Origin of the sequence: Photobacterium proteolyticum (assembly GCF_001939735.1) — a bacterium.
Classification (GTDB): Bacteria; Pseudomonadota; Gammaproteobacteria; order Enterobacterales; family Vibrionaceae; genus Photobacterium; species Photobacterium proteolyticum.
Genome location: NZ_MJIL01000046.1, coordinates 57,314 through 114,984 on the forward strand (window position 1 = coordinate 57,314; position 57,671 = coordinate 114,984).

Consider the following 57,671-nt stretch of genomic DNA (forward strand, 5'->3'; position numbering starts at 1 on the left):
ACGGAGTTGGAACGGTCGTTATTTCGGTTCCCTTTAGCGCAGAGCCTTGGGATTGGTATAACGCTTACTGGCGTATGATGGTTGAAATCAGTACCATCAATACCAATGAGGGAGGTAACAGCTATAGCTGGACCAGCTGGCTTGGTGAGTTCTATCTTGATCAGGCGCAGGCAACGGCCCGCGCGTTAGAGCTAGGTATAGGAGTTAAAGAGTATGCCGTATGTTCTGAAGGTGATACTGAATGGGATGACGTTAATGATGTACCGGCTGCAAGTCCTAGTTATCAGGAGTTTGTTGCCAGTGCGACTAGCTGCCAATATGAAGCTGTGACGGTTTCTGATATTGGAGGTAAAGCATTTTATCGGACGAATAGCCGTGGTGAGCTTCGCCATTGGGTGCTTAATGCTGACGGAACTGGCCAGTACTTCAAAAACGGTTACCCGAATGGTCAATTTACCTGGGAAATCAACTCAGAAGGGATTGTTGTCATTGATTACGGTAACGGTGATTTAGATTATTTCGCTTATGTCAACAAGGATGATACCCGTATTAGTTTCAAGCTCTATAGTGAGTGGAATGAAGACGGACAAGACCTGAAAGAGGTTTGGTCATCGGGCTTTACATATAATCGCCCAGAAAACTATACCGTTCGTAGTTGTAAAGTTGATTTAGCAACAACCAGCGCAACAATGGCTGATTTTTCCACTGCGATACAATCATGTGGCGGTCATCACTTCATAACAGAAGAAGATGCCGCTGGAATTGCCAATATCAAGTTTGTTCGTGTACGTGGCGACGGTGATACTCGGGCGTATCAGTTTAATGCCGATAACACCGTTGATTACTATCGCGCAGGTGAAAGCCGTTTAAGTACAACGCGTCGTTGGGAACGAACCGATGAGGGATATCTCAAAATTACTTGGGATACCGCAAACCCTGAAGAGTATATGCTACTGGCTAACCTGCTGTATTCGGACAATCAAAGTAGCTTTATTGCCTACGATGTTTACCATGATGACGGACAATGGTTCAAAGAGGTATGGAGCTTTGTTTTCCGTGAATATGAAGGCAACAAGATCACTGAATGCATTGAAGGAAACAGCCCGTGGAACAATGAGCTTGACCAACCTTCAGCCTTTAACGTTATTGACGATTATTATGCCGCGACTGAAAGTTGCCGGGTAATGACTGACGATAAGGCACTGAAGTTCACTGAAGACATGCTGGTGGGTAATAATGACAAGTCTACATTGTGGGCACTGCTCTATACCGAAGGCATTAATGAACAGGGAGAGCCTATCTATAAAGAGGATGAGCGGCTACGTTTTGATCCAAACAATAAAGGCGCTTTTGTAGATGCCGAAGACGGCGAGTTTGGCTTTGACTGGCAGCTTGACGATGGTCAGCTACTGCTGTCTATAACCCATCAGGATTATGCAGGTTCCACGGAAAAAATGTCCATCGTTGAAACAGATGGTGAATACTTCTCAGTAAAAACTTTCTGGATAGATACATCCGGTGAGTGGGCAAACCCAGCCCCTGCTGAAGGTGAGGGTGAATTAACGAGCCTTATTCTTAAACAAATCAGTAAAGACTAATCGCAGTCAGAAACGAAATATATATCCCCTTATGATCTCATTGATCATAGGGGGATATTTGTTATATACATGATTTTCATGCAATCATTGTTACCGCGTAAAACGGTGATAATGGATATGTTCTCAGGTATTTTGCACCAAGTATTGGTATTAATGAAGATTTAGCCACAGGTTCAGCACAGTGTTCGTTAGGTCCGTATTGGTCGGCGCGTTTGTCTCATCGAGTGCTGGAGGTGAGCCAGCTTTCGCCACAAGGTGGATATTTTCAAGTGAGGCAGGCGAGTGTGGACAGTATTGCATTAACCGCCAATGTACGATTACAAAAAACAGTAAAGTTAATTTAGAAAGATGGAAAGTAATGAAAATTCGAAAAGCAGATAAATCGGATGCTGAAGCGATAAGCCAGCTAATCATGCCGTTAACAGAAAAATATATTCTACCGACATGGAGAGAAGATGCGCATGATTTATTGCTCGGCTCCATGGCCCAGGGGCAAATAGAGCAGTACCTGTCTGATGGATATGTTTATCATGTTGCTGAGAGTCTTGGTGTGGGTATCGTCGGCGTTGTTGGTATGAGAGATAATTCTCACCTTTATCATTTATTCGTAAGAGATGGCTTCAATGGTCAGGGCCTTTCCTGGCAACTCTGGGAAAAAGCTAAGTCTGAGTGCTTATTAAAAGGTAATAAAGGTGAATTTACGGTTAATTCGGCCTTGAATGCGGAAGGTGTATATCTCAAGTTTGGTTTTGAAAGAATTGATGGTGTTCGGGAGCGTAATGGAATGGTTGATATACCTATGAAGCTAAACTGTATTGGTTAATAGTCTCGTTGAACTAGAGAAGTATGATGTTTTACTTTGCTGATGAATAATTATTAAGTATGTAGTTACTTGAGTCGGTGTGCAATTAATGTATTTGTCATTTGCAAGATTGCCAAAGCTGTGAAAGACTAAAAATTGTTGTTATAGATAAACTTACTGTCTAGGTGTTTATCAACACAACTTCGTATAACCCCATTAATAGGGCATGGGGAGCATGATATGAAAGAATTTATTTGTGGTTTACCCAAAGTCGAACTTCATCTTCATATTGAAGGTTCGCTTGAGCCTGAGCTTATGTTTGAGCTTGCTAAACGTAATCAGGTAGCGATTCCGTATAATACGCCTCAAGAAGTGCGTGATGCCTATGAGTTTCATAACTTACAGTCTTTTCTCGATATCTATTACCAGGGCGCGAACGTACTTATTCATGAACAGGACTTTTTCGATTTAACCTGGGCTTATCTTCTCCGTTGCCGAGAAGATAACGTTTTGCATACTGAGATATTCTTCGATCCCCAAACACACACTAGCCGGGGGATAGAATTTGATACCGTGATTAGTGGGATCCATGGTGCGCTTGTTCAGGCCCAGCATGAACTGGGGATAACCAGTCAGCTGATTATGTGTTTTTTGCGCCACCTTGACGAGGCGTCGGCTTTTGAAACGCTGGAACAGGCATTACCACATAAGGATAAGATCATTGCCGTTGGGCTCGATTCATCCGAGCAGGGGCATCCACCGCAAAAGTTTGAAAATGTCTTTCAGAAAGCATTGACGGAAGGATTCCTGACAGTGGCGCATGCTGGTGAAGAAGGACCAGCGCAAAATATTGATGATGCTTTAGCATTGCTGGGAACTGCGCGCATAGATCATGGTGTACGTTGTGTCGAAGATGAAGCGCTGGTGGAGCGGTTGATTGAAGATAAGGTTCCGCTAACCGTTTGTCCGTTATCAAATACCAAGCTTAAAGTCTTTGAGGATATGGGGCAGCACAATGTTGTTGACCTACTTCGTCGGGGCGTGTGTGTGACGTTGAATTCGGATGATCCGGCGTATTTTGGCGGTTATATGAATGCCAATTTTCTTGCGGTTGTCAAAGCACACCCGATGAGCAAAGAAGAAGTCGCCCAGTTTACATTGAACGCCATTGAAGCCAGTTTTATTTCGGAGAGTGAGAAACTTCGCCTCCAGAAAGAGACATTGATCTATTTGGCACAGTAAATGAGTGAAAGAAGCTCAGGGCAAAGGTCCCTGAGCCTCTTGCTTATACATGTGCAGTTTTTCCTATTTGCCGTTCATAGCCTTGAGTTTGTCACCTACCGGGCCGGAGAAATTATACCCGTCGTGTTTGTCCCAGTTGATAGACCATGTCATTACCCCGCCGAAGTTTGGATACAGCTTGGCTGGAACAACCGTACCGCAGCTTGTGCCTACTGTTAGGCAGTCAAGGGCATTAACAATGTTTTGTATCGGGGCCTGACCGGAGTTAGCTGAGCTTGGACCGGACGGCAAGCCAATAGCCACCTGATCATCGCGTAATGGCTGGAACATAGTGCCGTCAGCAAGCTCGAACCCTTCGACGAGCATTTTTGCCGACGCTACCATCATATCAACTGACCCTTCAGGCGCTGCACCCGGCATGTACGGATTGGCTAATCCACCATTGTTATATAGTTGAACATGCAACAGGTTAAGCATATCTCTAAGCTGATCGATAACCGGAATATAGGCTCCCCAAATGCCGGAGTAGGCAATCATACCGCCCTGAACATAAGGGTGTTCAGGTGCCATGGTGAGATACATATTTCCGCCTGTATTGGCCTCAATCTGTTTTAGCGCTCGTGGTAAACGTGCCTGAATTTGAGTGTCGTGCAGCAGGTTGGAACCACTTTCAAGGTCGATATCCAAGCCATCGAAGCCCCAATCTTTAATGATCTGGGTGAGACTGTTGACGAAGTTGACTTCATCCGCGTCCGTGTTGAGCGTAATAGTACCTTCGGCTCCGCCAAGAGACAGAACAATGACTTTGCCCTGAGCCCTCAAGTCACGGACATCTTGTTTGAAGTGCTCTGGATTTAGTGCCGGGCAGGTGCTGTGGATGTCACCGGCATAAAGGTTGAAATGTACGGTACCATCGCTGTTTCTGTCATTGTCTGCAAAGGCGATATCAATCACATCCCACGCCGGAGAAATGTCTCGAAGGCGCATAGGGCAGCCGGCACCGTTGACGAAGTTGTGCCAATAGCCAATGAGTTTATGTTTAGTGGACGATTTTTCGATAACCTTGACGCTGGCTGTGGCGGAGATGGCCGTTGTGCCTTGTGTGTTGGTTGCTATGGCCATGACGTTATAGCTACCTGCAGAGCCGGCAGTCCAGTTGGCTGTATACGGTGCCGTTGTATCGGTAGCGACGATGGTGCCGTTGACCTGGAAGTCCACCTTTTGCACGGAACCATTGAGAGATTCTGCAGTAGCCGCGAAATTAAAGGCCTGACCTAAGCTGACAGTCGTACCACTGGCCGGTGAGGTCAGGCTGGTAACAAGGGCTTGGTCGCTGATGCTTACCAGAACAGAAGATTCCCCGTTATTCCCTTCGTTATCGGTAGCGACTGCTTTAATCGCGACATCACCGAGCCCCACGGCTTGCCAGCTGGCGGAGTAGGGGGCTGTAGTGTCAGTGCCGATTTTTTGGTTGCCCGCAAAAAACGCTACCTGGCTAACCGTGCCGTCTGAGTCGGTTGCATGAACATTGATAGCTACAGTACTGCCTGCTAGAACGGTACTGTTATCGGCAGGAGAGATTATGCTGACTTCAGGTACGATGGCACAGATACCCAGATCAGTCCAAGCATCAGGCCAGTATTGGCCTTTACCTGGTTCATAGGCCCATGCGGAATCAGAGGAACACCAACCTGCCACATTACAGCGGTATTTGTGGTTATTATGCTGGACGATATTACCGACTTGGTACGCCTTGCCTGCAGTATAGGCAGGTATACCGGCACAGCCTCCGCCTGCATTTCCACCGCTGATAGCAACGGTGACAGTTTCGCTGAAGGTGAAGGCGTTATCTATATCGGTCGCTTTGGCTTTAAAACTTCGGCTACCTGCTTGTGCTGTCCATAGGTATTCATAAGGGGCACTCGTATCCGTCCCAATAATTTGGTCATCAATATAGAAATCAACTTTAGCGACTGGTCCTTTGTCATCAGTTGCGTTTGCTGTGAGGGTAATACTGTTGCCGGCAACGATTTGCGACGATGCGGTAGGGTTGATTAGGTCAATCGAAGGCGGTAGGTTGCCGGTGGTACTGACAACAGAAATCGTGACGGTGTCACTGTTCGTTTATCAGTCACGATTGCTTCGATCTGATGGTTACCGACTTCCGACATCCAGTCTAGCGTGTACGGGGGAGCGGAAATGACGCCAAGTGATTGCGTTCCCAGCAAGAATTCAACGCTATCTACGCTGCCGTCAGAATCACTGGCTTTTGCTGTCAGCACAACGATGTTATTTTCAGTAAATTGTGCATTGGCCAGCGGGGAAGTGAGGGTGATAACAGGTAGTTGGTTGCCTGGGTTTGTACCACACTGCCCAAGATTGGTCCATTCTTGCCATGGCCCTGAATGGTTTGCCGGATCATTGCCGATATTCCACCAGTTAGCCTCATAAGCTATATTCTTGCTCTGAACTTGTGTACCGGTGTTATAAGCCGTTCCCTGTTCCCAATTAGCAAGTTGAGAACAATTGACTGCATAGGCTTGACCGGCAGCACTAATACTTAACAGTATTGCCGTTGCCATCAACGATTTTTGCATAATAAAGTTCCTATCAAAGTATCCTTAGCATGTTAGATAAGTCGCTGTTTCCCCATCTTGCTCAGCGATGCTGCCTCCCGACATTGCAAGCATCGAGGTGGCATGCAGTAATCATTAGCGGCTAAGACTCTTTTTGATAATGAAACTCTTGATGTTGTTCTATACTTCAAGCGCTTATCACACCAGTGATAAACAAGGGGGAAATTCGGAATGGGATATTGCGAGTGAGTTTGTATTTTCTATGGGCTCAAAAATTAGCGAGAGTTTTGTTATAGGTATATTGACTCTGAAAGGTGAGGTTAACACTTCACCTTTCAGTTGTATTGAATTGTCTACTGGGAAGTGAGTGACTAACTATATTTACCCCAGTCGCGTTTGACGAACCAGTTTGTCGGCCAGGAAACAAATTCACTTGGTGAGAATTCATCACCTAAAATTTCCATGTCGACAATGCGCTCAGGGAGTAAAGAAAGAATATGGTGGCGGTGGTCACTTTCAAAATCCCATAGGTGATAACGATCAGACTGGTTTTGTGCCAACCGTCTTGGACCAAAGTCCATTGGCGCACAGGTTCTTGTCAGTTTCTGACCATTTTCTTTCGAGATAAACGTTAGACGCACCATTTTTTTGTTTTGAATAGCATCAACGAAGTGATTTTGATCCATAGTAAACTCCTAACAACATGTGTCGCTTGTGGCATATGGTAGAAGAACCATGCATAAAAAACTGAGAGAATACTCTAAAAAGTGTTAACGCTATGTTTGTCGAGGCTGATTCTGAAGGGGGCAGGGCATTTTACCGAATCGTCACCATCGCTGGTGGCGATTCGACATCTGTTAATGACGCATTATTTTAGAGTTGGTCTTTTCTGGATGTTTCATCAGGTGAGTATGGCGATTAGTAGCCGTTTGAGCCATATTATCGAGTATTCTGCCCATATCTGAGGTGTGCAAACATTCAACAACTCTCGGTTCGCGTTTCAGGTTGGTGCCGAGCTCATAATGACACTCTCTTTCAGGATAGAAATCGATATCGCTGTCTCTGAATTTTTTGGAGTCCGTTATGTCGTTGAACATAGATGCTACTGTGTGGCAGAAGACATTATAAACATCATTTGTACTTCTGGCTGTATTAATTTTATTCCTAAAATCAGGAGTGTATGTTCTTTCCAATTTGGAATATGAAATGTGAGAGGGCATGTTTCCTGCCTCCTTCGCGCCTTGAGTATAGTTACCTATTAACTATAGGTCGGCAGGGAACTGAGTCAATCTGAGTTCCAACGCGCCTTAATTACTTCGGCGATTGTTGCTCCCCAGAACTGGTATATCTCGGGTCCGGGGTGAAAACCGTCGATAGCCATCTGCTCAGGCTTGAGGCGGTAGTTGAGGTCGATTAACTCGCAATCGCTCTGCGTGGCAGCCCAACGGGTAAGTTGGCGGTTAAATGCCTTGGCTTTGCTTCCCAGGTACCAACGCAAGGGATGGGGCAAAGCCGGAAATTGTTCCATCGGCGGGATTTTAGTCAATATGATCTGTCGACAAGAAAAATGAGTACGGATTTGCGAAACAAGAGCTTTTTGTTGTTGTAGCCACCTGATTGAACTTAAAGGCTTGGTAACGTCGTTGACGCCGAGCGAGACAATTACAATATCATAGGCTTGTTTGGGATGTTCAGAAAGGGTGGAGCGGGTGTCTCTTGTCGTGGAACCGGACTTGGCATGAAGCTGCCATTCTAGCTTGAAATGACTGCTTAGCTGATTGACTACATTGCCTGATAGTGCCTGAGATTGATCCTCGGCACCGACTCCGGCGGCTGCTGAGTCGCCAACCAGTAACAAACGAAGAACTTTTCCTTGACCTGCAATGCCGCTTCGCGGACCGGAAGCCTCTTCCAGTTTAGGGGTTACCTTACGAACATAACGGCCCTGAACAATGAATACCGGTGCCATCAGTAGCAGAATCAGATTGTGAATCATATTTTTCTCCTACGTAGCTATTTCTGCCTTATTTTTCCTTGAACTAGACTCGCTGGTCTCACTCTGAATCTTGCTCCTTGAGGGAGCTTGGGTATATAGGATTAATTATTAGCTGTATTGGTCTGTTTTTTCTATTTCAATAATGAAAAGAGGCCAAAAACCAGGTTGCCCATCATATGGAAGCAACCATGATTGTTGGCCATCAATTTATTGGCTGTTGATTTACAAGCTTATATTACTTATTGGCAGCTGACTGGACTTCACCATGGATGACCCAAGGCTCGTCAGCAACTGTCAGATTATCTTTATCCTGCCAGGTGGTACTGATAGTCGGAATATTTGCTGCCGTTGGTAGTGTCAGCAGCGATGCACCGGCTAGATCCAACCCTGAATTTGTACAGTCAGCGGCACCACCAGCGGCTGGCAAGAAGCGTTTATCGATACCGGTTGCTTTCAGTACATAACGGTTCCCATTGGTGTCGGTATAAACTTCGGTACCATCAGCAATACTAAACTGCGCGTCCCACTGACCGTTGCTCTGATTCCAGGGGATACCATGCAGATTACCCGGGCCGTGATATTCTAGCATCACCTGGGTATTGTTATTGCTGGACTCCCCGTTACGGTCGTTAGCAGTTTGGTGGGTATAAATAAAGTTAACAGCTTTATCAAACTCGTAGAAACTCTGATCGGTCTGGTTTTGCAGCATGGTTAGCTGACTCCAGCTGTCTAGCCCCATTTCCCAGCGATAGGTAACTACACTCTGGCCGTTAAGATCATCCCAGCTGGTTACCGAACTTGCATCTGAGCTAAGGACAAATTCGCCGCTTGACGCGCCCCAGAAGTCTTGGTCATTGCTAAGATCTGCACGGGTAAAGTTGAGTTTAACTGGCTGGCCTGCCAGTTTCAGAGTCATATCTGTTGGATCAAGGGTATAGGCAATACCTGCGGAAGAGGGATCTTCGTAAGCCTGAGTGAAGGTCCAGTTAACAGCATCATTCATGCTGATGTTGCTTTGTGGACAGCTGCCGTAACAGGTTAAACCAATAGCACCACTGTTAAAGATGGCATCATTAGCACGGACAGTTTCGCTGGTTGTGTAAGCGACTCGGTGAGTGCCGCTGCTGTTACCCAGATAGTTGACATTTTGGCGAAGTAGCGGTGACCAAAAGTAAGTATTCTGTGTAATACCAGTGTCAACGCCGTCCGGGCTGCCCGAGCCATTGTCTGCCTGGAACTGACCAGCACTTTCAACCCAGTAAACTGTTACTGAGTTGCTGCCGGTCCAATATTCGAAGGCTTCACCATCTTGTAGATCGCGTTGGCCTTTTGTCTGGCGTACCAGTTTGCCAGGCGCTGTTACCACGTTGTAGCTAACACCATTTTCATCAGTGATTGTGGTAGGAGCGACATAACCCGGCTGGTGCTCTTCCTCAGTCCATAGCCCCCATTCTCCGATAAAGCCGTGCTGAGGCTGGCCGTTTATATTTGAGATATAGTCGAAGTTGAATCCAGCTTTAATATCCAGCAGGGCACCAGTGGCAAGATTAAACAACGAATAGCTATGAACGTTTTCGCGAGGGTTGTTTCGGCTCAGGCAAACTTCCGGGTTATTGCCAACCTGTTTAAAGTAGAAGTTCTCATTGTAAGCCAGCTTATATTCAACAGGCACCGGCGGACTCTGACTCCAGTCGATGCCCTGAGTCTTACCGCGACCGCTGTTGCCCTGAGCATCGTCGATCTGGACGATGGCAGCCTGTTCAATGGTGTTGCTACCTTCCTCGAAGGTATTGATCAGGCTGATGACGTTCTGGCCGTTCTGAACACTAATGTTTAGGTCACCTTTGTCACCACCAGTCGCATGTTTAAAGGTAAACTGCAGCTCACCAAAGGGGCTGTTCGGGCCAGGTGCTGCCGAAACAGTAGTGTTAATAATGTATTGTCCATCTTGCTCTTCAGAGTCCTGGAACCATACCTCAACTTCCTGCGCGCTGCTATTGTTGGCACGCTTGGAGCTGACGACAACTTCTGAGTAGGCGATTTTACTTGCAGCCTGTGAGCTGGAGTCATCCTGACGTTGTTCACATTGTGCTGAGTCAACCAAAGCTCGGTAATCGGCATTGGCAAAATGCTCGGCACCAGTGGCTTTCATGATACATAGCAGCATATTTGCCATATTAAGCGGCTCGGCAGCCTGCTCGCCGACATAGCTGTCAGCAATTGTGTTTGAGTAGTCGGTGCCCGTGTCGCTGAAATTTGCTGTAGTGGAAGCTGAAAAGAGGGCGCTGGTGATTGCCGCTGCTAAAGATATCTTATTCATATCAAGTCCTTTTTATTATTATTGTTAGTTAACGACACTGACTGTTGAGGGGGTGCTGATCCCACTAACTGCTTGGTCTGCTTCGCTGGAACTTCCTCCCCCGCTATTACAAGCAGTTAGAACAAAACTTAATGTAATTAAACATAACAGGTGCTTTAATAATTTCATCGATATATCCCTTATAATACACGTCATGTATTCGCCCGGTTTAATATGTCCAAGCTAAAAAGCAAATTTATAAGTTGTTGAAAATTAGAAAATAGAAAAATTAATGAATGTTGATATGAAATCCATTTAATTGTTTGTCGTGGTTCTTGATTATTATAATCCTGATGAATAATAAAATCACAGAGAAGTTTTTATTATATATTTAATAGTGTGCGAGAGAGCAATATTAGCTAATTAATTGACTATAAAGATGGCTTTTAATGGTACTACCGCCAAAAAAATGGCGAAATATTATGTGTAATTAGCTGTAATATATTAGTTTAATAACTCTATTAAGGTGGTTTTTTATGCGAGTGAAATGGGCGTTGTGTCTTTATTTTTAATATCAGATGCTTGCGATCTATGTGTTTGATTGCGTGTTAATCGAATCTTTCAGGATGGATTTTTCAAAATATAACTTGTAGTGATCTTGATCCAATAAATAGAAATACATTTATCATTTTCACAATACGAAGGAATAGTGTATTTATTCTATTCTTGATTTTGATTGGTTTATATTTTGAAAAGCCTAGGCGCCTCTAAAAGATATATTTATTAATTGTTGTTTTATTACAGGGTTGTACCGATTTTCTGGTTATTTATCCGCCAGTATTGTTAGCTTAAGTGTTGTATTCATTGCGATGAATATCTTTATGGCTACAAACAACAATACAACAGAAATAAAGATAAGCCATAGATAAGATACAAAGTATGGTAAGAAGCTTATACAAGCAATATAGGGTGAATTGCAGTAACTAGCTTATTTTACGTTACGGGTTGTATGCCTTTGTGGCATATTGTTGTGTTTATTATACATTCATGTCAGTATTTTTGTGACTTGGGCGTGATAAATCAGTGTAATCATATGCAATCATTATCTTGAGTAATTGTTTTTGACGTAATTAGAAGAGTAATGGATGTATCGTGAACATATTATCAAGCTTTAAAGGCCGAATCATTTCGGTTGCAGTCTTGTTGTTGGTAGCCTCATTGGCTATTTCGTCCTTTTTATCCTACCGGCAGTTGTCTTCCTCAATCCTGAGGAATATTGATGAATATTCAATGCTTAAAATTGACAGTTCGTCAGACAGAATCACAGATTGGTTTCAAACCATTAAGGAAGGTGTCATTGCCACCGCACCCGATTTCGCTATCGATAGGAGTGACTTGCAAATCACTTTAATGGTGAAGCAAATTGCGAGCGTATCTAAGGCCTCAGATTTTGTTGTCGGGTTTGAAGATGGCCGCTCTTACGGCGCTAAAAGTGGCATGCGTAGCCTGGCATTGTACGATCCCCGGGTCCGTGGCTGGTACAAAGCAGCCAAGCAAAAGCGGAGTACTGTCATTACTGGTATTTATAAAGGAGCATCTTCCGGTAAGTTGATGATCAGTATTGCAGAACCATTTTTTTACGAAGATAAGTTTCGTGGTGTTTTGCTTGCTGATCTAGATTTGGACTTGCTGGGCGAAGTCGTCAACGAATCTCCCTTCCCTGGCGCGATGACCGGATTGTATGACGACAAGGGCACAACCGTCGCTTCTACGGGAGAAGTGGATGTTCCTGGTAAGACAAAACTCTCAGACTTTCCTGAACTGGTAGAACTAGAACGTCATGTGCTCTCTAAAGAGCAGGGGATCTTCGATTATACTCTGGGTGGTGTCGACAAGATTGCTTACTTTAAGGAGATTGTTCTAGACGAAGAAAACAGCTGGCACCTTCTGGTCGGTATCGACAAGTCTGTCGCTCACGCCGAGGTTGATGAGGCAGTGAACAAATCGTTGGCAACAGCAGGAATACTGCTGGTGTTTGCGATCGTGATTATTCTGGTTGTTCTGAATCGAATTTATCGTCCAATTTTGGATCTAAAATCGACTATCGTCGAGCTTTCGCAAGGTAATGGCGATCTTACCCGTCGCCTTGATGTCTATACCAATGATGATTTAGGGCAGATAGCAGAAGCGGTAAATACCTTTATTGGTAACCTGCAAGCAATGATGCTGGAGGTCTCTCAGTCTACCGAGCATATTTCAGAAGGGATCCAGCAGTTAAAAACCCAAACGGAACTCAATAATAATGTACTCACTGCTCACTATTCAGAAACCGAGCAGGTCGTCACAGCCGTTAACGAGATGAGCTCAACAGCTGAAAGTGTCTCTCAGAGTGCTTCTCAGTCGGCGTCATTTACCCAGAAGACCAGTGAAGAGGCAGAGCAGTCTAAGCGTGTGGTTGATGGGGCGGTGAGCAGTGTTGCGGCTTTGATTGACGAAGTCGAGTCAATGGCGCTGAGTATCCAGGCTATGAATGAAGATACGCAGAAGATTGGCTCTGTCCTTGGTGTTATCGGTGAAATTGCCGATCAGACCAATTTGCTGGCTCTTAATGCTGCCATTGAAGCCGCACGTGCCGGTGAGCATGGACGCGGTTTTGCCGTTGTTGCAGACGAAGTTCGGGCATTGGCGGCAAGAACACAGCAGAGTACATCTGAAATTAACGAGATGCTGAGCAACCTGCGCAATGGGGCAAGCTCGGTTGTCGCGGCCATGGATGTCACTAAAAATAGCTGTCAGCAAACGGCTGATACAACATCGAATGTGAATGAGAGCCTTGATTCGATGGCGACGTCTGTTGTGGAAATCAATGATCTCGGTATTCAGATTGCGACAGCAGCAGAGCAGCAAAGTACTGTGACTGAGGAGATCAGTCGGAACATGATGGCGATTCAGGAGATGGTTAGCCAGCTGACCGATAACGGTACCCAAACAATGGACAGTACTAATAACCTCGCCAGCAGTAATGAGCAATTAGTCGCTATTGTGAGGCAATTTAAGCTTCAGTAGTTACTGAGCAACCAACCTGCAATGATAAACCCAGAGCCGCCACGTCAGTGGCGGCTCTGTTTGTTTATTGGCATAAAGAATGAAACAATCACTTCAGGGCCGTTAATATCGTTATTCTTGTTGCCCAGGAGGCGTGGTAAGTCTGGCGTGTTGCTGCCCGGAAAGTTGTGGCCGCCGCCTTCGATAGCATACAAGATCACGTCAGCGTGATTGCTGGCGCACTGATAATTAACGACTCTGACGACTGAGCTCTCTGTCTTATCTGTATCAGGCAGCATTTCAACGGAGGGGACGGATGAGCATTGGTTAAGTTTTCTCCATAACTTCAGCGTTTCTTCCGTGGATAGCACATTTCCCATTTTCTTACGCATAAAACGGACGGTACCACCTTGCCATGGCACCATTGGATCTTGGGTTCCGTTCATTAATAGCATTGGTAGCGGTGAGTCTGGACGGCAGGTGTTGGCTAGCTTTGCTGGCATGTTGGCAATGACAGGTGCAATGGCTGCGAGCTTGTTGCTGGCTTCGCAGCCCATTCGGAGTGTCATCATGCCGCCATTGGAAAGGCCTGTCATGTAGACTCTGCTCGGGTCGACATTGTAAGGTGATCGATCAGTGCGCTGAGAAAGCCGACATCGTCAATGAGAATGATCTTTTCAGATTTTCTGGCTGTTTTTTCACGACCGTCGTTCCACTGCGCATCGATACCATTGGGGTAGGCAACAATAAAACCTTTTTGGTCTGCGAGTTTATTGTAGCCGGTTCTCTCCGCCAGTTCGTCTCCGTCGGCTCTGCCTCCGCCATGTAGTGCCAGTAGCAAGGGAAATTGATTGGAAGATGTGTGTTGAGGTGGTAGATGCAGGTAGAAGCTTCGTTGTAGGCCGTCATGATGGATTGTTTCAAGACGAAGGTCATCATGAGGCGATTGCTTGGCTAAAACATATGAGCTTATGGCTGAAAATAATATAACAAGCAGAGCGAAGCCGAGTCTTGAATAGGGTAGTTTTGTCATCCTTGGCCTCTTAATACTGGCGTGTACTTTTGTGGGGTATCGGCGCTGATGATACTTAAATCATTACGCCGATAGCCGTTTTATCTAGTACTTTCTATTTTACTGGTAGGTAGATGTCTGTGATTAATTCATGCTCCGCAACTTCGGGGAAGAAGTTCAAATAATGAAAGAAGCAGGGGAAATCGCGTAGCTCTTCACCGCTTTCAGGCAGCCATTGCCCATAGAGATAATGGACCTTGCTATCCAGGTCATCATGTGAACCATGATGCCTGATAACGGCACATCGCCCGGCAGGAATTGTTTTATTGACAATACCATGTGTCGTGTCGCCGACGGCTTGTTTGACTTCACCACAAATATCGAAGCGAAAATTCTCAGGGGCCGTAACCTTGGGATCGTCATAGATGATGCCGAAGGTTTTGCTTCTGACAATAGGTGAAAGCCCGGTTGATTTGCGCCATTCAATAAACTGGCTTGCCGACTCGTTGACGCGCTCCGGCGCTGCACGATGCTCTTTTACTGCCACTTTGGTCTCTTCGAAGAATGTGATTTCTACCTTCATGTGTTTCTCCATTACTTTTTCACGGTGATGATAATGTTGATTCCAGTGCAGCCAATTGGGTTGGTTGCGAAACTCAGAAGGCGACTGGCCAAATTCCTTTTTAAATGCGCGAGCGAAGGATTCGGGGTACTCAAATTTCGCATCAAGCGCAATATCAATAATGCGAGTCTTCTGATGGAAAACCAGTTGATAGGCTGCACGTTTGAGTCTCAGTTGCTGGACAAACTTGAAGACATTGATCCCCATGTAATGGCTGAATTGCCGATGAAAGTGATATTTAGAGAAATGTGCCACCTTGCTGAGCTCAGCAACAGTTAACTCGTCATCTAGGTGAGAATAGATGTAGTTACAGACTTCATCGATTCTTTGCCGGTAATTCTCATTCATTTCCAGTGCATGGCCTGTCGTTGCTTTCACTGTATCTTCCAGTTCGTCTTCTGATTGCTTGCTAGTATCGCCATGAAGAAGGCAATTATCCTGACAGATATTGCTATCGTGGTTAAGTGTAAGCAATTGCATTTGCTTACAACAGGTAGTAATTGAGTGTGTTATTATTCTCGCCAAGAATATAAGAAAGTATTTGGGTATAAATTTGGGCGGAGGCTGTTCCTCCAGTTTCAACGCATGGCTGTATATAGAGAACCTATGACTTATAAGATCTTGATTGTTGAAGATGACCCCATCGTTAGAATGAAATTCCGAGGTCACTTTTCTCAGGCTGGCTATACCGTTTATGAGGCTGAAAACGGTGCGGCGATGAAGACAGTTCTGGGCAATGAAAAAATCGACCTAATCCTTCTGGATCTCAATCTGCCGGGTGAAGACGGGATCCAACTGACCCGTGAGGTAAGGAATACGTCCGATATCGCTATCATAATGGTAACGGGCAGAATTGATCCCATTGATAGAATTTTGGGCCTGGAGATGGGGGCTGATGATTACGTTACCAAACCTGTAGAACCACGGGAGTTGCTGGTACGTGCTAAGAATTTGTTATGGCGGATCCAGCTTACTCGAGATGCGCTACAACAGGCAGAAGCGGCCTGGTCGCAACTGGAAAAAGACGACAGCCGTTTTTGCTTCATGGACTTTGAATTTGATGTTACGCAGCGCCAGTTATCAAAAGGCAGTGAGGCAATAAGGCTTACCAAAGCGGAATATGAGTTGCTGGTGGCGTTTATTACTCATCCTGGTCGAGTGCTAAGTCGCGGCCGGTTGCTTAACTTGATATCACACCGGGTTGACTCTCCCAGTGATCGTACCATAGATGTGCTCGTACGCAGGTTAAGAAACAAGATGGAAGAGAGCATTAAGAACCCCAAGATCTTCATTACGGTACATGGCGAGGGATATTTATTTGCACCGGAAGTTATGTAGCTCGATGAACCTGACCATAAAAGCCAAGTTATCACTCATTATGTGTGCATCATTACTAATAATGAGTTGTTTTTTCATTACTAGCCTGATGAGCACCGAAAAGGCCGTCCTTGAGGCAGAGCAAAGTAATGTCAGTGATAAAGTCGCTTTGTTGTTGAATGACCATCTGAAAGGACAGGTTGATACCGTTACCCGGTCACTTTCTGACTACTACGAAAATTCGAAGCTAGAAAGTATCAGGGCCGAGTTGGCTACGGATATCTCGACATTCAGAGATACTATCGAAAGTATTTACCGTAATAGCAGGTCGGCGGATGAGGCTGAAACCAGTATTCATGCGTTTATCAATGAGTACCATTGGGATAATGGTCGCTATATTTTTGCTTATGACGCGACAACGCTGGTGAATAAGGCAAATGGGGTAAAGGCCAGTATTATCGGCTCAAGTGCCATCAATAAAACGGATTCAAAAGGTATCTACTATGCACGAGATATTGTTGCTGCTGCCAGGTCCAATGATATAGGTTTTACCAGTTATCATTTTTTGAATCCGGTGACTCGCAAGGTCGAAGAAAAACTGACTGCCTCCTTTTACTTTGCACCGTTGAACTTGGTTATCGCTACCGGCGAGTACATCAGTACCCTTAGGCAAGATAAACTTCAGGCTGCACTAAACAGTATTAGTTCGTCAAAATATGGTCAAAACGGCTATTTCTGGGTTCAGGACGAAAATGGTAAGATCTTGGCTCACCCCAAGACGGAAATTATCGGGACGACGATTCCGACCACTACAACTAAGATTGCCAACCTCATCAGAGGGAAAAAAGAGGCTTTTGTCCAAATTGCCTACGAGAATCCAACCACCAAACAGACTGAAAGCAAAATAGCTTATGCACGGAATGTATATCCGGAGTGGGGGTGGACGATTGCCACCGGTACATATGCCAGCGATATTACCAATATCCAGGATGGCCTGACGAGCGCTACCAAAGATATTTTTAATCACAAGGTTTACATGAGTATTGCGACATCGGCGTCCCTGCTGGTGGTCGCTTTGTTGGTTGCGACCTGGTCGATAAATAAGATTGTCAAAGGGTTAGTGATTCTAAAGGAGCGTATCGATACGCTGTCGACCGGCGAAGCCGATTTATCCTCACGTATAGAGATTACATCCCATGATGAGTTGGGGGATATTGGCAAGTCGGTGAACAAGTTTATCGCCTATCTTCAGTCGATGACTTTGGAGATATCGCAAGCTTCGGCGAATATCACGGGCAGTATGATTCCTCTTTCTGAACCAGATCCGGAACCAGCGGCAAGTTCTCAAGCGGGGCATCAAATTATGATTGGTTCCCCTGCAATGCAACGCAATGATGTTCTTGAACCCTCTGGCAGGATGACGGCAGCAATAAAAAAACTCGCGGCTGGTGATTTATCTGTCGATATCCCTCGCGGTGAAGGGGAAGATGTAGGGCACCTTGCCGATGCGATATCGGTATTTAAAAAAAATGCCCTCGCTTTGCAAGAACATCAGAACGAATTGCAAAAGTTGGTTGATGATCGCACTGCACAGCTTACAAAAGCCAATGATGCTTTAAATAGTGAAGTAATTAAGCACGCTAATGCAAGGGAGCAAGCAGAAGAGGCCAACAAGACCAAATCGACGTTTCTGGCTCATATGAGCCATGAGATCCGTACACCAATGAATGGGATCATGGGAACACTCCATCTCCTTGATGGTACCTTGCTTGATAGTCAGCAGAAGCAATATACCAAGACGATTATCTCGTCTGGAGAGATCCTGATGGGCGTGCTGAATAATGTGCTGGATTATTCCAAGATCGAAGCAGGTCACTTTGATATTAATGAAAGCTGTTTTTCTACCAGCTCGATAGCGACCAATGTTATCAATATTTTTAAGGCAAGGGCGGAAGAAAAAAATATTGAATTAACTTATGCAATTGCTGGTGACGTACCAGATTATATTTGTGGTGACTTCAATAAGATTATCCAGATCATTATCAATTTGGTCGGAAATGCTATTAAGTTTACCCAGCAAGGGCAGGTTAATATTTCAGTGCATCTTGCCAAAGAGCAAGCAGAACAACTGGCCGAAAACCAGTTGCTGCTTTGCTTCGAGGTGGCTGATACCGGAAAAGGGATCCCAGAAGACAAGCATGAAGCTATCTTTTTGCCGTTCGAGCAGGCGACGCGGTCGGAGCGAGGAACCGGTTTGGGTCTGCCTATCAGCCGGCGATTTGCTGAGATGCTTGGCGGAGAGCTAACCGTTTACAGCGTACCGGATAAAGGCAGCCGTTTCACTCTGACATTTCCGATGAATATCGCTACAGAAGGTGAATTGAATTCAGATGCAGATATAGTTTCTCTGCCCGTTCCGCCTTTGAATATCTTGTTAGTTGAAGATAATGATACCAATGTTCTGGTAGCAAAAGGCTTTATGGACAGGCTGGGGCATAAGGTAACCGTTGCTATGTCAGGAGCCGAGGCTGAGGCGGCTATTGATGATCATGATATCGATCTTATCTTGATGGATATTAATCTTCCGGATACTGATGGCGTGACGTTGACCCATGTTCTTCGAAAGAAAGCCGATTGCCGAATCCCAACTATCGCTTTTTCTGCTCATGTCTTCCGTCAGGAAATTGAATCTTATCTCGAGGCCGGTTTAGATGGGTTTCTTGGTAAGCCGGTACAGTTTGATCAGTTGAAGGCTATTATCACCAGTGTTTATCATGGTCGTAGTCATCAAGTCGAAGTGGCTAAGGATGTTGCTACATCACCTTTAGAAAGCCCCCCAGTATTATTTGATCCGTCTGTATTAGAGGGCGATAGGCTGACACTTGGTGATGAGTTGGTAGGAGAGATGGTTACACTGTTCTTCGAACGTTCAGCAAGCATTAGTCAAGATATTCGAGCTGCTTGCACAGCAAAGGAGCTCGAATGCGCGGCACATAGTCTGAAAAGCTCGGCTGGTGCGATAGGCCTGATTGCTCTCGGTAAAGATTGCGAGGCACTGGAAATCGCTTGTAAGAAGGCGGCAGACGAGGAGGAGCTCGGGCAGTTGTCGATGCAGCTGCAGGCCACCTATAACGCCTCGATCGATAAATTGAAAGAGGAGTTTCATTAGTAAACGATAAAATGCGGCTAGGCGATTCTGTTCATAATTTTACGCATTTTTTTAATACTTGTTCCCAAAAAATATGCATCATTGATAACGCAACTAATTGCTGGTGAGGTGTGACAGAGGTCGTGACGACACAGCTTCCTGAGCACCTTTATTATTGCGGTATATTTTTAAAAGGATTGAAAAGATGTCACTAGCACATGTAATACTCACCGTGCTCAGCAGTCGTGACGTAAGCGGTTACGATATCACCAAAGAGTTCTCTCACAGTATCGGCTATTTCTGGAAAGCGAGCCACCAACAGGTTTATCGTGAACTCAACAGAATGGCTGAGAAAAAATGGGCAAGTTTTAGGCTTGAGCTGCAACAGAGCAAGCCCGACCGAAAAGTTTATTCCATTACTGATGAGGGGCGCCAGGCACTGTTTGAGTGGTTTCAGGAACCTACACGTACGCCCACAATTCGTGATGAGTTTGCTGCTAAGCTAGCAGTATGCGGTATCCATCACTCTACTCCTATGCAACAACAGCTTGAAGCGTTAATTCAAGAGTCACACACCCTCATGAATAATTACGAAGAACTGGAAAAAATCTACTTCCCTAACCATAGAACGCTTAATCGTCAGGAACGGTTAAACCGTCTAACTCTTCGTCGCGGTATACACATTCGTCAGGCTTGGGTTAACTGGGCCGAAGAAGCGCTGACAGAGCTAAAAGATCTGGATAGTGTAGAGGACAGTTTTAAAGAAGATGCATGCCTTTGCCTGTAAAATTTTAATTTAAACCGAATCATTTACATTTTAATTCTTTGATATAAGAGCATTAACAAGGCGCAATACAAACGAGCGAGAGCAATAACTAAAGCCAATACAACTTCTGTATTTGACGTGATAAAAATCAATAAGTTAGCCTTGAAAGGCTGGACTGCCAGGGCCAAGCTGGCTCTAGGTACACATTATGAGTAAAGGGGTGGCAGCGTATAAATATCGGCTGCCGCTAACATGCAATTGAGCCTGTTAGTAGCAGGCTCAGGTTGAAAAACAACATTTCTGAACAGGCGTCAATCGACGCCTCTTTGCTAAACCTTTGTGATAGCAGCTTTATTTTTGCTGCTATCACATCATTATTCTTCTGTCCTAATTTATTAAGTAACAGTTGTTTCCTTGTCCTAACGCAATGTGCATGTAAAATCAGTTGGTTATAAAGCAAGGACATGTCACAAAAGCCAAGAAAAATGAAATCAGTAATAAATACAATTTATGAATCAAAACTAGCAGAGTTAAAAGACAAAATAGAGACTCTTAGTACTCCTGTTCAGCTTACGATCGTTACTGTCGGTGAAGATCCGGCCAGCAAAGTATATGTTCGTAATAAAATCCGGCTATTTGATGAGCTTGGCCTTGAGTGCCATCACATTGTCTTAGCTGAAGAAGGAACGTCACAATCGGATCTTGATATGCTTGCAGAAAAAGCTGAGCATCCGATTTTATTTCAGCTTCCTTTACCAAGCGGCCTGATAGCTCCGGATCTGCCGGCGGCTGTCGATGTTGACGGCTTTGGTTCCGAGGCGCTCGGTCATCTGGTATTAGGCCAGAATGCCGTTCTTCCGTGTACGGTACAGGCAACTATAGATATTATTACCGCACACTGCGGCGAGTATAATTTTCCCGGCTTGAAAGTGGCGGTCGTAGGCCGGAGTAATATCGTCGGTAAACCATTGGCGATTGAACTTATTAACCGCCAGAGTACGGTTGCGAGTTTTAATAGCCGTTCAGATCTTGTGGCGGTTGATTGGAATAAGTATGACGTTATTGTGGTAGCCACCGGTGCTCACGGTATCTTGGATAACTCCCAGTTTATCGAAGGGCAGCTGATTATCGATGTCGGTATCAACCGTGTTGACGGCAAGCTGGTAGGTGATATCAAGCACCATGACGGCATTTTCTCTGAAGCGGCGATTACACCTGTGCCGGGCGGGGTAGGACGTCTGACTTGCCTGCATGTTTTGGGTAACGTCATTAAGCTGGCGGATTGTTCTCGGTAACAGTCAAATAGCAAAATCCCCTGAGGGTAACACGATTATTGTTACTTGAGAGCGGAGAGGCGCGGCAGTTATGGTGTGAAATCGGGCTCAGAGGCACTGAGCCCGATAAGTCAAAGCTAGATCATCATTACTTGGGCTGTTAACAATAGAGAGCCAAAACCAAGTAAGAAAACCACGATTGGCAAGACAAACTTAACCCATTTGTTAAACGGAATATCCAGCATCTGGAGCGTTACTAATACCAGTCCTGTTGGCGCCAGGAACAACATAGCATATTGCCCCCAGTTATAGGCAGACACCACGATATCCCGCGGTATACCAACCGTATCAGCCAGAGGCGCCATAATTGGCATTGATAGTACTGCTAGCCCAGAGGAAGAGGGTACAACTAATCCAAGCAGGAAGAATACGAACATTTGCGAAACAGCAAAGACACTTCCGTGCATGCCAGAGACAAGATCAGAGGCATAGGCCAGAATCGTATCGGAAATCATTCCTTGTTCGAGAACGATATTGACGCCGCGCGCCATACCAATAATCAGCGAGACAGCAACAAGTTCTGATGCTCCTTGAGTGAAGGCTTCTACTGCGTCTTTTTCTTTCAAGCCGGAGATAAAAATGATGATAATGGCAATGGTCAGGAACGAAGCAGCCATTTGAGGGAACCACCATCCTCCCATCGATACTCCCCATACCATCATTGGAAAAGCAATGGCAAATAAGAACAGAATGATCTTACGACGCACTGAGAAAGGCACTTTTTCATCCAGGTTTTTACCTTTTAAAAACCGCTCTTTAAATGCCTCCCGATCGGAATAAGTATATGAGAATGATGGGTTCGCTTTAATTTTCTTGCAATACCAGTATAAATAACCGATGACAGTAATGGTTCCGACAATTAAACCAAAAGTTCGAACGCCTAACCCCTCAGTAAAGGAAATACCTGCCGCATTAGAGGCGATAACTACAGAGAACGGATTAATTGTTGAAAAAGCCGTACCTATTGAAGCGGCGAGAAATATTGCACCGACACAGACAATTGAGTCAAAACCGAGGGCAAGAAAAATGGGCACCAGAATAGGATAGAAAGCAACTGCTTCTTCTTCTAATCCGCAGGTTGTTCCACCAAGTGCCATTACAATACAAACAAGCGCGACAAATAAAAACTCCCTGCCTTTTGTTTTTTCTGAAAGTGAAATTAATCCGGCATTAAATGCTCCTGTTTTATTTATAACACCGATCATTCCTCCGAGAATTAAGATAAAGACAATAATATCGGCACCCTCGATCGTTCCTTCAACCATGCTGACTGCAACATCGCCTAAGCCTTTGGGCGATTGCTCAAGTTGCTGGTAGGTGTCGGGTATTGCAATGGGCTTACGTATCGTGCCATTGACGAACTGATCAATACCGATATTAATATCCAGTTTGACTAACTCGTTTTGAGTGGCAGGAACGGTTGTTGTTACTCCCTGTGGACTGGTGATCAACAAAGAGTTGTCGCTCGAATTGTATGAAAGTTTTGAATATGATCCTGCGGGGACGACCCATGTTAGCCCTATTGCAACAAGCATGATAATAAATAAAATTGTAAAGGCGGTTGGAAATTGAAAAGTTTTTGTTGATTCTTTAACTGCGAGCATAATACATCCCCTAAAGTAATTTGGTGAGGAAATGCCTACCAAGTAAATTTAAAATACGGCTAAACAAACTAAAAATATGTCGATGATGTCTCAAGTTGGAATGTGAAATATTATTCAGAAAATTACCAAGGTGTAATTTATGCATCTGAAAGTCGAGAAAAGGGTAAAAATATTGTGCGCCGTGAGCATTATGTCACTTATTGATTATAATAATTCGATATTCGGTAATCTTTGTTTTCAATATTATTGTGAATCATTTCTAATGAGTGATGAAGCGTTACAGTAATAATCGCTGGTTAATTTGCGAGTGGAATCACAGCTCGATTTTTCAAACAACAGTAATCTTCCTGTTTGATTAATCAATTAATAGTAACTATGAACAATCTTTTTGATAATGTCTGTGAATTTGACGCGATTCTCTTTCGCCGCCAACTCCATCAACGTCCCGAGCTATCTTCATTTGAAGAAAATACCGCCTTGTCGATTGCTCTTCAGTTAGAAGCATTAGGATTAACCCCTTCTACGGGGATTGGAGGGCATGGTGTTGTCTGTGTCATTGATAGTGGACTCCCCGGAGAAACAACATTGCTGAGGGCTGATTTTGATGCACTCCCTATCAAAGAGAAAAATGCGTTCTCCTACTGTTCTCAACATGAGGGGGTAATGCACGCCTGCGGTCATGACGGACATACCGCAACTCTGATGGCTGTGGCTCAAACGCTGTCAGTTAACCCACCAACGCAGGGAAGAGTCATACTGCTTTTTCAGCCAGCCGAAGAAACAGGTATGGGGGCGGCGAGTATGTTAAATGATGCTTGGCTAGCAGAGCAGCGGGTAGATAATGTTTTTGCCTATCATAACCTCCCAGGCTACCCGTTACATACCGTGATCGTTAAACCTGATGCATTTGCTTGCGCCTCAACGGGGGTAACGATAGAACTGGAAGGTAAAACATCACATGCAGCCAGACCTGAGAATGGCGTTAATCCGACCACAGCGATGCTTAAGGTGATTGAGTATCTGCAATGTATGCCAACGAGATACAGGGAGTCTTTCACCCTGGTGACGGTTGTGCATGCTTTGTTGGGAGAAGAGGCGTTTGGAACCGCCCCTGGGAAGGCAACGGTTATGGCAACCCTGAGAAGCGATAATAGTTCAGTGCTCAATAGTATGAAAAGTGACCTATGCGAGATGGTATCGACGTTGGCCGTACAGGATAAACTAACCAGCCAGATCCAGTGGCAAGAATCCTTTAATGCTGTAATCAATTCGCCTAAACATTGTGAACTGGTTTGTGAACAAGCAAGCGAACTTGGTTTGCCGGTAGAAATACTTTCAGAGCCAATGAGATGGTCGGAAGACGTTGCCGAGTTTCTGCAAAAATGGCCGGGGGCGTTATTTTGTATAGGGAGTGGGACTGAACATCCTGAGCTGCATAACCCCGACTATGACTTTCCAGATGCCTTAATAGGCAGTGCGAGTGGGCTCTTTTTAGGAATTATCCGCCGAATTCATCACTCTTAGTGAGCATATGATCACGGGATAGACCGTGATCATATGCCGTAATTCCGATCAAAGAGGTAACTTGCGACTATACTTCTGACAATTATCAATTCAGGGCTTGTTAATCACTTAGCCCAGTTATCGGCTCGATTTTGAAGATCAACTCTGAGCAATAAGCTTAAAGAATACGCTGATTAGGAGTGGATATGGAATGGTTAGAAGGTTTATTTGGTGTCATTGGTGATCTCACTTGGGGATGGGCATTGATACCTTTCCTCGTTGTATTGGGTCTCTTCTTCACGCTTGTTACCGGGTTTGTTCAATTCACATTCTTTGGGCGCATGTTCCATGTGCTGCTAAACAAAAATCAAACGGCTGACAAAAATGCGATTTCCGGCCGGGAAGCGCTTTTGTTATCGGTTGGCGGGCGCGTCGGTGGTGGTAACATTGCCGGTGTTGCTGTCGCTATAACGCTTGGTGGCCCCGGAGCGGTTTTCTGGATGTGGGCAATAGCTTTGGTAGGGATGGCAACCAGTCTGGTGGAATGTTCGCTTGCTCAGCTTTATAAACGTAAAGAAGGCGATGAGTTTCGTGGTGGTCCGGCTCGTACAATAATTCACGGCCTGGGCGAAGACTACCGCTGGCTAGCCTATTTGTATGCCGTTTGTCTTATCGCTTCTTTTGCGATTGGTTTTAACGCTTTTCAGGGAAATACTGTTGCTGGTGCTGCTCAAGATAGTATGGGGATTGACCGGATGTGGACCGGGGCCCTGCTTGCGATAGGTACGGGCTTTATCATTTATGGTGGTATTAAGCGTATTGCCAAAGTAGCAGATGTGATAGTCCCTATTATGGCAATCGGATATGTTGTGATGGCGCTACTGATTATTCTCTTAAACATTACATCGATACCAGCGGTTATAGGTACCATTATCTCTAACGCGTTTGGTTGGGAAGAAGCAGTTGGTGGCGGAATGGGCGCGGCTATGGCTCAAGGTTTGCGTCGTGGCTTGTTCTCTAACGAAGCCGGTTTGGGATCGGCCCCTAATGTAGCGGCGACAGCAGAAGTGACTCACCCGATCAGTCAGGGCATCACTCAGTCATTGTCTGTCTTTATCGATACCATTCTTATCTGTAGCTGTACGGCGTTTGTAATTCTGCTCGGTGATGTTTATGTGCCTGGTGTTGAAGATATTGATGGGGTTGTATTGACCCAGCAATCACTGGTTTCCCATGTCGGGTCGTGGTCGCAGTATTTCCTGACTATTGCGATTTTGCTCTTTTCTATCAGCTCGATTATCTACAATTATTACTTGGGTGAAAACGCATTAACCTTCATGTCTCAGAATAAAATCTCGGTGCATGTTCTTCGTATTTTTGTCATCGGGATTGTCTTCCTGGGTGCAGTTGCACCGGGGGCGACATCGGTATTCTTCTTCTCGGATCCTATGATGGGCATACTCGCGATTGTTAACTTGTTGGCACTGTTGATGCTGTTCCCGACACTGATCCGTATTCTGACAGACTATAAAGAGCAACTGAAAGCAGGGGCTGAGCATCCTGTTTTTGATGCGTCAAAATTCCCTGATCTCGATATTGATCTTGAAGCCTGGAAAATTAAGAAGAAAGAAAGTTGATGACTTTAAAGTTAGCGCTCTCCTTGGAAACGAGAAAAGGCTAACGGGGGCTATAATATTCAACATCAATAAGCGAGTACTGCAATTGCGGTTCTCGCTTTTTTTAACATCAAATTCACTGCGATCCTAGCTGGATACAGCTCGGGCTAATCTTCGCCAGGCTGTCGCCGAGGCATACAGTATCAGGGCCACTGGCTGAGCTAAGCACTGATGCCCACCCGAGTACCATGATCAAAGGGGAAATTACCGCCATTAATCCTGAGGTAGATAGTGCTACCCGCAACTTTCAGATACAGGTAACGGTGCCTAATCCGGAAGAACAGCTTCGGCCCGGAATGTTCGCCAATGTCAGGGTACTGCGCTAGCAGTTTGTTCGTCTGGGGGAAGAGCGCGGAGATTACATATCTGTATTATCTGGCTTGCAGGAAGATGAGGTTGTTGTAAGCAGCGGGTTATTCAAACTGAGAACGGCCAACCAGTGGTGGTAGATAATACGTTATCGCCGGAATTTAAACTCACGCCTCAGCCAGAGAATAACTGATGGGCGAGAGTACTTTTCAGCGTATGTATTGATTTAGCTGGCTTAGCCTGCCAGCAAGGGGAACGGGATCACGATGAGATTCACTGATATCTTCATACGTCTCCCGGTGCTTGCTTTGGTGATCAGTTTATTGATCATCATCGGCGTTGACCAGTGTGGATGGTTTTACATTAAAAAAAGATGCGAAACGGCAGAAGTTCAGGTTAAACAAGCAATACTGAAGAACAACCGGTATTGGCTAAGCAAAAACAGTATCGGACATAGCTGTATAGAAATAACTAAGTAGAGGTACTCCATTTATGGGTTATTTGGCGATTGCTTGGATTCAATTTCTGTGTCTATTTGTTTTAGAAACTTGAACAGATCACTGTCTGTGGAGAGTATCAACGTAGTTTCCCTGGATAGAATAGAGCGGTACGACTGCATTGTACGAGTAAATTCATACAAGCTTACGGCTTGTGGATTTTGATTGTACGCCCGAGCATAGATATTTGCAGCTTTGGCGTCGGCCAAGCCCCGTATTTCTTCTACCTTACGATAAGCTTCAGACTGGATCTTGTTTAAATCACGAACCCGGTTTCCCCGGATTCTTGCAGCTTCACCTTTACCTTCGGATAGATAACGTTCAGCGATTTGGCGTCGCTCGCTGATCATGCGGTCGTAAATTTTGGGGCGGACACTGGCGTTGTAGTTGATGCGCTTAAACCGGATATCTAATAGTTCTATACCGAAAACCCGGATTTTTTCTGCTGCTGCAGAGAAGATTTCCTCTTCAACCAGTTTTCGTCCTTTCTGTATTGGAACTAGGTTTCCCATTTTTATATCTCTTTCGGTATCGAGCAGGCTATCATCACGAAGGGGAGTACGGTTTTTTGTGGTGCGAATTATTTCAATCAATTCATGTTTGGCAATAGCATTGCGCGTTTCGCTTCCAAGGATATCGTCTAAGCGGGATTGAGCACTGCGTTCGTCTCGCAAGCGGAGAAAGTATTGCAAGGGTTCGGTTATTCGCCAACGGGCAAATAAGTCGACGGAGATATATAGTTTGTCTTTTGTTGGCATATCGGAAGGAGCGCCATCCCATTCTAAGATGCGTTTATCTATAACATTAACATCTTGTATAAAAGGGACTTTGATGTTGAGTCCAGCCTCTGTCACAGGCTCGCCAACGGGCTTACCAAATTGAGTAATGATGACTTGCTCAACTTCGCTTACCGTATACAGTGCTCCTTTCACCGTGATGATAAAAAGGGCCAGGATACCAAAAACAATGAAGGGCTTTACTTTGTTCATGGCTATTTGCTCTGTTTGTTATTATCTGCCTTGAGATCAAGAAATGGCAGAACTTGACGTGTTTGGTCATCGATAATGATTTTTGTACGAATGGTAGGTAATACGGCTTGCATGGTTTCAATGTATATGCGTTGGCGGGTGACTTCAGGTGCTTTGCTATATTCCGCCAGCAGAGCGTTAAAGCGAGCTGTATCACCTTCTGCTTCATTAATTCGTTTCAGTCTATAGCCGTCAGCTTCACGGATGCGTTGGTCTTTTTCACCTTCGGCCAAAGGGATCACTTTGTTGTAATCTCTTCGAGCATCATTAATGAGTTTCTCCTTTTCTTGTTTAGCTTGGTTTACCTCGTTAAACGAAACCTGAACGGGTTTTGGAGGGTTAATATTTTTGAGCTGAACCTGATCAATATTGATCCCCATGGCATATTTGGTTGCCAGATTCTGCATTTTGATAAGTACTTCAGATTCAATTTCTTGCCGACCGATAGTGATAACTTCATCAACGGTTCGATCTCCGACGACTTCACGCATTACTGACTCAGAGACATCTCGAAGCGTGGCGCTTGGCTCGCGAACTTTGAACAAGAACTTTACAGGTTCAGCAATACGATATTGAACTACCCATTCAACAAGTGCAGCATTCAAATCACCGGTTACCATTTGCGTTTCCAAAGCAACATCATGGCCACTGGCACTCTGATAGGGATCGCTCGTTCCTGGTGTCATAAAACCAAATTCTTGTTTTAATTGACGCCGGATAGGGACGATTGTGGCAACATCGATGCCAAGCGGTAACTTAACATGTAATCCAGGCTGTATTTCTTTATGGAACTTGCCAAATCGTTGTACGACAGCAACAGAGTCACTAGGAACGGTATACACGGCTTGCCAGAGGCTAATTATTGCAATAACAACGACTAAAAATGTTGTAGCACTCTTCAGATCCGCATAGGGGGAAAAGCGCTTTATTGTGTCTGAACGTTTACTAAACATACCACCAGATTTGGAGGGCAGTTTTGCACCTTGGTTTGAAGGCTCTCCGTTTGGGTTGTTATCTTTAGGCGATGTCATAATGCTTGCCTTGCGATGTTTGCAAACAAAACCACATTAGTAAGGTTGGTTGGATTTTAAGCATTTTGCAAGCAAACGGTGAGGCTTAGAGCAATATCTAAACAAGTTAAGAAGCAGTGCCAAAAATCGAAAAGTCAGTGTAGTTATATAGATAGCTTGAAAAAATAGCCTATAAGTCTTGTAGCATAATGTGAATCGAGGTCTTGGTCACATTATGTGTGAATATCTTGCTGCAGAATTAATAAATCATGCAATTTTCATTGAGTCTTTAGTCTGTAATCATCTAATGATATAGCGTCGGGTTTAGGTTGAATCGTTCAATATGTTTCTGATGTTGGCTTGCTTTTACTTCTGCTGATATTAATAGTCTAAGTTCCACATTGGTAATTCTCTGTAGACAAACCTACATGAACCACAATTGTTTATAAAATTGCATTGGTGTTTCTCCAGGACTCAAGTTTGTTGAGGCTGTAATTACTGGGGAAAATGTTTTTATATTATGAATTCATGGAGAGGTTTCGAACATGGCTGCAGAACCCGTGCAGCGTCGATTACAGTTTGTATTAGACGTATATGAGAAATACCCCAACGATAATGTCACATTATGTTATTTCGGTATGGCAAATGAAGTATTTATCGTTCCAACTAAAGATGGCAAGTTCGTCCTAAAAAACTGCTTTAAGAGCAATACGCATGAGCTAGTGAGCAATGAGGTTGCGCTGATAGATCACCTCAATCGTAATGGTTGCCCAACACCGGCAATTGTTGCGGATAAGACAGGATTCCCATTTGTTGAGTTTGATGGTAGTTACTATGTCATGACGGAGTATGTTCCTGATATGACATATAACTGGGAAAGCGAAATTCCAGAGAAAGCCTACAGAGAAACGGTACATGCATTAGCTGATTTCCATCAGGCTACGCGTAGTTTCAAAGAGCCGTATCCGGGGTTGCGCATCCAGTTTTTGGATATGGTTGCATGTAAAAGGTGGCTAACCAATTTATATGTGCAGATTGAAGCTTCAGACAAGTCGAGAAACTCAGTCAAGAAAATGTCTCGCTTGCTCCCGAAACTAATTGCTCTTGCTAGCCGATTAGAGGATGAGTTGGCGACTCATGATCTGAGTGTATTGAGTAAATGCTATATCCATGGTGATCTTCATTGTTTTAATCTCTTTTATGATCAGGATGTCAGCTACACCGGGGTGATCGATTTTGATTTTTCGCGTTATGACCATCGTCTAGCCGACATTTACTGGACGAGCCGGATATTGTTTTTCAGTGAGATGAGGAAAAGGTATAGTCGCGAAGAGTTGAATTCAGATGATTTTGAAGTTCCACAAGATGTCGCTGAACAAGTATTATTTGATAACTGGCGAATGATAATCACTGAATATCGTAAGATAGCTGAGTTAACTGCGGAAGAGCTGTCGTATATATATCTGTTTGTTGAAGCTGTACCCCTTTATATCGTTCGGTTTTTCGAATTGACGAATAGCGAAGAAGAGTGCTTGGAACATATCGAATGGTTTGAGTGGGAGCTTTCTCGTCTGGAAAAAGATAGGCAAGTGCTTCAAAGAGTCATCAAGAGAGTATTGAATGATCTTGATTCAAAATAGTTTACGATTTGTGAGGCCGAGTCTGGCACGTCCTATTATTAAATTGGCACTGCCGATTATGATTCAGGGTATTCTCTTTACATTGATGGGTTTTGTCGACTCATTAATGATTGGCCAATTAGGTGAAGGTGCCATTTCCGGACTGGGTAATTCAAGTCAGCTATTATCTTTTAGTTTCCTGCTGTTTGCTGCGTTGTCGACGGGGGGAAGCATTCTGGTTTCACAATACTCAGGTGCAGGCCAGCCGCAAAAGTTAGTACATGTCGCACAGAGTATGGTGGCAACCGGTTGGCTGTGTGGGGTTGTGCTGGGGGCTGTTTTTTATTTATATGCTGAAGAATTGATAGCAATATTAACGACAGATATTTTTCTTCCTAGTGGTGACTGGTCGGCTGTACCTGGTATTGCTGGCAGCTATATGCGAATAGTCGCGTTTGCCGTACCCTGTATGCTACTCTCACAAATGATATCTGCGGTATTCAACGCGTCAGGTAATACAAAAACACCGGTTAAAATAGCGATATTTTTCAATGTGGTGAACTTTGTAGGCAATTATATTCTTATTTTTGGCTTACCTATCCCTGGTATTGCGGAGTCACTATTTTCGCCGCTGGGGCTTCGAGGGGCCGCTTTTGCAACGCTTATCGCCAGTGTAGGGCAGAGTATAACTCTACTGATCTGCTTATTACGCCAATTCAAAATCAAGAACCTGCTAATGCCAGAGTGGCGCTATCTTAGACAAATCGTAGAGCTTGGTTACCCGAACACTATTGATGGGTTTTACTGGCAGGGTGCGCGTGTCTTCTATACGGTACTGATGAATTCAGTCGGTGCGATTGCTTATGCGGGATATGCAATAATCAGAACGTTTAAAAGTCTCTTTATGTTACCTGTAGGAGGGTTGCAGCAAGCAACCGCGATTCATATCGGCAAGCTGCTTGGGGCAGGGAAGTTTCGCCAGGCACAGGCAAGTGCTAACAGTGCAATTATGGTTGGTTTGTTGATAATGACGGTTCCTGTCTTGTTATTAATTCTATTTGCTAACCCTTTATTGAGCTTGTATAACATTCAGGACCAGACACGTGAATTGGCTTATATCTGCATCTGGATTCTCGCATTTTCACTTTATTTTACTTCCATTAACTCGGTAATACCTGGGCTGTTAAGGGCTGGAGGAGATGCCAAGTCAGTCATGAACATCACGCTTCTTAGTTTCGCTATAGTAGGAGCTCCAGTGAGTTATGTTCTTGGTATATGGTGTGATTGGGGGCTGATCGGCGCCTTTGTCGGAATCTGTCTGGAAGAAGTATTTAAGGCTGGGATTTTTGTCCGTCGAATGAGGGCTGGTTTTTGGCTTAAGCGTCTGGTCTGATGATATTTAAGCCATTGAGGAGATGACCTTCTCGGCTATATGTTTGGGGCTTTAACCTGCATTGATAATGACGAGCCATGTCATTTATTTCCTAATACTTCACTGCTTACCTGTTGCGTTTAACGTATTGAGCCGATCATCTAAGATTTAACATTTAAGTGCGTTAAATGTTTATTTGTTTATATGTGAATAATTTTAAAATTTAGTCGTTCTCAATAAGAATTATATATAGGGGAAAAATTCCTATATAACATAGTTCTTGAGAATCAGTAAAAAGCTCACGTTTATCTCTTGAGTTATATTGATAATGTAAGTATATACTGTAATTTTAAGATTTTATTTAATTTGTAACACGCAAATGTTGTATTGTTTGGGGTGCTAATTATCATTGATAAATGAGATTTTGACGTCATGGTGATAATTATTGTTAAGGTTGATAATAAAACAGTTGAAGGATCTGGAAATGAATCGAGAGTATAACATCGACTCTTTAAGGGTTGTTGGCATTTTGATGGTTATAATACTGCACAGTTTTGCCATCTATATCGTTGCGAATTATGACTATTATAATGTTGACTTGAAAGTTTCAACATCCATTGCTGTTTTTACCAGAGTTGCCGTACCACTTTTTGTGATGGTAAGCGGTAGGTATATGATGAGTTGCCTTTCTTCGATTAGCTTGAAAGAGTTTTATCAAAAGAGGGCGAAACGAATACTATACCCATTACTGTTTTGGTCTTTAGTTTATAGTGTATATAAACTGGTATTTGTTGCAGGTAGCACGCTAGAGAGCAACATAATGGACTTTGTAATGGGAGTACCTTATGTTCACTTGTGGTTCTTATACATGATCTTCGGCTTGTATTTGGTTACGCCTATATTGTACAAGATAAAGGAAAAATTATCCCCAAAGGGATATGTTATATTTAGTATTGTGTCATTACTAATTGCACCAGTATTCGAAATGACAGCTAAAGTTCAGATATTACAGCTGTTTACTTATATTGGTTACTTTACAATGGGAGACATATTAAAAGATTTTGTTGTAACTAATAGAGTCAAAAACTTTAGTTTTCTTGGCTATTTGATTGCAATGCTAACTGCCGTAGGCTTCACAGTATACTTCATTGATCAGCGCAATGATATCGCTTTTAATTTTTCTGCTAGTACTATGTATACTACGACAGTTGCAACTATTTGCTTGTATATGTTTTTTAATGGTTTGACAGGTAAAGAGAGCGTATTGAGTAAGCTTAGCATTTACACTATGGGTGTTTACTGTATTCATCACTTGATATTGGATTTGTTAGTAAATTATTCTGGAGAATCTATTACGGGTATTATGGTATTAGATGCTAGTTATTATGCTGTTGCAACCTGTGGGATCTCCTTTGTAGTCATATACTACCTCGGCAAGGTTAAGAAAATCGGAAAGTGGGTAGGGTTCTAAAAATAATTTAGGTGGCCTTTTTATTATGCATATTTATACAGTAAAGAGGCCTTTATTAGTTAAGTTGGTTTTCTTTATCATTTGGCCTGTTAATGTTAACGGTGGATTTAATAAACCTTGTGATTTGTTTTGTGAAAATTAGTACAACGCTGTAACCTTTCTCTAGTATTTCCTTCTAATATCAGAAGCTGTTTAGATTTTCTTTCGTTGTAATCTGTTTCTTTTTGTTGCTTGAACTGCTTCGCAAAAGCAAATTGTTCGATTTATTGTTTAATGTTACGCCTGTATGCTTTTGCTTATGGTTATTGATGTGATTCGCAACAGTGATAATAACCGCAATAAATTGGTTGCTATAAACATATGTTTTCCTAAGCATCTGGCTTTTGTAGAGAAACACACGTCCTGTTATTACTTATCACAGTAAGGTTTTTGCTGGGTTAAGTGATGCTCCAATTTAGCGAGGCTATCTATTTGGGTGAGTCACTACAGATTATATTGGTTACGAATAAGTAGAGTGGCGAAAAATGGGGAAATTAGACCAAAGTGAGACACCAATATTCAGCAGCTTAAAAGATGAATATGCGGCAAGAAATATGGCCCCGTTTCATGTGCCCGGTCACAAGCAAGGGCGCGGGATAGATAAAGATTTTTATGACTATATTGGCCCTAATATATTCAAGATAGATGTCACTATATTTGAGATGGTTGATGGCCTTCACCATCCCAAGAGCCATATTAAAAAAGCGCTCGCCCTGACAGCTGATACATTTGGCGCGAAAGAAAGCTTCTTCACGGTGAATGGTACCTCTGGTGGCATTCAGGCAATGATCTTATCTGCTGTGAAACCGGGAGAGAAAATACTGGTTCCTCGGAATATCCACGTTTCTGTGAGTTCAGGGGTTATTCTAAGCGGCGCTATTCCTATCTACATGCAACCTGAAATAGACTCAAATAACGGGATTGTTCATGGTGTCTCCCCTTCAACTGTTGAACATGCTTTATCTCAGCACCCCGACGCCAAGGCCGTTTTGGTGATTAATCCGACTTACTATGGTACCTCTACTGATCTTGTTTCTATTGTCGATCTCGTACATAGCTATGATATTCCATTACTTGTTGATGAAGCGCACGGTCCGCATTTGTGCTTTTCTGATGAGCTTCCAATTTCGGCAATGGCAGCCGGTGCTGATGCTTGTACCCAGAGTACACATAAGCTGCTAGGAGCGTTGACGCAGGGCTCCATACTGCACATTCAAGGCGAGATGATTGAGGGGAGCAGGGTAAGAAAAGTATTGAGTATGTTGCAAACGACCTCGCCATCCTACCCACTGTTGGCGTCGCTGGATGTTGCCAGAAAGCAAGTTGCTCTACAAGGGAAAGAGTTGGTGGCTCAGGCTATCAGTAATGCAAGATGGCTTCGGCAAGCCATTAATACCATAGAAGGAATGCACTGCTTTGGCGAAGAGGTGTTAGATTACCAAGGGGTGTTCGCGTTTGATCCAACCAAGATAACCGTAAGTGCTAGGGCCTTAGGACTTACCGGCTTCCAATTAGAGAAAATATTAACCTCTGAATTTGATATTCAAGTTGAATTGTCAGACTTCTATAATGTCCTTTTCATTACCAGTTATGCGGACAGTAAAGATGACCTCATGGTGGTGTTACAAGCACTTGGTGATATTTCAAAAGAATATACTCGAAAAACAAATAACGCGACGATCCCTGTTGTAAATTATTTAAGTAAGACACCGAGAATGCTGGATAACCCCAGGGAGGCATTCTTTGCAACTAAAACCAGGTGCTTGTTGAGTGAGGCCGTGGGCAAAAAAAGTGGCGAGTCTATTATGGTTTACCCTCCGGGCATTCCCATTTTGTATCCGGGAGAAGAAATTACGGATGAAATAGTTCGCTATATCGACATGCTGAAATTAACCAATATTTCAGTACAAGGATTAGAAGATTCAAGCCTTGAGTATATCAATATCATAGAAGATAAGGTTTGTTCCTCAAATATCTTCAGAGCTCCCTCTGTTCATGACTATTATGACGAGGTGGAGCCTAGTCAATGCAGTACGGTAATGTTTGAACCCGACATCATGAAAACTGGTTAATTTACTATCTAATCAATCAGCTTACTGGCATAGCTTCATGGCAGCCAACTCATACTACCAGAAGATGTAACAAAGACGGATTGTTTGATTAAACACCGTTTGTGTTTGCTGGTGCATGCCGGATTCAAATATCACGAATGACCTAAGATGACGAGTTAATATATGGCGACTAAAAACCTAGATGTAGAAACGATAGCAAGTAATATTTTTCACAGTGAATTTGAGCAAAGAATAAATACACTTAAATTGGATTTTCTCAAGCTTCAGCAATCCATTAAGGAAAATACTCAAGACTTGGAAGAGCACAAACAGAATTTTCATTTGCAATTAGAAGAAACGAGGGAATGGGTTCGTTGCCGCAGCGAGAAATTAGATATTTCACGCTGCTCGTCGTTGTTCGCTGTGCCAACCCAGCAGCTGGGTGAAGATGAAAAGCTCATTCATAGGATCTGGATGGGGGGCGGTCTGCCCGAACCAACAAAAAGTGCGATGCTTCAATGGGACGCCGCCATTCAGGCGGTTAATGATAATGCTTACAAGAACATTCTCTGGGTGTGGGATGAGGATCAACTTGGTACTGACCCTCATTATGTCTCGACAGGAGGAGCTGGGGAGTTCACTCTTGGCCAGTATCGATTTGGTGATCATGTCTCTCATGTCAATTCATTAAAATTGCTGGCCTTGGCAAAGGCGGAAGATTACTTCAGTGCTGTTAATTTGCTGCATGACAAGGGCTATTACGCAACATTGTCGGACTATTTCAGGTTTATGATTGTGATTGAGTTCGGCGGTGTGTATATGGACAGTGACACGATTCCCTATAAACCGGCTGCACTGTTCCTTGCCAAGCCTGAAGTGCCGGACTATAGCCATTATGTCCAAAATGATGCCGGTGAGTGGCAACGTCATCATCTTAACTGGATGAACTTGTTTCTTGATGAAACCGGGCTGATTGTCGCCAGGAAAAACAACCAGTCATTGCGCAGTATCCTCGATAAACTGCATGAGCAGTACATGCGCCTGCCTCAGGATATGCCGTATAAAAACCGTGAGTTTGAACTGCTTGTGTTTGAACAGCTTTATGATGAATGGAAGCTGCATATTGGCTGCAGCTTTATGAGCCATGATGAACTCACCCAGACCTACTCAGTATTGTTCCATCATCAAACTGAGCCAGTACTTTGCGGTATGCGTGGCATGCGTTTGTCTCATGATATTATTACGGGTATTCATCTTCCGCTGGATGAGCAAGAGGGCCAAAGTTATGATCGCTGCATAGCCAATCTGACTCAGGCGGACTGGACATTAGACAGCGCGCTGGACTTGGCTCAAATGGGTGATGTTTACTATGTCGATGAAGTGCCCAGAATGGCCTATCCATTGCAACTGCGTTCCGATATTGAGCACTATCATTACTACAACGTACTAAGTACCGATGAATATCTTGATCGAGTAAACCAAGTGTTTGGTGATTTCATGATTGCCAGTAATCAGCAGGCCATTGAGCGAGGAGCGTTTTGGTATGGTGTTATGTCACGAGTCGACGCAAATATTCAGCTCCACAATCACAATCGTTTGACAGCTAGGGAGGCGGTGAGATTTATTCCCGGAGAGCAAACAAGTGAAGCAGACCGCTATGAAATGGCAAAACTCATTTTTGAAACTAGTTATCTGGAATACTGCTCAGCAGGTAATGTGCTGGGAGTAAACCTGACTGAGTTACAGAAAAAACAAAACATAGAGCCTTATCTTTCTTTGCTTGATGGTATTTACGACGATAACTCGTCTAGTGAATTTATGGGGTTCGTAATTTCGGGCAGCAGTGCTCAATATGATGCCATCAAGGCTCCCTATTATTACCGTGATGAGATGAAAGCTGTTGATAATGCATACGATGATTTTGTCCTGACACATCTCAGAGATGATGATTATTTTATAAGTACCGTTGCGCTTAAAAGCAGTGCTCGTGGTCAGGGCGTTTTCTCCCAGGTGTTTAACCGAGTCAAAAAAGATGCTCAGGAGCAACAATGTAGCAGGGTAGTACTTACGGTATATGAAAGTAGTGATGCGCTCGCCATCTATCAAAAGATGGGGTTTGAAGTTATCGGAACGTTTGATTATGTACAGGATATCTTCTTCGATAACGTTCAGCTGCTCGCTTATAACCTGACCGACAGGTAGGACTGTATATTCTCATTGAAATACGTGTAACCACAGCTGTGATACCTAGTTGGCACTGGGTTTACAGCTGTCCTATTTCAATTGTTAAAGCGACGCAAGTTTATCAATTTTCATATAGAAGCTAATAAACAGTGAAAGATATATATAAGAAGCTGCTCCATATAGCGATTCCAATTACGCTGCAGGGGCTTATCACCGCAACCATTAACCTGGCAGATGTATTTATGATCGGTCAGGTTGGTGAAACAGCTATTGCTGCCGTTGGCCTTGCCAACCAGATCATGATGCTGCTAATTATCTCATTGTTCGGCGTGAGCAGCGCAGGCGTTATATTTGTTTCTCAGTTCTATGGCGTGAAAGATTTCGCCAGCATTCGTAAGGTGATTGCATTCTGCAGCATGCTTGTCGTTTTAGTTACCTGTGCGTTTGTAGGAGCTGCATTCTTCATTCCTGATGTGTTGATGCGGCTGTTTACTGCAGATACCCAGGTGATTAATCTGGCGGAAGAATACCTGGTTATCGTCGCGGTATCTTATTTTTTCTCAGCTGCGTCTATTACGTTGGGACAAATGCTCAGTGGGTTCGGCCATACCAAAGAAGCGATGTATGCCAGTGCACTTGCGTTGCTTATCAATGTTTCGCTGAACTATGTCTTAATATTTGGCCATTTTGGCTTTCCGGCGCTGGGTGTTGTTGGCGCGGCTATTGCGACAACATGTGCCAGACTTTTCGAGTGCCTGCTGTTATTTTATTTGGCGCGCAAACGTGATTATCCGGTATTTGTATCGATTGATGATTTCAGAAAAATTGAGCGAGGGTTTATTTTTCGTTACCTGAAGACGGCTCTGCCGGTGATTGGTTCTTATACGTGCTGGGCTCTTGGTACGACGACATTAACGGCCATCTACGCCCGAATGGGAACAGACATCTTGGTGTCAGTCAATGTTTTCAACAGCCTTGAAAAAATAGCAACCACAGGGATCATTGCGATGAGTTGTGCGACCGGCATTATTATCGGTCATGAACTTGGCCGAAATAATATTGCCAAGGCCGTTAGTATAGCTAAAGAGCTCAATATCATCGGGGCTATATTTGCTGCGGTTGTTGCTGTTATTCTGGCGAACGTTGTTGAACCGATTATTGGGCTATACGAGCTTGAGCCAAGTACTACGGAGATGGCCAGAAAGATAACGTTGCTTTTTTGTATGCTGTTGCCGCTAATTACAGTGAATTCGATCAATATGATGGGAACGCTAAAATCTGGTGGCCAAACCCGGTACATATTCATGGTTGATACCATTTGCATGTGGGGGACGTCGGTACCACTTGCGCTTGCGTGTGTTCAACTCAACCTGCCTGTGATGTATGTATACCTGATTGCAATTGGGGGAGGGGAATTGGTTAAGCTGATGCTAAGTGGGCTGCGCGTTGTGAGATTGGAGTGGGCCAAGAGCCTGACCTGATAACACAAGCAAGATTTATTCGTGATCTTCAAAGAATTGCCACACCGTCATGCCTACCGGCCCAAGGGCCTTGGTTTTTAGTTTGGCAACATAGACAGGCACTTCCATTGTTCTTTGTGTCTTTATAGGAATAAGCTTATTGTCTTTAATCTCTTGCTCTATTTCATGAGTAGGTAATCTTCCCCAGCCGAGTCCGCTGCGTATCAGTGATTTTTTTGTGTGCTGATCTGAGACATACCATTGAATCCCATCTTTTACGATGCCGGAGTCTGGGCTGGTCTTGTATGAAGAGCCGAATTCATATACTAAGTGCGACAACCATTATTGAAATAATGCTCTCCTGCCTCAACCTTCTATTTTGCTATCTTGGAGGCTGCGCATGAGACAATACAAACAACTTACAGGTGAACAACGCTATACCATTGCCCAGCTACGGCTTCGAAGAAAATCTGTCTCATTTATCGCGGATGTCATCGGGGTTCACCGAAGCACCGTATACCGCGAAGTCGAGCGCAATAAATGCAATGACAACCATTATCGGGTTCATAAGGCAGGCTTCCGAACCCGAGGAAGGCGCTCAAAGTCTCGTAAAAACAGCCAGTTTTCTCTATTCCAGATGCAAATCATCGAAGCATTTATCAAAGCCGACTGGAGCCCTGAACAAATCTCTGGCTACCTCCGTACCAGGGACATGCTCAACATCAGCCATGAGACCATTTACCGCTATATCTGGCTCAATAAAAAGCAAGGCGGGACGCTATACAAGCATCTGCGATGCGCCCCAAAGCAACGACGAAAGCGCTACCGAAGCTACGACAGCCGTGGTCGCCTCGCTGATAAGCGGCATATCTCTGAACGTCCGAATGAGGTTGAAAGCCGCGACAAACTTGGACACTGGGAAATCGACACCGTTATCGGCAAAGATAAAAAACACTGCATACTGACGCTGGTTGAACGTAAAACAGGATACACGCTTATTGGCAAACTAACGGCTCGAACGAAAAACCAAGTAACCTCAAAGTCCATTGAATTTATTAAGAAACACCGAAGCAAATTCAAAACGATCACTGCAGATAATGGTACCGAATTTCATGGCTACAAAGAGGTTGAGAAAGCGACCGGTGTTCTGTTTTACTTTGCTACCCCACACCACTCATGGGAGCGAGGAACCAATGAAAATACCAATGGCCTTATTCGACAGTACCTACCGAAAGGGTGCTCTATGGCACACGTAACACAAAAAAATTGCAATGCGATAGCCCATAAACTCAACACTCGACCAAGAAAAAGACTCGGCTTTTACACCCCAGGATATTGCTATGCACACTAATTACTTTTGTCGCACTTCAAAGTTGAAACTAAGAGATTTAACAACTACCTGAGGGAAGTTGATTAAGTCTGCCTGATTGATACTGCTCTTATTAGCCAAGGGAAATTTGTCTGAAATAAACACCGGTAGCTTGCAATGGTCAATACAGCGGTATTGCACCCTTGTATCTTGTTCTAGCCCGCCATAGATACCGATATCAACCAGATCATCGAGTAACATCCGCTCCCCCGATGCTGTCTCAATATCGAGGTGGATAATGGTTTTCGGAAATTCTTGTTTGAGCTTTTCCAGCAGTTTCGTGACTTTATCCATGGCAAATATAGCGCTGATACTGATGCGCAGCTCGGCTTCAACCTCACTGTTCATTTGGCGGGCGAACATATCAAAGTCATTGGCTTCACTGAGCAAATGCTGAATCTTGTTAATCAGAATTTTGCCATTGCGTGTGAGCTCCGGGCGATAGGTGTCTCGGCTAAAGATCTCTATCTGGTAATACTCTTCTACCTGTTTGACTGAATATGAAACAGCGGACCGAGCCTTGAACAGACGCTCACTGGCTTTGCGAAAACTACCTTCCTGATGGATCACGTTGATAACGTGCAAATGTTCTAATGCAATCATGGTCAAATAATATGACCGTTTTGGTCTAAAAGCTATGCTTTTTTCGACCGATATTTAGGAATAAAGTAGACACATCAACCGCACCCAAGGGCCTCAATCAGTCACGAGCAGGGCATTTACAGGGTGGTCAAAATTGTAGGCCATTAAGAAAAGCAGCCAGAGAGGAAATGGAAATGAACCAGCAAATACTCAGGACTCCGGACGAGGCGTTCGCATCCCTAGTGGATTATCCGTTTGCAGCAAATTACCTGGAAGTTGATGGCATGCGAATGCATTACCTCGATGAAGGTAAAGGCAATGACAAAACAATATTTCTGCTTCATGGCCAGCCTTCATGGAGCTATTTATACCGGCACATGGTGCCTTTGTTTGTTGATGCCGGTTATCGCGTCATTGCGCCAGATTTAATCGGCTTTGGTAAGTCAGATAAACCGGTTAGCAGCGATGTTCACTCCTATGGTAATCATGTTCGCTGGATGACCAGTTTTGTTCGCCAATTAGGAATAAAAAATGCCGCGGCCTTCATGCAGGACTGGGGAGGAATGATCGGGTTACGAGTGCTTGCCAAGGAACCTGAGTGGCTGGAACGGTTAGTAGTATCTAATACCGCACTGGCTGAAATGAAAGGTCTGGAAAAGTTCATGGTGCCTAAAGTGCTTAAGCTGATGGCGGCGATGGCGGGTAAACCAAGCATCAGTAAATTTGCCGATAACATCAATTACGGTAACTGGGCTGGGTATTTCAGACATTCAGAGCAACTGGAAATAGGGGAAATCATCCAGACCCTCACGACCAGGCAGCTTAGTCAGGATGAAATGCAGGCTTACGATGCGCCGTTTCCGACGTCAGATTATTATGCCGCGCCTCGCAAAATGCCGGAAATAGTGGCTTCGGAATTGGATCAGGTCAATGCAGACTGGAAGCAGCTTAAACAGTGGGGCAAACCTGTTCTTACGTTATTCAGTGATAAAGACCCGTTTCTGGCAGAGCGAGGCTATGACAAGAAGTTTCAGAACAACTTTAGTGGGGCGCAGGGCCAACCACATATAACGGTAAAAAACGCCTCGCATTTCTTACAAGAAGATCAATCTCAGCATCTGGCATCGAAAGTCATTAGTTGGTTAGAGCAAACACAATATTAATTTTCAAATTATCAGGAGAAGTGATGAAAATTTTAGCAATTGGCGCGAACGGTGTTATCGGTAAAGCGGTTGTTAGCCATCTACAGCAAGCTCACCAAGTTATTGCTGTAGGACACAGCCAGGGTGATTATACGGTTGATATTGAAAGTAAGGACTCCATCCAGTCTCTGTTTGAAAAGGTTGGAATGGTCGATGCCATTATCAGCATGGCGGGCAATGGGCAAATGGGGAGTTTGGATGAAATGCGTGATTCTGCTTTCCTTGAGGTGCTAAACAACAAGGTGATGGGCCAAGTTAACGTGGTTCGCCAGGGGCTTGATTATCTAAATGAAGGGGGCTCAATCACGCTTACGTCGGGTCAGGCGGCTAATCATCCGATGCCGGGCACCACTGCAATTGCCATGGGAGTGGCAGCAATTAATGCCTTTGTCGCAACTGCAGCCTTGGAGCTAAAAGATGGCAAGCGAATCAATGCGGTGAGCCCTGGCATGGTAAAAGAAACGATGGAGCTTTGCGGTATCGATAGCAGTACTGGAATACCAGCAAAGGATGTCGCTACGTATTATCAGGCCAGTCTTGATGGCCAGTACAAAGGGATCGTGTTTGATGCAGTTGGGGGGCAATATGAGTCAGCATAAACCTGCCTATTTAGTGGCATCAATTGAATTACCACAAGGGCACGCTTCTCTGGCTGATTATGCTCAGGCTGCAATGCCAATATTCAAGGCTCATGGCGCTGAGGTTTTGGTGGCAGGAACTTCGGATCAAAGTGTCGAAGTGTTGGAAGGTAATTGGTTAGGTTCAGATGCCAAGCTGTCACTGGTTAAATTTCCCTCAATGCAGCATTTGAAAACTTGCCTGAACTCGGATGAATATTTGACCATTAAACATTTAAGAACCGATATTGTCGACAGTAATTTTTCGGTCGCAATTGACTAAGTAGCAATTAATGTTGATGAGTGATGTCGAGATACATCACTCATACCACTCAAGTTATTAATTAAGCTAGTGAAAATATTGAAACATCTTATTGATATCGTTAACATTCACGACCGCATTTTTATGATGGTAAGAGAGAGTGAATGGAAACGGTACAATCGGTAATTAATTGGTTGCTTACAGCCCCCTTTGGTGTATTGATAACCGCCTTGGGGGCTGTTTTTTTGGTTAATGTTTTAATTTATCAATTGAAACTTGGGATTAAGCAAGATGGAAAACTGTCATCTACTGTCTTTATCTTGGCCTGCTCTATTCTGATCGCTTTCAATATTAGTATTTCGCAATATGATGTCCTGACGACAGTGATCAATTGGACGACAAAAAGCAGTGTAGGCATCCTATTCACCGCTTTTTCGGTGACTTTCTTGATCAAATTCGTACTCGGTTTAATGAAACCAGAAAAGGATTATGGAGACCACCTAACTGTTTTCTTTTATGTAATTGCGCCGTTATGGGGCGTCTATAGCTTTTCGAACTCTGAGAAAGATGCCACATCTTGGATCATGTACATGATTGGTACAGCTGGAGCCCTGGATTTACTGCTCATTGCTTCCGTAGGTGGTATGGGCGTTTTATTGGTGTGCTCATTAATTGCCGACCGTCTTCCACGTGGTTGGTGTAAAGAATTACTCGAAGTGGAATGTTTGACAATCCCAGTATGGATAATGTCATTACTGCTTGTCTCATTCGTTAATACGAGTTACCCGATATATCTATTTGAAAAGCATGCCTTGGCGCAAATAGAAAAAAGGCCGTGGATGCAGGCAGTAAACTATTCATATATTGAAGGGAAACTGTTAGAGCCAATGAGTTGGTATCGTCCTGTTCTTCACTCTGTCTCTATGGTAATGCCTGTTGTGCGTGAGGGGGCGAAAGAATTGCAGTTGAGTGAATATATTCTCACCACTCTCACTTTCAATAAGAATCAGCCGAACATATTTGTTCAGGCTCATTGCGAGTCAGGTGAAGTCATTTATCACCACCATGAAGAAGGTGATAAAAGCTTACAGAGAAAAGGGCAAATGACTAAAAGCGAAATGGCGCTTTATTGTAATTATGATTGGTCAGCGAAATTATCGTTATTTGAAGAAGCCCAAAAGCCTAAAATTATGAGACGTTTGAGCGCTTCATAACGCTGCTGAAAACGGTTGCGGCTAATACCCAATGTCTCTCAATGTCCGATTATTCCCGAGTAGTCCATGATGAGAGTTAAAACAGAAGGAAGTTGGTATGACACAGAAGTACCCTCTTAGCGGTGTATATTGCGGCAAGGTGGCCAGTCGGTATGGCATGAAAACGGCCATTGATAAGTGTGCGGTGGAAGTAGATATCTATCTTTCTGAGCAAGGGCTGGAAGGGGATGAGTGTGCAGACCACAAACATCACGGTGGTGCTGAGCGCGCTCTCCACCAATATCCGGCGGAGCACTATCGTTACTGGAGAAATAAATACCAATCTGAATCTGAATGGCAAGCCCCGGGAATGGGGGAAAATATTAGCTCGGAAGGGATGACCGAAGAGACAGTATGTATAGGCGACCGTTACCAATGGGGAGAGGCCCTTATAGAGGTCAGTCAGCCGCGTTCGCCGTGTTTCAAACTCAGCAAACGTTGGGGCGTGGAAAAATTTGCGGTAGAGATGCAAGACATTAGCCGTTGTGGTTGGCTCTACCGTGTTATTCGCCCGGGTAAAGTGAACCTGAAAGAGCCATTAGTACTGGTAGAACGTGTCGAGAGTGCAATGTCAGTGCGAGAAGTCTGCGAGTATTATTTTGGTGACCCATTGAACCAGGAAGGGTTGAATAAGCTCCTACAACAAGACCGGTTATCGCAAAGCTGGATGAGTAAAGTCGAGCTTCGGTTGGAAACGAGAAAGGTTGAAAATTGGAACTTCAGACTGCTTGGTCACGCATGAATGTAAACAAGGAAATAGTAATGGTCCAGTTATCCTCATCTTTAGAAACAGAGCTAAACCAATTTGCGGAAATGGAGCAGCTTGCTGACAACGCAAGCTATATCATTCCCAATACGGCTGAGAAGCATCTAGTCGAGTACTTGAAAGAAGATACCCATTACCTAACGATTAAAAATGCTAATGAGATTGCTGGATTTATCATTCTTGTGGTTGATGAAAACAGTAAAAGTGCCGAATTTAGACGTATTGTTGTATCGCAAAAGGGGCTGGGGATTGGCCAGAAAGCAATGAAGTTAATGGAGCAATTTGTGGTTACTCGCCTAAAAGCGAGTCGAATTTGGCTTGATGTGTTTGAAGAGAATGCTCGAGGAAAACATATTTATGAAAAAATGGGATATAAAACTTTCAAGACTGATGAGTCTAATGGCAGGACCCTAATTTTTATGGATAAAGATATGTCGGTTACCAATAAGGGTTGAAATTAAACAACAAAAACGCGAACCAATAGTTCGCGTTTTTGTCAGAAAAGGCTAAGTCAGCTAAAAGCTTTTAGTGCAGCTTCTTTTTAGGACCGTTACGAACAAGGTCCTTACCGTTTTCGTATACTTCTTCAGTCACCCAGCGCCCGAGAAGCAGTTGATGCTTGTCATCAAGGACTGCAACAAAATGGCGGCCGTCAGCATTGTTAGTTGCCAGAGCGACACCGGCGGCGTTCTTCAGGCCCAATCCGCCACTTTCTACCAATCGAAGAAAGTTCTCAAGTTCTTCAAGGTTGTCAATTACGCTTTCATCAAATTTCATATGATTATCACTTTGCTTGTTTGTATACCCACCCCTTGAGTACAGCATAGGACGGATAGCCAGAAGGTACTTTACTCGGCTATATCTTGCTGTGTTACATCTTGTATAGAGGCGAGAGTTATCGATGAATATACTTTACAGTTGATGCATGATGAATAGAACCTGCGAAGCGTCGGAAGCTATGAAAAAAGACTATTTTCAGCCTGTTAGCATAAAAATGCACCTGTCCTGGGATGTGTTCGCGACGGGCACATCCCTTAAACCAATTGACTAGGCTATCTTACTATTAACTAGCATGGAGATTTCTTCAGGACTGCAAGGTTGGCTGAAGAGGTAACCTTGCGCCATATCACATCTAAGTTGCTTCAGTTTATGCGCTTGTTCAGGCTCTTCGATACCTTCGGCGACGACTTTACAACCTAAGTTGTGTGCCATTTCTATCATTGAGCTAACTAATAGCTGTGTCTTTTTATCGGTAAGTAAGTCATCAATGAAGTACTTGTCAATTTTAAGGCAATCAACGGTAAGGTGTTTGAGAGAGGCAAATGATGAATACCCAGTTCCAAAATCATCGATTGACAATGATACTCCGAGTGTCTTCAGCTCCCGAAACACTGACAGGTTTTTCTGGTGTGTTTGAACGACAGTTTCTGTCACTTCTAATTCTAAATCTGATGCCGCTATGCCTGTTTCAGCAATAACTCTTGAAACTAATGGAACAAAGTCAGGATCAAGAAAGTGATTGGGAGAAATATTGATAGCCACGCGTATAGAAGGTAACCCTTGCTTCTTCCATGCGACTAATTGTGTACATGCAGTTATAAGTACTTGTTCAGTTAGCTGCTTTATCATGCCTATTCGTTCAGCGATAGAGATAAATTGAATAGGTGAAACCTGTCCCAACTCAGGATGGTGCCACCGGGACAATGCTTCAACCCCTACGATCTTACCTGAATCTAAATCATGCTGGGTCTGATAAACAAGTGATAAGGTTTGTTGTTCGATGGCTTCTCTCAGGTATTGCTCTACCTTAAAACGATACTCAGCTTCTGTTGCCAGCACTTTGCTATAAAATGCATATTGGTTTTTACCGTGATCTTTTGCTGTGTAAAGAGCTGTGTCTGCCGCTTTCAGCAAGCTTTGAAGATCTGTCCCATCTTCTGGGTAGGATGCGATTCCAATACTACATGTTTGAATGAATTTTCTGCCACAGACGTCGGAGGGCTTAGCTATTATGTCAAGATAGCGAGCAGCAATGGTTGCTGCAGTGTCCTTATTCGTCGCCTCTTTGACAATGATGCAAAATTCATCACCACCGAGTCGGGCTAACAAATGCGTGCCCTGGCCAACCGAGGCTATCCGGCTTGCTACTTCCTGAAGGTGCTTGTCACCAACATCATGTCCCAGACTATCATTGATATCTTTGAAGTTATCAAGATCAAGATAATACAAACAAAACTGGCTTTTCTCGCTGGAAGATCGTTTTATCAATGCTTCAAGGTTGGTATATAAGCAACTTCTACTTGAAAACCCTGTGAGCTCATCGGTATAGGCGAGTTCTCTGATCCTTTTTTGATTGTGATCTCTTTCCATAACAATACTGGTCAGCATGGCTGCGGAAGTTAGAGCGTCTGATTCATCTTCGGTCGGGAGCGCAGGGTGATTGTAATACATGCCAAACGCACCTAATACTTTACCCGTGGAGCTGATGATTGGCTCCGACCAACAACAGCGCATGCCATGCGGAAGGGCGACATGCTTAATTGCAGACCATTTGGGGTCGGTTTCAATATCCTCAACAAGAACTCTTTTGCCAGTGTAGGTGGATGTTCCACAAGAGCCGATGTTCGGGCCTATTTTGAGGCCGTTAACTGCGTCGCAATACTCTTGGGGCAGGCTGGGCGCTCCGCCATGCAGTAGTGTGTCTCCTTCCAGTTCGAGCATGGAACAACGCATACCGACATAGAGGTTTTCATACATTAGTGCGATTTCAGTATAAATCTCGGAGGTAGGAAAGCCTTTGGCGATCATTTCAAGGATTTTAGTGTGCTTTTTGGCGAACAGCTCTGCTCTTTTGTGCTTTGAGATATCGACATGATAGCCCACAAGGCGGTTAGGTTTAGAGTCGGAGAACTTGGACACTCGAAGTGCAATAGACCGAATATAAACGTAATAACCTTGTTTGTGACGTAAACGCATTTCCACTTCAAATGAATCTGACCTGCCCGATATGTAATTTTGAGCCTTTTCTAGTATGGCTTCTTGCTCATCGCAATGAACCAGCGATTTCCAGGTATCTAAATGATTATTTAATTCATCCTCTTCGAAACCCAGCATCGACTTCCAAAGTGGAGAGTAATAGACTTCATCAGTATCTAGGTCCCAATCCCACACCGCTTGGTTATCACCATGCAACGCAATGACAAACCGTTCGCTATTTTTACTCAATTCATGAGAAAGTGACTGGTTTGTTTCGTGTATAGGGGCTAATTCAGTTTGTGACTGATTTACTTGAGTTAACAAGTTGGGATTAGATTTCATTTGAATTAGATTTTTACTTATTGATATAGCTATATATTACTTAATGATATGAAGAATTAACAGGGTTTAAGTCAATATTTGAGGTATGGAACTAAAGACAAATACTTTAATAACTAAAGCGTTAAGATTAACAGGGTTCTTTCTATGTCTTTGATTATTCGTGTTTTTATTGGGTGTGGTTTGTCAAACATATTGCTTTTCGAGCTGAATAAGAAGAAATTACCAGGCTTTTATTAAATGTAAGTACATATATGTATTCATAATGAATACTACTCTGGATGCATATTGTTCTCATTGCGTGTTATGTCAATAAATATATTTTGAGTTGATAAGTAACAAGAGTATTTATAAAAATTAAAACTTAGGCACTCAACAATATTTTGTTCACATTCAGGGGAAAGGTTAAATAGGGGATGTCTAGGCAACAAACTCCAATGCCTTAATGTAGCTAAAGAGAAGATAAGTTGTCGAGGCAGTATTGAGCCCGGTCGAGAACTTCTTGTTGTTGATCATCGGTGAGCAGATCCCAGCTTCGGTAAATCATCCTGATACGGGGGTTTTTTGCCAAAGTTTTCTCATGAATGTGCATAAAGCGCCAGTATAAGCTATTGAATGGACAAGATTGACCGCCAGTTTTTTGTTTGACGTTATAGTGACAACCACAGCAATAATCACTCATTTTATTGATGTAATTACCGCTAGCGGCATAGGGCTTGGTGGCAATGATACCGTTGTCGGCATAAAGGGCCATGCCCCGGGTATTAGGCATTTCGACCCACTCGATAGCATCGATATAGATGCCCAGATACCAGGCATCCACTTCATCAGGATTGATTTCTGTTAGCAGGCAAAAATTCCCGGTAACCATCAGGCGTTGAATATGGTGAGCGTAAGCATAGTCCAGAGACTGGCCTATTGCGGCTTTGATACATGCCATTTGAGTCTTGCCGGTCCAGAAAAAATCTGGGAGTTTGCGGTGGCTATCGAGCGCATCGAGATCCCGGTAATATGGCATGTTGCCCCAATAGACCCCGCGGATATACTCACGCCAGCCCAGGATCTGGCGAATAAAGCCTTCAACCTGGGCAATATCTATCTGACGTTCTGTGTCGTGATACGCATCTATTGCGGCGTCAATAACTTGCATTGGATGGAGAAGTTTGCTGTTGAGGGCAAAAGAGAGGCGAGAGTGATACAGGCTCCATTGATGATCCGTCTGGTTGGTCATCGCGTCCTGGAACCGACCAAAATTTGGCAGGCAGTATCGGCAAAAGTACGCCAGTAGCTCTTGGGCTTGCCCAACATTAACAGGCCAGAGTAATAGATCATCATAATGGCCTATTGTTGTAATACCATGCTGGCCTAACCGCTTTAAAACCTGTGAGAGCGGGTTTGCAAAAATCAAGGGAGCGGGAATATCAGCCAGTTCGGCAGGTTTAATTTTGTTGCGGTTTTGTTTGTCGAAATTCCACTTACCTCCGCAGGGTTTACCCTCTGCCATTAAAATGTTGTAACGCTTTCGCATGCGGCGATAGAAATGTTCCATCAATATATGCTCGCCTTGCGGGAACAGCTCCATAATTTCATGATAACCGAGTAGAAAGTGCTCAGTATCCCACTCTTTTAGGGAGGTGTTCTCAGGCAGATTCAGACTGTGTAATTGCTCGTAAAGACGGTATTCATCCGGCCGCTGGAACTCAACGTGTTTAATGGCGTACTGTTTGCAGAGTGACGCGATCATGTCAGAGAGTGAGTGATATGAGCACGTGTCATCAAGTGTAAGGTGCAGAATATGGTGTCCATCATTCTTGAGTTTATTGGCGAAATGCTCCATTGCGAGGAAAAATGCACACACTTTTTGGATGTGGTGTTTCACATAGTTTGTTTCTTGCTTCATTTCGGCAATAAGATAAAGGGTCTGTTCATCCTTTTCTCGGTACCAACTGTGCGAGGCATTGAGTTGATCACCAAGTATTAAGCGAAGCGTTTTGTAGTTCTTATTCATCATCACTAAATCCTATCGGCCAGTCTGCTGCGTCCACTGCATCTAAGTTGCCATCGGTCTGATGGCCTCTCCACTTACGGATAAAGCTGTGGTTGGGATCATAGGTCTCGGTTTGTTTTTGCAGGTTAAAGTGGCGGTGTTCTTGGGGATCTGCGCCTACTCCCGCCAGGTATTGCCAGTTTCCCCAATTAGATGCAACGTCATAATCTATTAGGTGCTGTTCGAAGTAAGTCGCACCGTAGCGCCAGTCGATACTTAATTCATTAACCAGGCAACTGGCTACGATTTGACGGCCACGGTTCGACATATAGCCGGTTTGATTTAATTGGTTCATACAGGCATTGACGATCGGAAAGGGAGTATTGCCGTTACACCAGCGGCGGAAACGCTCAAAATAAAAACTGGTTGTTGGTGCGTGGGGCTTTATTCCCTTGAACGAGAATAGCTTCGCCTTGTGACAATGGGCGTACCATTGGAAGTATTCGCGCCAGAGTAGCTCGAATTTAATCCATTCGGTAGAAGCGCTCTGTTCAATTTCGCTTTGATACCGACTTAACGTCTCAAGTAAGGTGCGTACCGACAAGCAGCCAAGTGCCAGCCAGGGAGAAAATTTCGTGGATTTATCCCAACCCTCCAGTGCATTACGGGTTAATTTATACTGGCTGGGGTGGGGAGAAGAAAAATAGGCCTGTAGGTGCTGAAGAGCTGCCGTTTCACCGCCTGTGAATTCATTGGTTAATGCTGTCGATGGAAATGGTATTGAAGCGGGCTGAACCCGGTTGGCTGGTGGGGAAGGCAGCCAGTCAACTTTGGGGATAGGTACTTGTATAGGTTTATCGTCAACTTGCTTTCGAAACTTTGAAAAGGTTGCAGGGAGGTCATTAATATCAAAAGGAAGTTCTGATTGTTCAAAGATTGTATGAGTGGCTTTTGTCGTAAACGAGAGATACGGGTACTGTTGTTTAAGTAGCTGCCAGATTTGATTTTCATAGTAGCCACAATGCTGACTACGATAAAACGCTGTGACATTGTAACGTGTAATGATTTCAGGAAATGTGCTTAGGGGGGGATCGGGTAATACGAGCAGATATTGATGATAACTGCTAAGTTGAATGTTAAGGCAGCTTAGTGATTGCAGCAGAAATTGCTGACGGTGCCGACCCAGTTCTGCAAAGGTGTAAGCTTGATGTGTCTGTTTTCTTGTGGGCATGCAATAGACACAGAGCAGTACGTCCACTTCTTGTGCTGCTAGCTGTAGTGCTGGGTTATCATGAAGACGCAGATCGTTTTGGAATAAGAAGAGCCCGGTGATCATCGCTATTCCTCTTGTTTGTATCAGTTTTAGTATAAAAATGTATAAGGGTCGAATTTCATTGAGCTGTTTCTTTTACGTAAGGCACCCCGGGGTTGATCAAATCTGTTTACCCTTCAACTTTTTATGATAAACAGGCTTCTTATTTCATCTTTAAATATGAATCAATTCAATATGTTGTTTAAAGATAACAGATTAATCTTAATTGATATGTTTCAATCTCAATTAGCTTTCTTTATTTAATTCTGCACTGACACTAAGACAAGTCATGCAATTCTGTCTTATTAAAGCTGTTGGTACATGGTCGCAACCTTACTGGGTATAGGAAATGCAAGTTATGGAACGAATATATGAACTTAATCAGGTGATATATGATAAACAAGCCGATGCTTTTATCGCGGATCCATTGTTTTCCTTATTTACAACCGATATTAAAGCCCGAAAAAGAGCAATTACCTCAATCTGCCTACTTGCCGTATACAATAGCAAAGGTGAGACGTTTATTTACACAGCAGATAGTAGCTATAATGCGCTTGCGATTTGGGAGCGAGTCGGTGTCAAAAAGTTAAGGAATCCATTTAAGGTTCTTTATTGTCACTACAAGATGATCACATCTGGTTGCATTAAAGAGATCAGCACTTATGGAAAACGCTTATCTGAAATACAAAAGCGGATTGACCTTAATAAACGTAGGTCGGACTACTACCTAAACCTGTTATTTGTTGCTCCTGAGTATCAGGGAAGAGGGCTGGCATCAGAGTTGATGAAACCGATGCTCTCGTATATGGATGAAAACCAGTTCGTGTGCTCAACAGATACTAACAATGAGGAAAATGTGAGCATGTATGAACACTATGGTTTTTCTATTGTTGAAAAAGTGCAACTAATAGAGGGTGTTACAAATTATATCTTGAGGCGTGAACCTTTAGAATGCTTATCGGGAAATTGATAAACAACTGAAATATAGTCGATATCGGAGTGCGAGGAAGGCTTTACATCCGATATCGACATAATGTTGCAAATATTCTGAAGGGTTATTTGATAGTTGCTTTTAGTAGGTTTACCGCAGATCGGGCCCACCCATCCAGTACTGGTCGAACATTTTCGAGTTCCACTTGCTCATCTTTGTTTTCTACAGGTTCGCCAAATCCCTTCCTTACTGCAGCGGCCAGCCTTTCTCCGGATAAGCTATCTGTCAACTCAGCTTCAAGGAATATTTCTACCATTTGAGATCGAGACCCGGTCGCCGTTGAAACGCCAGCCAACGCAAGCGCAATGGGCACATATTCATAGGCTGCTAAATCTTCCGGGCTGGTCTCCACGCCAGTTATCGCGGCACGAAGCCGAACGACATCTTTTCCCGGTTCAGTGACAACTTCATATGCTTGCTCAACTTGATGTTTGGCCTCTTTATTTAAATAAGCCAGCATGCTTTTGAGAACTTCAGTCCGAAGCTGAGGACCTGGTTGAGGGGCTGGGTAGATAACAACGGGATCAAGCATAACTTTAGTGTACTTTCGTTGTGATAATACAGGACTAACCCATTTAAGAACAACAGCATTATCACCATCGACACTGGAACCCTTGGTTAGTTGGGAGTAATCACTGAGAAAACCAGAAAACTCTTCTTCTTTAGTCGTTTTAGAGGTGCAACCTATAAGTGTAATACCCAATGCTAAAATGGCAAACAAGGCTGTTTTTATATTAATAGAGCGATATGTTTTATCGACAGCTATCATCATCTCTCTCCACTTGGTTTGCATTAATAAAAGGATGGTTGATGAATCTGGATTGTCCAATTAAATGCTGATTTAGTTGCTCAATAAAAAAGGCAAGTCATTCAGCGTATATTGTTATGATTAAAATCAATCTGATAACGTATATTTAACAAGGTTGGGGTGTAGAATATTAGACTTGATTAAACAGAATTAAAATTTGCAGGAAAATAATCAAACCATTGCATCTGATTGCACAAAACTAAGAGCTGCACCTTTCTTATTCGTTAACATTTCTCACTAATAATGTAGCTAATAGAGTCGATTTAGGGAATTTATGCATTTTTAACGACATAAAAGATGATCTAAAAAAGCATATGCTTGAAATTGAGTGAACTTATTGTGATCAACTTATCAAAATTAGATGAAATAATGAAAAATTCGTATTTATTTTGATGAGAATATATTCATCACTGACGAATCATTCGCATAAAAAGGCGCATTGTACCCAGATTATTAATAAAATCGTGGATAATTATTCGCAAAGTGACTATTTATCCTGTTAAGTCTCACGTGCTAGTGAAATGATATTTTGATATGTATCACAAATACCCGGGATTTTTTCACTTACCATGACTTCGCTTTATCATTCAATTAAATAAAAATCTAAAAAGATAATCTATTAACTCTGTACTACATATAAGGATAAATATCGACATGAGTGGCGGTATCATTAAAGTTTCAAGAAACACTGCAAATGCACCTCAAAGCACACTATCTTCACAAACAGTTGCATTTTCTCATTACAATAATTTCTCTGCACAATTACCTGTAGATCCAAAAACAGGCGAAATTGTTATTGGTGGTGTGAAAGAGCAAGCGAAACAGTGCTTAACTAATATTAAGGCAATCGTAGAAAGTATCGACCACGTAATGGACGATGTTGTCAAAATCAATGTATTCCTTAAAGATATTGCAGATATGGAAGCCGTAAATGAAGTTTACGCTACATTCTTCGATAACCTAATTCCAACTCGTACTGTTGTTCAAGTTGCTGCGCTACCAATGAGCGATGCTCTTGTTCAAATGGACGCACTAATCTCTAACGGTGAAGGTACTGCTCCTCAAGAGCCTTGCCCACTAGTAAAACTATCTCGCAACACTGAGAATGCACCTCAAAATGCACTAGCGACACAAACAGTGGCTTTCTCTCACTACAACAACATTTCCGCTCAGCTTCCGGTTGACCCTAAAACTGGCGAATTTGTTGAAGGTGGCGTGAAAGAGCAAACAGCTCAGTGTTTGAGAAACATGAAAGCGATTCTGGAAAGCATCGATGTGCCTTTCGATGACATCGTTAAAATCAACCTGTACCTAACAGACTTGGCAAACGTTGATGCAGTAAACGAAGTTTACTCAACGTTCTTCCCTGATTCATCTATCGCACGTACAGTCGCTTACGTTCCTGCGCGTTCTATCATCGCTGCAGACGCATTACCTATGGGCGCACTAGTTCAAATCGATGCTTCTGTATCACACGGTGACGGCACACCACCGCAAGAAGTCGAAGATCGTCATAACATCGTTATTCGTGCGAACAACACAGATGCAGCACCACGTAGCCCGCTACACACGCAAACTGTAGCTTTCTCTCACTACAACCACATTGCCGCTCAGCTTCCAGTTGACGTAGCAACAAATGCACTTGTTGCTGGTGGTGCGAAAGAGCAAGCAGAACAATGCTTGAAGAACATCAAAGCGATCGTAGAAAGTGTTGACCACGTTATGGACGACATCGTTAAAATCAACATCCACCTTAAAGATGTTGCTGATATCGATGCAATCAACGAAGTGTACACAACCTTCTTCCAGGGCGAACTACCTGCTCGCACAGTAGTTGGTGTGTCTCAAATCGAGATGGACGCACTGGTACAAATCGACGCGGTTGTATCTAACGGCGAAGGTACGCTTCCACAAGCTTAATAGAGAATGGATTGCAGCTTGGTAGTTAATTATAACTACCAGCTGTATTCATTAAATAAAACAGGGCAGCTTTTTATTATTTGGTAGTTAATTTAACTGCTAAATGACAAAAGCCTGCCCTTTATTTTTCCTGCTATAACTCAACACCTACTCAGTAGGCATAAATAAACTCTAATCTTTCTTCTTTGTGATTAAGAACTCGTTTGGGGTGATTAATAATGATTATTTTGTTCCAGACCTGAAGTCAAGATGAGGAACGAAAGAATGAAAGAAGTGAAAGATAATGTATTACTAGCATTATTAAATGAATTTGCCGGGTTAAAACAAGTCGATGCTATAGCAATCGCTGGTTCTCACGGCACGCAAATGAACGATTCACTTTCTGACTATGATATCTATGTCTACGTCAATGACACCATTCCGGTTGAAGTCAGACAACAGATAACCTCACACCATTGTTGTGAAATGGAAGTCAACAACCAATATTGGGAAACTGAGGATGATGGTCGACTAAATTCTGGAACTGAAGTCGAGCTCATTTATCGAAGCATAGATTGGTTGGACAAGGAACTTGAGCGTGTGTTGTTCAAGCATCAGCCAAACGTGGGATATAGCACGTGCTTTTGGTCAAACTTACTAAGTTCCAAAGTCATCTTTGACCGAGATAGCACCTTAATGAGGCTTCAAGATAAATATACCGTAGACTACAGCCGAGAGTTAGCCGCGGCAGTGATCGCTAAAAACTTGCCTCTGCTCTGTGATGCGGCTCCTGCTTATCCACAACAGATAATCAAGGCGATAAAGCGGCAAGATTATCTCAGCGTTCAGCATCGACTAACCGCATATCTGGACAGCTATTTTGATATCTTGTTTGCCGCAAATCTTATACCTCACCCAGGTGAAAAGCGTTTGGTTGAGGTTGCGGTGAAGCTGTGTTCAAGTTTGCCTGCAGATTTTGAGCAAACGATGGAGAACCTCCTGTTTCTTGCGGGAACCAGAAGTTATGAATTGCCTCTGGCATTGAATATTGCCACTGAGAACTTGAAAGCCGTCGTTGAAAAATCTGGCATCAATTACCAGGTTTGTTGATTTCATACTTTTTTTAGCTAACTAACTGCTTTTGCTGAAGTAACGCTTATCTACTCTCGTTAAACAGGGGAGGGTAAGCGAATTACAGCATTTAAGATGAATAAAGAAAACTTGGTTATGTTGCAGAATAAGTGTAAGACTCAATGTCGTTGCCAGAATGAGCACTGTGCTGAAATAGCAACACTATCACCTTAGCCACATACGACTCTTGCCTCAAGATACCAATAAGTTTGGCTACAATAGAAATGTCGCTTTTGCAGAAAGCGCTTGAAAGTGTTTACGGCGTAAGCTCAATCGAGGTCAGGCTCGAAAGCGAGTAGGGGGCAGACAGTGAATCACAGTAACGCTCCCAGAGCCCGTACTTCGATGCAAGACATAAGGGAGATAAAGAGATGACTGACAAATCCCAGTTTACAGGTGATAACGTACATCATACTCCGATAATTGGAGATCCGGCTAATGAAGATATCGTGAGGGCGATAGGTGATGAGGGTTATAGAAAAGAACTCTGTGAGCAATATGGACCAGAAAAAATCGACCGGTTAATCAATCATATGATTAGAACTATGGATTAGTTTGAGCACCCATATACCGTAACTTTGGTGACAAGAGAGTAAT

44 protein-coding genes and 2 pseudogenes (1 of these 46 cut by a window edge) are annotated in these 57,671 nt (G+C 43.6%); 29 read left to right on the forward strand and 17 right to left on the reverse strand.

Annotation, left to right across the window (positions count from 1 at the left end):
• The 4 genes and pseudogenes from BIT28_RS03550 to BIT28_RS03565 all read left to right on the forward strand — a co-directional run.
• A protein-coding gene (locus BIT28_RS03550) for a hypothetical protein (protein ID WP_139310431.1) crosses the window boundary here: on the forward strand, positions 1-1,598 show its 3' end. It extends 2,677 nt beyond the left edge of the window; only the last 1,598 of its 4,275 coding nucleotides appear in the window; the start codon falls outside the window, past its left edge; the stop codon is at positions 1,596-1,598.
• Between the two features lie 119 nt (positions 1,599-1,717).
• A pseudogene (locus BIT28_RS28950) lies at positions 1,718-1,942 on the forward strand (PhzF family phenazine biosynthesis protein); the annotation flags it as partial.
• Between the two features lie 14 nt (positions 1,943-1,956).
• The gene (locus BIT28_RS03560; RefSeq protein ID WP_075762268.1) at positions 1,957-2,421 is read left to right on the forward strand and encodes a GNAT family N-acetyltransferase; all 465 of its coding nucleotides are present in this window, start codon (positions 1,957-1,959) and stop codon (positions 2,419-2,421) included.
• Between the two features lie 219 nt (positions 2,422-2,640).
• Positions 2,641-3,642 carry an adenosine deaminase gene (locus tag BIT28_RS03565; protein ID WP_075762269.1) on the forward strand — a complete coding sequence of 334 codons (1,002 nt, stop codon included), beginning with the start codon at positions 2,641-2,643 and terminating at the stop codon, positions 3,640-3,642.
• A 63-nt stretch (positions 3,643-3,705) separates the two neighbouring features.
• Here the strand turns inward: BIT28_RS03565 and BIT28_RS03570 are convergent.
• From BIT28_RS03570 to BIT28_RS03590, 4 genes and pseudogenes are all read right to left on the reverse strand, one after another.
• Positions 3,706-6,239, reverse strand: a pseudogene (locus BIT28_RS03570) (Ig-like domain-containing protein).
• 350 nt (positions 6,240-6,589) lie between these two features.
• Entirely contained in the window at positions 6,590-6,904 is a 315-nt protein-coding gene (locus BIT28_RS03575) for a hypothetical protein (RefSeq protein WP_075762270.1), read from the reverse strand.
• A 599-nt stretch (positions 6,905-7,503) separates the two neighbouring features.
• Positions 7,504-8,214 carry an SGNH/GDSL hydrolase family protein gene (locus BIT28_RS03585; RefSeq protein WP_075762272.1) on the reverse strand — a complete coding sequence of 237 codons (711 nt, stop codon included), beginning with the start codon at positions 8,212-8,214 and terminating at the stop codon, positions 7,504-7,506.
• Between the two features lie 235 nt (positions 8,215-8,449).
• Entirely contained in the window at positions 8,450-10,534 is a 2,085-nt protein-coding gene (locus tag BIT28_RS03590) for a hypothetical protein (RefSeq protein ID WP_075762273.1), read from the reverse strand.
• Between the two features lie 1,131 nt (positions 10,535-11,665).
• Between BIT28_RS03590 and BIT28_RS03595 the strand changes: the two genes are divergently transcribed.
• Positions 11,666-13,579, forward strand: a complete 1,914-nt coding sequence (locus BIT28_RS03595; protein ID WP_075762274.1) for a methyl-accepting chemotaxis protein — start codon at positions 11,666-11,668, stop codon at positions 13,577-13,579.
• A 44-nt stretch (positions 13,580-13,623) separates the two neighbouring features.
• On the opposite strand, the gene BIT28_RS28955 is transcribed toward BIT28_RS03595, so the two are convergent.
• The 3 genes from BIT28_RS28955 to BIT28_RS03605 all read right to left on the reverse strand — a co-directional run bounded on the left by BIT28_RS28955 (position 13,624) and on the right by BIT28_RS03605 (position 15,672).
• The gene (locus BIT28_RS28955; protein WP_083651715.1) at positions 13,624-14,154 is read right to left on the reverse strand and encodes a CE1 family esterase; all 531 of its coding nucleotides are present in this window, start codon (positions 14,152-14,154) and stop codon (positions 13,624-13,626) included.
• Positions 14,151-14,591 (reverse strand): CE1 family esterase, encoded by a 441-nt coding sequence (locus BIT28_RS28960; RefSeq protein ID WP_083651716.1) that lies wholly within the window; start codon positions 14,589-14,591, stop codon positions 14,151-14,153. The genes BIT28_RS28955 and BIT28_RS28960 overlap by 4 nt, the downstream gene beginning before the upstream one ends.
• Positions 14,592-14,685: 94 nt before the next feature.
• A complete protein-coding gene (locus BIT28_RS03605) occupies positions 14,686-15,672 on the reverse strand; it encodes an AraC family transcriptional regulator (RefSeq protein ID WP_245823642.1) in 987 nt (328 codons plus the stop codon).
• Between the two features lie 126 nt (positions 15,673-15,798).
• On the opposite strand from BIT28_RS03605, the gene torR reads away from it, so the two are divergent.
• The 4 genes from torR (at position 15,799) to BIT28_RS03625 (ending at position 21,718) form a co-directional block, all read left to right on the forward strand.
• Positions 15,799-16,530 carry a two-component system response regulator TorR gene (torR, locus tag BIT28_RS03610; protein WP_075762275.1) on the forward strand — a complete coding sequence of 244 codons (732 nt, stop codon included), beginning with the start codon at positions 15,799-15,801 and terminating at the stop codon, positions 16,528-16,530.
• Positions 16,531-16,618: 88 nt separating this feature from the next.
• Positions 16,619-19,678 carry a cache domain-containing protein gene (locus tag BIT28_RS03615; RefSeq protein WP_245823643.1) on the forward strand — a complete coding sequence of 1,020 codons (3,060 nt, stop codon included), beginning with the start codon at positions 16,619-16,621 and terminating at the stop codon, positions 19,676-19,678.
• 184 nt (positions 19,679-19,862) lie between these two features.
• Entirely contained in the window at positions 19,863-20,444 is a 582-nt protein-coding gene (locus BIT28_RS03620; protein WP_075762277.1) for a PadR family transcriptional regulator, read from the forward strand.
• A 464-nt stretch (positions 20,445-20,908) separates the two neighbouring features.
• Positions 20,909-21,718, forward strand: a complete 810-nt coding sequence (locus BIT28_RS03625) for a bifunctional 5,10-methylenetetrahydrofolate dehydrogenase/5,10-methenyltetrahydrofolate cyclohydrolase (RefSeq protein ID WP_075762278.1) — start codon at positions 20,909-20,911, stop codon at positions 21,716-21,718.
• Between the two features lie 116 nt (positions 21,719-21,834).
• Here BIT28_RS03625 and BIT28_RS03630 read toward each other — a convergent pair whose 3' ends face one another.
• Positions 21,835-23,361, reverse strand: a complete 1,527-nt coding sequence (locus tag BIT28_RS03630) for a YfcC family protein (protein WP_075762279.1) — start codon at positions 23,359-23,361, stop codon at positions 21,835-21,837.
• A gap of 375 nt (positions 23,362-23,736) precedes the next feature.
• Between BIT28_RS03630 and BIT28_RS03635 the strand changes: the two genes are divergently transcribed.
• The 3 genes from BIT28_RS03635 (at position 23,737) to BIT28_RS29780 (ending at position 26,866) form a co-directional block, all read left to right on the forward strand.
• Positions 23,737-24,885 (forward strand): amidohydrolase, encoded by a 1,149-nt coding sequence (locus tag BIT28_RS03635; protein WP_075762280.1) that lies wholly within the window; start codon positions 23,737-23,739, stop codon positions 24,883-24,885.
• 185 nt (positions 24,886-25,070) lie between these two features.
• Complete coding sequence (locus BIT28_RS03640) at positions 25,071-26,501, forward strand: alanine/glycine:cation symporter family protein (protein ID WP_075762281.1); 1,431 nt, start codon at positions 25,071-25,073, stop codon at positions 26,499-26,501.
• Between the two features lie 191 nt (positions 26,502-26,692).
• Complete coding sequence (locus BIT28_RS29780) at positions 26,693-26,866, forward strand: efflux RND transporter periplasmic adaptor subunit (RefSeq protein WP_281251546.1); 174 nt, start codon at positions 26,693-26,695, stop codon at positions 26,864-26,866.
• A gap of 473 nt (positions 26,867-27,339) precedes the next feature.
• On the opposite strand, the gene hflC is transcribed toward BIT28_RS29780, so the two are convergent.
• Entirely contained in the window at positions 27,340-28,335 is a 996-nt protein-coding gene (hflC, locus tag BIT28_RS03655) for a protease modulator HflC (protein ID WP_075762283.1), read from the reverse strand.
• Between the two features lie 2 nt (positions 28,336-28,337).
• Positions 28,338-29,405: an FtsH protease activity modulator HflK gene (hflK, locus tag BIT28_RS03660; RefSeq protein ID WP_075762284.1), complete on the reverse strand. Its 1,068-nt coding sequence runs from the start codon at positions 29,403-29,405 to the stop codon at positions 28,338-28,340.
• A gap of 524 nt (positions 29,406-29,929) precedes the next feature.
• On the opposite strand from hflK, the gene BIT28_RS03665 reads away from it, so the two are divergent.
• From BIT28_RS03665 to BIT28_RS03690, 6 genes are all read left to right on the forward strand, one after another.
• A complete protein-coding gene (locus BIT28_RS03665; RefSeq protein ID WP_075762285.1) occupies positions 29,930-31,024 on the forward strand; it encodes a phosphotransferase enzyme family protein in 1,095 nt (364 codons plus the stop codon).
• Positions 31,005-32,396, forward strand: coding sequence for an MATE family efflux transporter (locus BIT28_RS03670; RefSeq protein ID WP_075762286.1), 1,392 nt, complete (start codon positions 31,005-31,007; stop codon positions 32,394-32,396). The genes BIT28_RS03665 and BIT28_RS03670 overlap by 20 nt, the downstream gene beginning before the upstream one ends.
• 463 nt (positions 32,397-32,859) lie before the next feature.
• Entirely contained in the window at positions 32,860-33,846 is a 987-nt protein-coding gene (locus tag BIT28_RS03675) for an acyltransferase (RefSeq protein ID WP_075762287.1), read from the forward strand.
• A 524-nt stretch (positions 33,847-34,370) separates the two neighbouring features.
• Positions 34,371-35,957, forward strand: a complete 1,587-nt coding sequence (locus BIT28_RS03680; protein WP_075762288.1) for an aminotransferase class I/II-fold pyridoxal phosphate-dependent enzyme — start codon at positions 34,371-34,373, stop codon at positions 35,955-35,957.
• A gap of 162 nt (positions 35,958-36,119) precedes the next feature.
• Complete coding sequence (locus tag BIT28_RS03685; protein ID WP_075762289.1) at positions 36,120-38,138, forward strand: GNAT family N-acetyltransferase; 2,019 nt, start codon at positions 36,120-36,122, stop codon at positions 38,136-38,138.
• A 131-nt stretch (positions 38,139-38,269) separates the two neighbouring features.
• On the forward strand, positions 38,270-39,601 hold the full coding sequence (locus BIT28_RS03690; protein WP_075762290.1) for an MATE family efflux transporter: 1,332 nt from the start codon (positions 38,270-38,272) through the stop codon (positions 39,599-39,601).
• A 15-nt stretch (positions 39,602-39,616) separates the two neighbouring features.
• Here the strand turns inward: BIT28_RS03690 and BIT28_RS03695 are convergent, their stop codons facing one another.
• Complete coding sequence (locus BIT28_RS03695) at positions 39,617-39,919, reverse strand: LysR substrate-binding domain-containing protein (protein ID WP_075762291.1); 303 nt, start codon at positions 39,917-39,919, stop codon at positions 39,617-39,619.
• Between the two features lie 61 nt (positions 39,920-39,980).
• Between BIT28_RS03695 and BIT28_RS03700 the strand changes: the two genes are divergently transcribed.
• Positions 39,981-40,931 (forward strand): IS30 family transposase, encoded by a 951-nt coding sequence (locus BIT28_RS03700; RefSeq protein ID WP_075762292.1) that lies wholly within the window; start codon positions 39,981-39,983, stop codon positions 40,929-40,931.
• Here BIT28_RS03700 and BIT28_RS03705 read toward each other — a convergent pair whose 3' ends face one another.
• Positions 40,932-41,552, reverse strand: a complete 621-nt coding sequence (locus tag BIT28_RS03705) for a LysR family transcriptional regulator (protein ID WP_075762293.1) — start codon at positions 41,550-41,552, stop codon at positions 40,932-40,934.
• Positions 41,553-41,725: 173 nt separating this feature from the next.
• Here BIT28_RS03705 and BIT28_RS03710 point away from each other — a divergent pair, with 173 nt between their 5' ends.
• From BIT28_RS03710 to BIT28_RS03735, 6 genes are all read left to right on the forward strand, one after another.
• Positions 41,726-42,694, forward strand: a complete 969-nt coding sequence (locus BIT28_RS03710; protein WP_075762294.1) for a haloalkane dehalogenase — start codon at positions 41,726-41,728, stop codon at positions 42,692-42,694.
• Between the two features lie 23 nt (positions 42,695-42,717).
• The gene (locus tag BIT28_RS03715; RefSeq protein ID WP_075762295.1) at positions 42,718-43,332 is read left to right on the forward strand and encodes a short chain dehydrogenase; all 615 of its coding nucleotides are present in this window, start codon (positions 42,718-42,720) and stop codon (positions 43,330-43,332) included.
• Entirely contained in the window at positions 43,319-43,633 is a 315-nt protein-coding gene (locus BIT28_RS03720) for a DUF1330 domain-containing protein (RefSeq protein WP_075762315.1), read from the forward strand. The genes BIT28_RS03715 and BIT28_RS03720 overlap by 14 nt, the downstream gene beginning before the upstream one ends.
• 143 nt (positions 43,634-43,776) lie before the next feature.
• Positions 43,777-44,826 (forward strand): hypothetical protein, encoded by a 1,050-nt coding sequence (locus tag BIT28_RS03725; protein ID WP_075762296.1) that lies wholly within the window; start codon positions 43,777-43,779, stop codon positions 44,824-44,826.
• A gap of 97 nt (positions 44,827-44,923) precedes the next feature.
• The gene (locus BIT28_RS03730; protein WP_075762297.1) at positions 44,924-45,607 is read left to right on the forward strand and encodes an MOSC domain-containing protein; all 684 of its coding nucleotides are present in this window, start codon (positions 44,924-44,926) and stop codon (positions 45,605-45,607) included.
• A 20-nt stretch (positions 45,608-45,627) separates the two neighbouring features.
• A complete protein-coding gene (locus BIT28_RS03735) occupies positions 45,628-46,086 on the forward strand; it encodes a GNAT family N-acetyltransferase (protein ID WP_075762298.1) in 459 nt (152 codons plus the stop codon).
• A 70-nt stretch (positions 46,087-46,156) separates the two neighbouring features.
• On the opposite strand, the gene BIT28_RS03740 is transcribed toward BIT28_RS03735, so the two are convergent.
• The 4 genes from BIT28_RS03740 to BIT28_RS03755 form a co-directional block, all read right to left on the reverse strand.
• Positions 46,157-46,408 (reverse strand): hypothetical protein, encoded by a 252-nt coding sequence (locus BIT28_RS03740; protein ID WP_075762299.1) that lies wholly within the window; start codon positions 46,406-46,408, stop codon positions 46,157-46,159.
• A 270-nt stretch (positions 46,409-46,678) separates the two neighbouring features.
• Positions 46,679-48,949, reverse strand: coding sequence for a bifunctional diguanylate cyclase/phosphodiesterase (locus tag BIT28_RS03745; protein WP_075762300.1), 2,271 nt, complete (start codon positions 48,947-48,949; stop codon positions 46,679-46,681).
• A gap of 448 nt (positions 48,950-49,397) precedes the next feature.
• Positions 49,398-50,954 (reverse strand): cryptochrome/photolyase family protein, encoded by a 1,557-nt coding sequence (locus BIT28_RS03750; protein WP_425439625.1) that lies wholly within the window; start codon positions 50,952-50,954, stop codon positions 49,398-49,400.
• Positions 50,947-52,269, reverse strand: a complete 1,323-nt coding sequence (locus tag BIT28_RS03755) for a DASH family cryptochrome (RefSeq protein ID WP_075762302.1) — start codon at positions 52,267-52,269, stop codon at positions 50,947-50,949. Before BIT28_RS03755 ends, BIT28_RS03750 begins: the two co-directional genes overlap by 8 nt.
• A gap of 334 nt (positions 52,270-52,603) precedes the next feature.
• Here BIT28_RS03755 and BIT28_RS03760 point away from each other — a divergent pair, with 334 nt between their 5' ends.
• Positions 52,604-53,215 carry a GNAT family N-acetyltransferase gene (locus BIT28_RS03760; protein WP_075762303.1) on the forward strand — a complete coding sequence of 204 codons (612 nt, stop codon included), beginning with the start codon at positions 52,604-52,606 and terminating at the stop codon, positions 53,213-53,215.
• Between the two features lie 85 nt (positions 53,216-53,300).
• Here the strand turns inward: BIT28_RS03760 and BIT28_RS03765 are convergent, their stop codons facing one another.
• Entirely contained in the window at positions 53,301-54,065 is a 765-nt protein-coding gene (locus BIT28_RS03765) for a DUF3313 domain-containing protein (protein ID WP_139310433.1), read from the reverse strand.
• A 633-nt stretch (positions 54,066-54,698) separates the two neighbouring features.
• Here BIT28_RS03765 and BIT28_RS03770 point away from each other — a divergent pair.
• From BIT28_RS03770 to BIT28_RS03780, 3 genes are all read left to right on the forward strand, one after another.
• Positions 54,699-55,964, forward strand: coding sequence for a RidA family protein (locus BIT28_RS03770; protein ID WP_075762305.1), 1,266 nt, complete (start codon positions 54,699-54,701; stop codon positions 55,962-55,964).
• A 264-nt stretch (positions 55,965-56,228) separates the two neighbouring features.
• Positions 56,229-57,053 carry a DUF4037 domain-containing protein gene (locus BIT28_RS03775; RefSeq protein ID WP_075762306.1) on the forward strand — a complete coding sequence of 275 codons (825 nt, stop codon included), beginning with the start codon at positions 56,229-56,231 and terminating at the stop codon, positions 57,051-57,053.
• A gap of 392 nt (positions 57,054-57,445) precedes the next feature.
• Positions 57,446-57,628, forward strand: coding sequence for a hypothetical protein (locus tag BIT28_RS03780; RefSeq protein WP_075762307.1), 183 nt, complete (start codon positions 57,446-57,448; stop codon positions 57,626-57,628).
• Positions 57,629-57,671 lie beyond the last annotated feature (43 nt).

Bases quoted from the DNA above. Each gene is read 5' to 3' on its own strand.
- BIT28_RS03575 (WP_075762270.1), bottom strand. From the start codon at position 6,904: ATGGATCAAAATCACTTCGTTGATGCTATTCAAAACAAAAAAATGGTG.
- BIT28_RS03565 (WP_075762269.1), top strand. From the start codon at position 2,641: ATGAAAGAATTTATTTGTGGTTTACCCAAAGTCGAACTTCATCTTCAT.
- BIT28_RS03630 (WP_075762279.1), bottom strand. From the start codon at position 23,361: ATGCTCGCAGTTAAAGAATCAACAAAAACTTTTCAATTTCCAACCGCC.
- BIT28_RS03560 (WP_075762268.1), top strand. From the start codon at position 1,957: ATGAAAATTCGAAAAGCAGATAAATCGGATGCTGAAGCGATAAGCCAG.
- BIT28_RS03720 (WP_075762315.1), top strand. From the start codon at position 43,319: ATGAGTCAGCATAAACCTGCCTATTTAGTGGCATCAATTGAATTACCA.
- BIT28_RS03685 (WP_075762289.1), top strand. From the start codon at position 36,120: ATGGCGACTAAAAACCTAGATGTAGAAACGATAGCAAGTAATATTTTT.
- BIT28_RS03740 (WP_075762299.1), bottom strand. From the start codon at position 46,408: ATGAAATTTGATGAAAGCGTAATTGACAACCTTGAAGAACTTGAGAAC.
- BIT28_RS03670 (WP_075762286.1), top strand. From the start codon at position 31,005: ATGATCTTGATTCAAAATAGTTTACGATTTGTGAGGCCGAGTCTGGCA.
- hflK (WP_075762284.1), bottom strand. From the start codon at position 29,405: ATGACATCGCCTAAAGATAACAACCCAAACGGAGAGCCTTCAAACCAA.
- torR (WP_075762275.1), top strand. From the start codon at position 15,799: ATGACTTATAAGATCTTGATTGTTGAAGATGACCCCATCGTTAGAATG.
- BIT28_RS03780 (WP_075762307.1), top strand. From the start codon at position 57,446: ATGACTGACAAATCCCAGTTTACAGGTGATAACGTACATCATACTCCG.
- BIT28_RS03725 (WP_075762296.1), top strand. From the start codon at position 43,777: ATGGAAACGGTACAATCGGTAATTAATTGGTTGCTTACAGCCCCCTTT.
- BIT28_RS03590 (WP_075762273.1), bottom strand. From the start codon at position 10,534: ATGAATAAGATATCTTTAGCAGCGGCAATCACCAGCGCCCTCTTTTCA.
- BIT28_RS03775 (WP_075762306.1), top strand. From the start codon at position 56,229: ATGAAAGAAGTGAAAGATAATGTATTACTAGCATTATTAAATGAATTT.
- BIT28_RS03710 (WP_075762294.1), top strand. From the start codon at position 41,726: ATGAACCAGCAAATACTCAGGACTCCGGACGAGGCGTTCGCATCCCTA.
- BIT28_RS03675 (WP_075762287.1), top strand. From the start codon at position 32,860: ATGAATCGAGAGTATAACATCGACTCTTTAAGGGTTGTTGGCATTTTG.
- BIT28_RS03680 (WP_075762288.1), top strand. From the start codon at position 34,371: ATGGGGAAATTAGACCAAAGTGAGACACCAATATTCAGCAGCTTAAAA.
- BIT28_RS03605 (WP_245823642.1), bottom strand. From the start codon at position 15,672: ATGCAATTGCTTACACTTAACCACGATAGCAATATCTGTCAGGATAAT.
- BIT28_RS03700 (WP_075762292.1), top strand. From the start codon at position 39,981: ATGAGACAATACAAACAACTTACAGGTGAACAACGCTATACCATTGCC.
- BIT28_RS03640 (WP_075762281.1), top strand. From the start codon at position 25,071: ATGGAATGGTTAGAAGGTTTATTTGGTGTCATTGGTGATCTCACTTGG.
- BIT28_RS28955 (WP_083651715.1), bottom strand. From the start codon at position 14,154: ATGACAGGCCTTTCCAATGGCGGCATGATGACACTCCGAATGGGCTGC.
- BIT28_RS03760 (WP_075762303.1), top strand. From the start codon at position 52,604: ATGGAACGAATATATGAACTTAATCAGGTGATATATGATAAACAAGCC.
- BIT28_RS03735 (WP_075762298.1), top strand. From the start codon at position 45,628: ATGGTCCAGTTATCCTCATCTTTAGAAACAGAGCTAAACCAATTTGCG.
- BIT28_RS03755 (WP_075762302.1), bottom strand. From the start codon at position 52,269: ATGATCACCGGGCTCTTCTTATTCCAAAACGATCTGCGTCTTCATGAT.
- hflC (WP_075762283.1), bottom strand. From the start codon at position 28,335: ATGAACAAAGTAAAGCCCTTCATTGTTTTTGGTATCCTGGCCCTTTTT.
- BIT28_RS28960 (WP_083651716.1), bottom strand. From the start codon at position 14,591: ATGACAAAACTACCCTATTCAAGACTCGGCTTCGCTCTGCTTGTTATA.
- BIT28_RS03635 (WP_075762280.1), top strand. From the start codon at position 23,737: ATGAACAATCTTTTTGATAATGTCTGTGAATTTGACGCGATTCTCTTT.
- BIT28_RS03770 (WP_075762305.1), top strand. From the start codon at position 54,699: ATGAGTGGCGGTATCATTAAAGTTTCAAGAAACACTGCAAATGCACCT.
- BIT28_RS03715 (WP_075762295.1), top strand. From the start codon at position 42,718: ATGAAAATTTTAGCAATTGGCGCGAACGGTGTTATCGGTAAAGCGGTT.
- BIT28_RS03615 (WP_245823643.1), top strand. From the start codon at position 16,619: ATGAGCACCGAAAAGGCCGTCCTTGAGGCAGAGCAAAGTAATGTCAGT.
- BIT28_RS03730 (WP_075762297.1), top strand. From the start codon at position 44,924: ATGACACAGAAGTACCCTCTTAGCGGTGTATATTGCGGCAAGGTGGCC.
- BIT28_RS03585 (WP_075762272.1), bottom strand. From the start codon at position 8,214: ATGATTCACAATCTGATTCTGCTACTGATGGCACCGGTATTCATTGTT.
- BIT28_RS03620 (WP_075762277.1), top strand. From the start codon at position 19,863: ATGTCACTAGCACATGTAATACTCACCGTGCTCAGCAGTCGTGACGTA.
- BIT28_RS03625 (WP_075762278.1), top strand. From the start codon at position 20,909: ATGAAATCAGTAATAAATACAATTTATGAATCAAAACTAGCAGAGTTA.
- BIT28_RS03665 (WP_075762285.1), top strand. From the start codon at position 29,930: ATGGCTGCAGAACCCGTGCAGCGTCGATTACAGTTTGTATTAGACGTA.
- BIT28_RS03750 (WP_425439625.1), bottom strand. From the start codon at position 50,954: ATGAATAAGAACTACAAAACGCTTCGCTTAATACTTGGTGATCAACTC.
- BIT28_RS03705 (WP_075762293.1), bottom strand. From the start codon at position 41,552: ATGATTGCATTAGAACATTTGCACGTTATCAACGTGATCCATCAGGAA.
- BIT28_RS03745 (WP_075762300.1), bottom strand. From the start codon at position 48,949: ATGAAATCTAATCCCAACTTGTTAACTCAAGTAAATCAGTCACAAACT.